This window comes from Streptomyces griseochromogenes (genome assembly GCF_001542625.1).
GTDB classification, from domain to species: Bacteria; Actinomycetota; Actinomycetes; order Streptomycetales; family Streptomycetaceae; genus Streptomyces; species Streptomyces griseochromogenes.
In genome coordinates, this window is sequence record NZ_CP016279.1 from 4970915 (window position 1) to 5027684 (window position 56770).

Annotated in this window: 48 protein-coding genes and 9 pseudogenes; 25 read left to right on the forward strand and 32 right to left on the reverse strand. The window is 69.3% G+C overall.

The window, feature by feature from the left end:
• Window positions 1-589: 589 nt before the first annotated feature.
• The 4 genes and pseudogenes from AVL59_RS53615 to AVL59_RS56065 all read left to right on the forward strand — a co-directional run.
• Window positions 590-1120 (forward strand): hypothetical protein, encoded by a 531-nt coding sequence (locus tag AVL59_RS53615; RefSeq protein WP_208870421.1) that lies wholly within the window; start codon window positions 590-592, stop codon window positions 1118-1120.
• A 3-nt stretch (window positions 1121-1123) separates the two neighbouring features.
• On the forward strand, window positions 1124-1606 hold the full coding sequence (locus AVL59_RS52285) for a hypothetical protein (protein ID WP_159399977.1): 483 nt from the start codon (window positions 1124-1126) through the stop codon (window positions 1604-1606).
• Window positions 1607-1840: 234 nt separating this feature from the next.
• Window positions 1841-2242: a hypothetical protein gene (locus AVL59_RS21115; protein WP_067306754.1), complete on the forward strand. Its 402-nt coding sequence runs from the start codon at window positions 1841-1843 to the stop codon at window positions 2240-2242.
• Window positions 2243-2289: 47 nt separating this feature from the next.
• A pseudogene (locus tag AVL59_RS56065) lies at window positions 2290-2589 on the forward strand (helix-turn-helix domain-containing protein); the annotation flags it as partial.
• 77 nt (window positions 2590-2666) lie between these two features.
• Here AVL59_RS56065 and AVL59_RS56070 read toward each other — a convergent pair.
• The 3 genes from AVL59_RS56070 to AVL59_RS21125 all read right to left on the reverse strand — a co-directional run bounded on the left by AVL59_RS56070 (window position 2667) and on the right by AVL59_RS21125 (window position 4256).
• Window positions 2667-2816, reverse strand: coding sequence for a DnaJ C-terminal domain-containing protein (locus AVL59_RS56070; RefSeq protein WP_335743748.1), 150 nt, complete (start codon window positions 2814-2816; stop codon window positions 2667-2669).
• 85 nt (window positions 2817-2901) lie between these two features.
• On the reverse strand, window positions 2902-3192 hold the full coding sequence (locus AVL59_RS21120; protein ID WP_308281955.1) for a hypothetical protein: 291 nt from the start codon (window positions 3190-3192) through the stop codon (window positions 2902-2904).
• Between the two features lie 530 nt (window positions 3193-3722).
• Entirely contained in the window at window positions 3723-4256 is a 534-nt protein-coding gene (locus AVL59_RS21125; RefSeq protein ID WP_067306757.1) for a GNAT family N-acetyltransferase, read from the reverse strand.
• A 180-nt stretch (window positions 4257-4436) separates the two neighbouring features.
• On the opposite strand from AVL59_RS21125, the pseudogene AVL59_RS50600 reads away from it, so the two are divergent.
• Window positions 4437-4607, forward strand: a pseudogene (locus tag AVL59_RS50600) (VOC family protein); the annotation flags it as partial.
• Window positions 4608-4935: 328 nt separating this feature from the next.
• Here the strand turns inward: AVL59_RS50600 and pspAA are convergent.
• The 5 genes and pseudogenes from pspAA to AVL59_RS54530 form a co-directional block, all read right to left on the reverse strand.
• Window positions 4936-5214, reverse strand: coding sequence for a PspA-associated protein PspAA (gene pspAA, locus AVL59_RS48585; protein ID WP_079146846.1), 279 nt, complete (start codon window positions 5212-5214; stop codon window positions 4936-4938).
• Between the two features lie 177 nt (window positions 5215-5391).
• Window positions 5392-5586, reverse strand: coding sequence for a ferredoxin (locus AVL59_RS21130; RefSeq protein WP_067306759.1), 195 nt, complete (start codon window positions 5584-5586; stop codon window positions 5392-5394).
• 245 nt (window positions 5587-5831) lie between these two features.
• Entirely contained in the window at window positions 5832-6725 is an 894-nt protein-coding gene (locus AVL59_RS52290; protein ID WP_159399978.1) for a hypothetical protein, read from the reverse strand.
• Between the two features lie 915 nt (window positions 6726-7640).
• Window positions 7641-8216 (reverse strand): zeta toxin family protein, encoded by a 576-nt coding sequence (locus AVL59_RS54525; RefSeq protein WP_308281954.1) that lies wholly within the window; start codon window positions 8214-8216, stop codon window positions 7641-7643.
• A 441-nt stretch (window positions 8217-8657) separates the two neighbouring features.
• A pseudogene (locus AVL59_RS54530) lies at window positions 8658-9092 on the reverse strand (zeta toxin family protein); the annotation flags it as partial.
• A gap of 301 nt (window positions 9093-9393) precedes the next feature.
• On the opposite strand from AVL59_RS54530, the gene AVL59_RS56480 reads away from it, so the two are divergent.
• From AVL59_RS56480 to AVL59_RS53015, 4 genes are all read left to right on the forward strand, one after another.
• Complete coding sequence (locus AVL59_RS56480; protein WP_372450422.1) at window positions 9394-9474, forward strand: tryptorubin family RiPP precursor; 81 nt, start codon at window positions 9394-9396, stop codon at window positions 9472-9474.
• Window positions 9475-9571: 97 nt separating this feature from the next.
• Window positions 9572-10615 (forward strand): cytochrome P450, encoded by a 1044-nt coding sequence (locus AVL59_RS21145; protein WP_067306768.1) that lies wholly within the window; start codon window positions 9572-9574, stop codon window positions 10613-10615.
• A complete protein-coding gene (locus AVL59_RS21150) occupies window positions 10602-11846 on the forward strand; it encodes a cytochrome P450 family protein (RefSeq protein WP_208870422.1) in 1245 nt (414 codons plus the stop codon). Before AVL59_RS21145 ends, AVL59_RS21150 begins: the two co-directional genes overlap by 14 nt.
• Before the next feature lie 519 nt (window positions 11847-12365).
• Entirely contained in the window at window positions 12366-12518 is a 153-nt protein-coding gene (locus AVL59_RS53015) for a hypothetical protein (RefSeq protein WP_162494761.1), read from the forward strand.
• On the opposite strand, the gene AVL59_RS21160 is transcribed toward AVL59_RS53015, so the two are convergent.
• Entirely contained in the window at window positions 12515-12901 is a 387-nt protein-coding gene (locus AVL59_RS21160) for a winged helix-turn-helix transcriptional regulator (protein ID WP_067306773.1), read from the reverse strand. The two genes, AVL59_RS53015 and AVL59_RS21160, sit on opposite strands and share 4 nt — an antisense overlap.
• Before the next feature lie 91 nt (window positions 12902-12992).
• On the opposite strand from AVL59_RS21160, the gene AVL59_RS21165 reads away from it, so the two are divergent.
• Entirely contained in the window at window positions 12993-13832 is an 840-nt protein-coding gene (locus AVL59_RS21165) for an SDR family oxidoreductase (protein WP_067306776.1), read from the forward strand.
• Between the two features lie 58 nt (window positions 13833-13890).
• Here the strand turns inward: AVL59_RS21165 and AVL59_RS50610 are convergent.
• The 4 genes and pseudogenes from AVL59_RS50610 to AVL59_RS21190 form a co-directional block, all read right to left on the reverse strand.
• A pseudogene (locus tag AVL59_RS50610) lies at window positions 13891-14392 on the reverse strand (IS5 family transposase); the annotation flags it as partial.
• 270 nt (window positions 14393-14662) lie between these two features.
• Window positions 14663-14986: a hypothetical protein gene (locus AVL59_RS21175; RefSeq protein WP_067317577.1), complete on the reverse strand. Its 324-nt coding sequence runs from the start codon at window positions 14984-14986 to the stop codon at window positions 14663-14665.
• 1025 nt (window positions 14987-16011) lie between these two features.
• Window positions 16012-16674, reverse strand: coding sequence for a hypothetical protein (locus tag AVL59_RS21180; protein WP_067306782.1), 663 nt, complete (start codon window positions 16672-16674; stop codon window positions 16012-16014).
• A 469-nt stretch (window positions 16675-17143) separates the two neighbouring features.
• On the reverse strand, window positions 17144-17956 hold the full coding sequence (locus tag AVL59_RS21190; protein WP_067306787.1) for an SDR family NAD(P)-dependent oxidoreductase: 813 nt from the start codon (window positions 17954-17956) through the stop codon (window positions 17144-17146).
• Window positions 17957-18203: 247 nt separating this feature from the next.
• On the opposite strand from AVL59_RS21190, the gene AVL59_RS21195 reads away from it, so the two are divergent.
• Window positions 18204-18461 (forward strand): hypothetical protein, encoded by a 258-nt coding sequence (locus AVL59_RS21195; protein WP_067306789.1) that lies wholly within the window; start codon window positions 18204-18206, stop codon window positions 18459-18461.
• A 619-nt stretch (window positions 18462-19080) separates the two neighbouring features.
• Here AVL59_RS21195 and AVL59_RS21200 read toward each other — a convergent pair.
• Entirely contained in the window at window positions 19081-19911 is an 831-nt protein-coding gene (locus AVL59_RS21200; RefSeq protein WP_067306791.1) for a dienelactone hydrolase family protein, read from the reverse strand.
• Window positions 19912-20057: 146 nt separating this feature from the next.
• Here AVL59_RS21200 and AVL59_RS21205 point away from each other — a divergent pair, with 146 nt between their 5' ends.
• Both AVL59_RS21205 and AVL59_RS21210 read left to right on the forward strand, forming a co-directional pair.
• Entirely contained in the window at window positions 20058-21116 is a 1059-nt protein-coding gene (locus AVL59_RS21205; protein ID WP_067306794.1) for a GlxA family transcriptional regulator, read from the forward strand.
• Between the two features lie 129 nt (window positions 21117-21245).
• Window positions 21246-21443, forward strand: coding sequence for a hypothetical protein (locus tag AVL59_RS21210; RefSeq protein WP_099053096.1), 198 nt, complete (start codon window positions 21246-21248; stop codon window positions 21441-21443).
• 228 nt (window positions 21444-21671) lie between these two features.
• Here AVL59_RS21210 and AVL59_RS21215 read toward each other — a convergent pair whose 3' ends face one another.
• A complete protein-coding gene (locus AVL59_RS21215; protein WP_208870423.1) occupies window positions 21672-22013 on the reverse strand; it encodes a nuclear transport factor 2 family protein in 342 nt (113 codons plus the stop codon).
• A gap of 1021 nt (window positions 22014-23034) precedes the next feature.
• On the opposite strand from AVL59_RS21215, the gene AVL59_RS21220 reads away from it, so the two are divergent.
• The 3 genes and pseudogenes from AVL59_RS21220 (at window position 23035) to AVL59_RS21225 (ending at window position 29911) form a co-directional block, all read left to right on the forward strand.
• On the forward strand, window positions 23035-25350 hold the full coding sequence (locus AVL59_RS21220) for an ArnT family glycosyltransferase (RefSeq protein WP_237281586.1): 2316 nt from the start codon (window positions 23035-23037) through the stop codon (window positions 25348-25350).
• 419 nt (window positions 25351-25769) lie between these two features.
• A pseudogene (locus tag AVL59_RS56075) lies at window positions 25770-26142 on the forward strand (class I SAM-dependent methyltransferase).
• A gap of 331 nt (window positions 26143-26473) precedes the next feature.
• Window positions 26474-29911, forward strand: a complete 3438-nt coding sequence (locus tag AVL59_RS21225; RefSeq protein ID WP_159399980.1) for a caspase family protein — start codon at window positions 26474-26476, stop codon at window positions 29909-29911.
• A 2-nt stretch (window positions 29912-29913) separates the two neighbouring features.
• Here the strand turns inward: AVL59_RS21225 and AVL59_RS21230 are convergent, their stop codons facing one another.
• Together AVL59_RS21230 and AVL59_RS21235 are read right to left on the reverse strand one after the other, a co-directional pair.
• Window positions 29914-30483 carry a hypothetical protein gene (locus tag AVL59_RS21230; RefSeq protein WP_237281587.1) on the reverse strand — a complete coding sequence of 190 codons (570 nt, stop codon included), beginning with the start codon at window positions 30481-30483 and terminating at the stop codon, window positions 29914-29916.
• Between the two features lie 261 nt (window positions 30484-30744).
• On the reverse strand, window positions 30745-32739 hold the full coding sequence (locus tag AVL59_RS21235; protein ID WP_067306808.1) for a glycosyltransferase family 2 protein: 1995 nt from the start codon (window positions 32737-32739) through the stop codon (window positions 30745-30747).
• Window positions 32740-33352: 613 nt separating this feature from the next.
• Here AVL59_RS21235 and AVL59_RS51465 point away from each other — a divergent pair.
• Window positions 33353-33477, forward strand: a pseudogene (locus tag AVL59_RS51465) (IS701 family transposase); the annotation flags it as partial.
• A gap of 160 nt (window positions 33478-33637) precedes the next feature.
• On the opposite strand, the gene AVL59_RS21240 reads toward AVL59_RS51465, so the two are convergent.
• Window positions 33638-34312: a hypothetical protein gene (locus tag AVL59_RS21240; RefSeq protein ID WP_067306811.1), complete on the reverse strand. Its 675-nt coding sequence runs from the start codon at window positions 34310-34312 to the stop codon at window positions 33638-33640.
• Between the two features lie 613 nt (window positions 34313-34925).
• Here AVL59_RS21240 and AVL59_RS21245 point away from each other — a divergent pair.
• Window positions 34926-35303, forward strand: a complete 378-nt coding sequence (locus AVL59_RS21245) for a cytochrome P450 (protein WP_067306814.1) — start codon at window positions 34926-34928, stop codon at window positions 35301-35303.
• 824 nt (window positions 35304-36127) lie between these two features.
• Here the strand turns inward: AVL59_RS21245 and AVL59_RS21255 are convergent.
• Both AVL59_RS21255 and AVL59_RS21260 read right to left on the reverse strand, forming a co-directional pair.
• Window positions 36128-37471, reverse strand: coding sequence for a carotenoid oxygenase family protein (locus AVL59_RS21255; protein ID WP_308281950.1), 1344 nt, complete (start codon window positions 37469-37471; stop codon window positions 36128-36130).
• Window positions 37468-38748: an MFS transporter gene (locus AVL59_RS21260; protein WP_067306822.1), complete on the reverse strand. Its 1281-nt coding sequence runs from the start codon at window positions 38746-38748 to the stop codon at window positions 37468-37470. Before AVL59_RS21260 ends, AVL59_RS21255 begins: the two co-directional genes overlap by 4 nt.
• Window positions 38749-38884: 136 nt before the next feature.
• Here AVL59_RS21260 and AVL59_RS21265 point away from each other — a divergent pair, with 136 nt between their 5' ends.
• Window positions 38885-41548 carry an ATP-binding protein gene (locus AVL59_RS21265; protein WP_067306825.1) on the forward strand — a complete coding sequence of 888 codons (2664 nt, stop codon included), beginning with the start codon at window positions 38885-38887 and terminating at the stop codon, window positions 41546-41548.
• Here AVL59_RS21265 and AVL59_RS21270 read toward each other — a convergent pair.
• Window positions 41522-41884 (reverse strand): DUF2255 family protein, encoded by a 363-nt coding sequence (locus AVL59_RS21270; RefSeq protein ID WP_067306828.1) that lies wholly within the window; start codon window positions 41882-41884, stop codon window positions 41522-41524. The genes AVL59_RS21265 and AVL59_RS21270 overlap by 27 nt on opposite strands.
• A gap of 107 nt (window positions 41885-41991) precedes the next feature.
• Here AVL59_RS21270 and AVL59_RS21275 point away from each other — a divergent pair, with 107 nt between their 5' ends.
• The gene (locus AVL59_RS21275; protein ID WP_067306831.1) at window positions 41992-42252 is read left to right on the forward strand and encodes a hypothetical protein; all 261 of its coding nucleotides are present in this window, start codon (window positions 41992-41994) and stop codon (window positions 42250-42252) included.
• Window positions 42253-42729: 477 nt separating this feature from the next.
• Here the strand turns inward: AVL59_RS21275 and AVL59_RS21280 are convergent, their stop codons facing one another.
• Window positions 42730-43290 carry a nucleoside-triphosphatase gene (locus tag AVL59_RS21280; RefSeq protein ID WP_067306834.1) on the reverse strand — a complete coding sequence of 187 codons (561 nt, stop codon included), beginning with the start codon at window positions 43288-43290 and terminating at the stop codon, window positions 42730-42732.
• 110 nt (window positions 43291-43400) lie between these two features.
• Between AVL59_RS21280 and AVL59_RS21285 the strand changes: the two genes are divergently transcribed.
• On the forward strand, window positions 43401-43853 hold the full coding sequence (locus AVL59_RS21285) for a YbhB/YbcL family Raf kinase inhibitor-like protein (protein WP_067317580.1): 453 nt from the start codon (window positions 43401-43403) through the stop codon (window positions 43851-43853).
• Between the two features lie 5 nt (window positions 43854-43858).
• Here AVL59_RS21285 and AVL59_RS21290 read toward each other — a convergent pair whose 3' ends face one another.
• From AVL59_RS21290 to AVL59_RS21300, 3 genes and pseudogenes are all read right to left on the reverse strand, one after another.
• Window positions 43859-44503 carry a protein-L-isoaspartate(D-aspartate) O-methyltransferase gene (locus tag AVL59_RS21290; RefSeq protein WP_067306836.1) on the reverse strand — a complete coding sequence of 215 codons (645 nt, stop codon included), beginning with the start codon at window positions 44501-44503 and terminating at the stop codon, window positions 43859-43861.
• 85 nt (window positions 44504-44588) lie between these two features.
• A pseudogene (locus AVL59_RS53620) lies at window positions 44589-44861 on the reverse strand (hypothetical protein); the annotation flags it as partial.
• A gap of 131 nt (window positions 44862-44992) precedes the next feature.
• A complete protein-coding gene (locus AVL59_RS21300; RefSeq protein ID WP_067306841.1) occupies window positions 44993-46090 on the reverse strand; it encodes a baeRF2 domain-containing protein in 1098 nt (365 codons plus the stop codon).
• Window positions 46091-46377: 287 nt separating this feature from the next.
• On the opposite strand from AVL59_RS21300, the gene AVL59_RS21305 reads away from it, so the two are divergent.
• Window positions 46378-46599 (forward strand): hypothetical protein, encoded by a 222-nt coding sequence (locus tag AVL59_RS21305; protein WP_067306844.1) that lies wholly within the window; start codon window positions 46378-46380, stop codon window positions 46597-46599.
• Here the strand turns inward: AVL59_RS21305 and AVL59_RS21310 are convergent.
• The 4 genes and pseudogenes from AVL59_RS21310 to AVL59_RS21320 form a co-directional block, all read right to left on the reverse strand.
• Complete coding sequence (locus AVL59_RS21310) at window positions 46596-47219, reverse strand: GMC oxidoreductase (RefSeq protein ID WP_372450423.1); 624 nt, start codon at window positions 47217-47219, stop codon at window positions 46596-46598. The two genes, AVL59_RS21305 and AVL59_RS21310, sit on opposite strands and share 4 nt — an antisense overlap.
• Window positions 47220-47327: 108 nt before the next feature.
• Window positions 47328-47661 (reverse strand): annotated as a pseudogene (locus AVL59_RS56485) (GMC family oxidoreductase N-terminal domain-containing protein); the annotation flags it as partial.
• An 80-nt stretch (window positions 47662-47741) separates the two neighbouring features.
• Entirely contained in the window at window positions 47742-48458 is a 717-nt protein-coding gene (locus tag AVL59_RS21315) for a hypothetical protein (RefSeq protein ID WP_067306848.1), read from the reverse strand.
• 101 nt (window positions 48459-48559) lie between these two features.
• A complete protein-coding gene (locus AVL59_RS21320) occupies window positions 48560-48784 on the reverse strand; it encodes a hypothetical protein (protein ID WP_067306851.1) in 225 nt (74 codons plus the stop codon).
• A 593-nt stretch (window positions 48785-49377) separates the two neighbouring features.
• Between AVL59_RS21320 and AVL59_RS48635 the strand changes: the two are divergent.
• Window positions 49378-49599, forward strand: a pseudogene (locus AVL59_RS48635) (transposase); the annotation flags it as partial.
• Window positions 49600-49686: 87 nt separating this feature from the next.
• Here AVL59_RS48635 and AVL59_RS21325 read toward each other — a convergent pair.
• Both AVL59_RS21325 and AVL59_RS21330 read right to left on the reverse strand, forming a co-directional pair.
• The gene (locus AVL59_RS21325; RefSeq protein WP_067306853.1) at window positions 49687-50304 is read right to left on the reverse strand and encodes an SUKH-4 family immunity protein; all 618 of its coding nucleotides are present in this window, start codon (window positions 50302-50304) and stop codon (window positions 49687-49689) included.
• Between the two features lie 415 nt (window positions 50305-50719).
• Entirely contained in the window at window positions 50720-51499 is a 780-nt protein-coding gene (locus AVL59_RS21330; RefSeq protein ID WP_067306856.1) for an NAD(P)H-dependent oxidoreductase, read from the reverse strand.
• Between the two features lie 138 nt (window positions 51500-51637).
• On the opposite strand from AVL59_RS21330, the gene AVL59_RS21335 reads away from it, so the two are divergent.
• A complete protein-coding gene (locus AVL59_RS21335; protein WP_067306859.1) occupies window positions 51638-52528 on the forward strand; it encodes a helix-turn-helix transcriptional regulator in 891 nt (296 codons plus the stop codon).
• Window positions 52529-52577: 49 nt separating this feature from the next.
• Complete coding sequence (locus AVL59_RS21340; protein ID WP_067306861.1) at window positions 52578-52868, forward strand: Tn3 family transposase; 291 nt, start codon at window positions 52578-52580, stop codon at window positions 52866-52868.
• Here AVL59_RS21340 and AVL59_RS21345 read toward each other — a convergent pair.
• Window positions 52850-56674 carry an nSTAND1 domain-containing NTPase gene (locus AVL59_RS21345; RefSeq protein ID WP_067306863.1) on the reverse strand — a complete coding sequence of 1275 codons (3825 nt, stop codon included), beginning with the start codon at window positions 56672-56674 and terminating at the stop codon, window positions 52850-52852. The genes AVL59_RS21340 and AVL59_RS21345 overlap by 19 nt on opposite strands.
• Window positions 56675-56770 lie beyond the last annotated feature (96 nt).

A 56770-nucleotide genomic window follows, 5' to 3' on the forward strand; every position in this document is an offset into this window, starting at 1 on the left:
AGAGAACGCTCTCGAAGAGTCGCTTCGAGCGTGCGCTCATGGTCCCGCCACACAACGCGCCGAAGCTGTTTGTCCAGGACGGACGCCACCGAGCGATCGGCAGCGGATTCGGTCAGACGTGTGGCAGCCGCGGCTATCCGCGCAGCGGTGTCCTTCGAGCGGTTGGCGCGGCGGCTCGGCCGGGGCGCCCTTTGAGGGAGTCGATGGTCTCGTGGCCGCCCCAAGTGCTGCCGCTCGACTGCCAGGGCGTGGCCGTACAGGGAGGGTCGGCCGCTGAGGGTGGGGCCCAGGTCCCACGGTCGGGGGCGGTTCACCGGACGAGGACCCGGGTGTCCTTTCGCTTGATCATGTGATGATCTTCGCAGGTCGGTGCGGGACGAGCAAGAGCCGCGTCGCCGGTGAACACAACACGCACGGAACAACTGCGCTGCGCCAGTAAGCGACCAGCCGGTGGGACCGGGCGGGAAGGTGGTGGTGGCCGGCGCCCCGTGCGACTCCCTGTACGCGTTGGACGTCCTCCACCACCGCGACGGTGGCGAACACTCCGAGATGATCGTCACCGGTCTTTGCTCGTAGCAAGCGTCCACTGTTGGAAGAACCCGTGTTCGACGGCATTCATCAGGAGCTGAAGGACACCGTGCGGGCGTGGTGGCCGCGACCGGGCGGTTGGCAGACCTTCCAGTTCGATCACGGACTATGGGAGGAGGACTACCCGTCCGCCCTGGTCGGATGGACCGGCGCACCGGCCTGCGTCGCAGACGTCTCTGCCAGCGACATCGCCCTCGTGACCGGGCTGGGAACCAACGGGCAACGTTGGCAGGGGTGGCTCAACCTGAACAAGGCTGCGGCACTCCTCACCGAGGAGCCCGAGGGCTATCGCCAACGCCTGTCCTGGGCACGTGCTTTCAGGCGGTTGCAGCAGGCCGGAGTGGAGTGCACCGGCTCCTACGGAGCCGCCCTTACCCGCTATCTGCACCATGAAGGCATCACGGTCACCGAGGTCAACCGACCCGACAAAGCCGCCCGACGCCGGCACGGCAAGTCCGGCTCCCTCGATGCGGCAGCCGCCGCCCGGGCGGTCTCCGGCCGGGCCACGGCCACCGCCAAGACGACCGACTGACCAGTGGAGACGATCCGGCTGTTCAAGACGGCCAACACTTCCGCGGTCAAGTCCCGTTCCATGGCCATCAACCAGCTCAAGGCCGTGTTCGTGGCGGTAGAGCCGGCTCTGCGTGAGTCCCTGGCCGGGCTGAGCAACCTCAAACTCATCCGCCGGTGTTCGCAGCTTCGGCCCGCGCCCAGCACGGGGCCGCAGGCGGGATCCCGCCATACGCTCCGACTCCTGGCCAAGCGAATCATGCATCTCACCGAGGAGATCAACGACCTCACGGCACGGATCAGCACAGCGATCGATACCTGCGCACCCAAGCTCCTGGAGCTCTACGGCGTCGGTCCGGACCCTGGCGCTGGGACACCCGCACCCGTTCTTACGTGGAACGACGAGTCACTGAGGGCAAGACACGACGCGAAGCCATCCGATGCCTCAAACGCTACGTGGCCCGCGAGATCTACCAAGCCCTCCTCACATCCAGAAAGCAATCCCTGACACCGGCCCCCGTCAGTTGACATCCATAGGGGCATCAACCTTGCCACCGCCTACCAGGCTGCCCTGCACCTCGCCGCCATCCTCATCTGGGCACGACGTTGACCAAAGAGGCAGGACGTAGTGCCGCATCGGCCAACGTTCGCGTCTTGGGACGTCGACGGGTAGTTGGCCAGACGCCCGCACCCGGTCGTGGGAAAGGACCTGTGGCAGCCAGTACCCACGTAGAGTGCTCGGGTGTTCAATCGGCTTGAGGTCAGTGCGTTGCCACCGGGCCCCCGATGGGCTGCGCAGTTGCAGTTCCGGATCGACGGCGAGGAAGTGGTGGCAGGGGCGGTCGGAAAGGGAGGCCGCGGCCCGTTTGCGGAGGAGGCGCTGCCCGCCGACGGTCACGGTCCCTTCTGGGCGACCGGCAAGGGGCGACGTGTAGTGCTGGGCGAGCCTGAGTGCACGGGCGGATGTTGTGGCTACCTGTCCGTGTTCGTGCAGCGCCATGGGGGGATCGTGGAGTGGTCCGACTGGGAGGTGCCCATTGACAAGGTGCGGCCCCCGGCGTTCCATTTCGACGCCGATCAGTACGACGCCGAACTCACCCGAGCACTGACAGACCGGCGCTGGCAGGTCTGGAGGAGTGGTTGACGCGCCACCGGTCCTGTCCTGGGACGCGTGGCCGTCACGCTGTGCCGGTGGCTGAACGAGTAGGCGTCCGTGAGATCGATGACGCTGAGAGCCGGCGCCTCCTGCAGATCATTCGTAGAGGCACCGGTTCGGTGGTGAGGTGACGGCGGGCCCAGATGGTGCGCCTGTCGGCGCGGGGCACGGCCGTTGCGAAGATCGCCGAGGTGACGTTCACCAGCGCGGATCGGGTCCGGGACGTGATCCACAAGTTCAATGCCGACGGCTTCGAAGCGCTCTACCCGAAGTGCAAGGGTGGCCGGCCGAAGAAGAAGGCCGAACCGGTCCGGCTGGTGCTGGACCCGCTCGCCCCAGAAACCCGCCACGGGGATGCTTCACGCCCCCCGGGTGCTCTACTGGACGGCCTGGGTAATGCCTACTGCGCGATTCAGCGGTCGATGTGCACGATGAAGTACAGATCTCCGGGCGCACCGCCATGCTTCCCCAGCCCGCCAAGTTCCCTGATCCGAACCTTCTGCCCGTCCCGGAGGCCGGCGGGGAAGCCACGCTCTGGGCCGATCAGGTCACACGGCTCCAATGCGGCGCACGGGCCAGCACACCCCGATCGGGTGTCAGGCGAGATCGAGGCGGCTGAGCGTGGTGGTCCAGTGGGTGACGATCGCCTACTGCGCCGCCTTTGGAGTGACCTTCCCGGAGCAGACCGTCGTGTGCAGCTTCGTCTCCACCGCGTCCTCCAGGTTGTTCACGCCCCAGCCCGGCTTGTGGCCCGGGTCGGCCGGCTCACCCCAGAGCTTGCGGGCGTTGTCCGGGTCACCACCGAGCTGCAGGCTGATCAGGTGGTCGTACTCGGCGTCTCCAAGGCTGCCCTTGTAGCCGTAGGAGGCGGCGTTCAGCTTCTTCTCCTGGCGGGTGATGGCCTCAGGGGCCGGATGTTCTTGCCACCGCCAGGACAACGATCAGCCAACGCACGTCACCCGTCTGGCCGGAAGCGTGATCGCATTCTCCTTGGGAGAAGCCAGCGGCAGGCCTTGTATACCGCTGCGGACGCATTCGCGAGTGCCTGTGGGGTCGACTCACAGGCGCCCGCGTCCCCAGTGAGCCTGCCTCTCACTACTTGAAGGGACGGCTGGCGCGAACCGCGTGCGTGTAGGCGGCATTGAGGCGCGGCAGGTGCTTGGAGGCCCGCCGCGCCTGTGTTTGAGCATGTGTCAGCAAGCATGAACGCTGTCTGTGACGGCGTGGAGCCGACAGGTGGCCTTCGCATCATCAGGGCCCTTGTTGGGTGAAAGCGTGTGCGATCAGTACGCCGCGAACGCGACGAGCGTCCCTGGGGAAAATCAAGGCTCTGGCCGCAGTTCCGTGAAAGCGCAGGTCAGCGACAGGAAGACACCATCCGTCCCTCGGTTTCCGTACCGTAGCGATCAACGCGTGGGACGTAGGGGCAGTGGTCGGCTGTCCTGGGATGATCGACGGCCCGGCCGGTTCACGCCTGGAACTCGGTGAGATCGATGGCGTGAACGCGCAGTGGGTAGCCGTACACCGGGTGTGCCGTCTCCCGCTCGGGCACCATTCCGAGCTTGCGGATGACGTTCTCGGAGGCGTTGTCCCCCACCCGGTTGATACTGATGACGCGGTCCAGGCCGCGGTCCTGGAGCGCGAACTCCAGCGTGGCGTGCGCGGCTTCGGACGCGTATCCCTGGCCCCAGAACTGTGAGCCGAGCCGCCAGCAGATCGCCACGGCGGGCATCACCTCCGGCAGGAACTCGGGCACGGACAGGCCCGTGAAGCCGATCAGTTCGCCCGAGGCCAGCAGCTCGACGGCGAAGAGCCCGAAGCCCTCCTCGTCCCACTCCTCCTCCCACCGCTCGATGTCCTCGGCTGTGTGGTCCAGGTCGCGCACCGAGCCGTCGTCGACCCAGCGCATGACCCGTGGGTCCGCGTTGATGTCCGCCATCGGCGTGAGGTCGTCGTCGTGCCAGCTACGGAGGAGGAGACGGGGTGTGCGGATCTCGGTCATGCGCCCATCCTGCCGAAGGCAGGCGCCTCATCGGTAATCCGGCACTCGCCCGCGCTGCCGCTCCGGAACCACAAGGCGTCAAGCCGCCTGCACCGCACACCGTGACCGGAGCCCGGCATCGCCCGGCGTGGGGGACACCCGCCTTCTGAGCGGCCGTGTGGACCTGCTCGTACCGCGAGCCGTGCCGAGGCCCGGATAGCCGCAGCACTCGCGGCCGGCGGACGCCTGGTGAAGGACACCGACGCGCCGTCGAACTGGGTGCTGGCCGTCCCCGAGGGGAACGAGGCGTGTGTCGGCGTGGCCGGCCCGCCCGTGCATGTCCCTGCTCGGCGAGACCAGGTCGACTGTTGATCACGAGACGCGGCCGCGCGCCCCGGAGACCGGCCTGGGTTTCGGGGCGCGCCGAGCCTCCAGCTTGTCCGATGGGTCGGGTTGGCCCGCGTAGGGCGTGCCGCCCCGGCACCTTTCATGCTGGGAGTGTGTACGTCCGCCGGCCTGGGCGGCTGGCCCAGAAAGTCAGGTCCCGTGAGTTTCTGCAGTAGGCGCGACCTGGGTGGTAACGGAGCCACCAGTTCATGGTGGCGTCGCAGGCGCTCTGACCGCCAGCGCTATTCGACCGCTCGCGGCGAACGGCACAAAGACTGTCCGAGGAAACCCTCGTGGTGTCAGAGCGCCGGGTTCAGCCGGGAACCAGTCCGTCGTCGCCAAGCATTTCGCGGACTCCAGCGAGGGTTGCGTCTGGCGCTGGGAGGATCAGCTCGCTTGGGTCCAATGCGTCATCGGGGATGGGACTACCAAGTCGGCGTACAGCGTCGAGGAGTGCTCCCAGGGCACGCCGAAAACCCTCTTCTTCTCCGCTTTCCATCTCTTCAAGTAGTTCGTCGTCCAAGGCGTTGAGCTCAGGAAAATGGCTGTCATCCAATTTCCACTGGCCCTCGCCCATGATGCGCACGATCACGATGGTCTGCCTCCTGTGGTCTACGACGTGTGTCTCCGGCCCGGGCCGCGTTCACCGCCATCTGTCGATGCGGGAGCTGGCCGATTCCACGCGGGACGCCGACGCTCACGCTGAGGTCGATCGCCGTGGACTCAGCCGGCGATGGCGGGCGGACGCACTGAGCTGGGTGGACCCTTCTCAGTCCTGTGTGACCTCGATGGCCTGTACCGGGCAAGCCCGCGCCGCTTCGCGCACCAGTGGGTCACTACCCCCGTCCTCTCGGCCCGGAAGCAACGCGGAGAACCCGTCATCGTCCTGGTTGAAGACCGATGGAGCGGTCAACGCGCACTGGCCACTGCCGATACACACGTCTTTGTCGATGGTGATACGCATGGTCGCTCCATCCCCACGTTCCAAGTCGCAGATGCCCACTCTCACCCGTTCCGGTGAAACGCTGAAATGGCCGCTTCTGCACCCGTGCCGCTCCGTGGCTCGTCGCGAGGATCAAGTGCCTCCAGAGCTATTGGCTGGAGCCAGCACCTCGGCCAACGGGGCGTACAGGTTTCCGCTTGTGGTGATATTGGTCAGGTCGTTCTGGCCGCTGGCGGGAGTAGCGAGAGCAGCCTAGGTGTCCGGTCTTATGGGGTGGGTGCGAGGGAGTTGCGATCGGCGAAACCTTGTTCGGGGAGGACGATGAAGATCCCGGAGCCAGAGGGGTGCTCCACTGAGGCCCTGCGGATGAGATCGGTCCACTCTGGGCTCGGCCACCGAGTGTCGCTGTCCCAGAGGATCCCAACGAGGTTCATCGTTGAAGGGTCCACGTCGCTGAAGTCGGCCCCTACGAAGTTGTTCGCTGCATCAACCAAATTGTCATGAGCTTCGATGAGGCCGTGGTCGAGGTCGAGGGCTCGGGTGACGTCGCGGGCACGAGTGGCTTCCTGGACCCGATCGAGGTCGACGGTGATGGTGGCGGCGAGGTCGCTGAGGTCGTAAACCTGGTTGATGTCGTAAACCTGGTTGATGTCGAGGGCACGGGCAAGGCAGCAGGCGCGGTCAAGTCTCTGGTCGAGCTGGCGGGTGAGGTCACGGGTGCGGTCGAGGAGGCGGGGGAGGTCGTAGGCGTCGGCAAGCTCGTGGGCGAGGTCGCGAGCGCGGCCGAGGTCGGGCAGGTCGAGGGCTTCGGCAAGGTCGGCAGTGAGGTTGCCGACAAGGTGGCGATCGAGCGCGTGGTCGAGGTGGCGGGCGTGGTCGCGCGCTCGGTCGAGGTTGTCAGCCAGGTCGAGGGCGCGGGTGAGGTCGTTGACGTTTTCAGGGGCACTGGCGCGGATGAGGTCGAGGGTGTGGGCGAGGCGGCGGTCGAGGACGCGGGCGCGATCGCGGGCCTGGTCGAGAGCCAAAGCCAGGTCGGGGTTGCGGTCGAGGTCCAGGGTGAGGGCTGCAGCTGCTTCCTGGAGGGACTCTGCGACGGCCTGGAGGGTGCCACGACTGCGAAGCCGCTCCTGTGGAGATGCGGACTTCCAGCGAGTCGTCACGTCAGCCAGACTCGGCCCGGTTCGTCCGTCTTGGGCTGCGTCAGTCTGAGGAGTCTCACTAGGGCGAGAGACATCTGAAAATGAAGTGGAAGCGGTAGGACTATCCGGTGCGGGCGGAAGGCGGGAAACCTTCAGCGGAGGCCGGAAGCCAGGAGAACGTCGTGAGAGCACGGCCAGGACGCGGCCCACGAAGGATTCGGCAGTGATCGTCACGCGGCACCTCCTTCGCCCGTCGGATCCTGCTGCGTGGCAACGCCCGTGCTGGGCTGCGAATTCCCTGCTGAGGAACTACCCGTCCGGGGTCCTGGCAGAGCACCGTTCGACTCCGCGGGACTGGGTTGCCGGCCCTCATGTCGGAGGGTCTGCGCTTGTTGCTGCGCCCCCTCCACTACACCACCCAGAGCAGCCCGTCCCGCGCTCTTGACCATCAACGGCACCAGAGTGGTGGCCTGTTGGACAGCCGACAGCGCTCCCAGTCCGATGAGAAACGCCACCAGTGGATTCGTGTTCTGCGGATAGGTGGGTGGCGGCCACGACACCAGGCAAGGCCCCGCTGACGAACAGCCGCAGAGCCCCGGCGAACCAATACGCCTTCCAGCCGGGTACGGGCAGGTGCTCTTCGCCGGGCCGCACATCAGCTCTGTGTTTGGGAGGATCGATGGTGTCCGACTGAACGTTCCACGGCATCTGACGATGCCACTTGATGGCCTTGATGATGTCGACGGCCTCCATAGCGGCGCCGCCAGCCGCTCCCACCACCGCCGCCATGAACCAATCCATGTTCCGAGGCTAGAGGGAATCATCCGACAGGGAAGTGATTCTGCGTAACCAACGTGCTGAGAGGGCGGCACGCCTGGGCGGGCACGGGCAGCGTGGGCGTGGGCGTATGGAGCTGGCGCGGCTGCTGGGCGGGCATCAGCGGACATGCCAGTCCGGGGATCGCGATGAGGTCGTCGCGGTGATGCGGCATCGCAGTGTGCAACCGACGCTGGATGGACCAGAATCGCGCGGCTTCCTCGGGCGTGTAGGGGCGGGCCTGCTCTGTGACCAGGGCCAGCGCGGCAGCGCGGTGCCGCGCCCAAGCCCCTGGCCGTCACACGCGTTGTGGTAGAGGCGATGGGTGTCACGCCGCATCACCAGGACCGAGTCGACAGCTGACAGCTGCTCGGCCGTCGCCACCACCTCGGGCAGGACCGCGAAGTGGCTGTCGTGCCCGGCTGCGGTGGTGAACCGCGCAGGCACATTCCGCGGGCTCACCTGGGCATAGCGAGCGGCCGTGCCCTGGCGGGAATCGGCCGCGCGCACCGCCAGGACCACCAGCTCCACCCGGTAGCCGGCCTGCCGGAACAGGGACGCCCCCGCGACGAAGGCGGCGGCGCATGCCGGGGTGATCTCGATGACCACGTCCCCGCGCCGCTCGCGCACGTACGTCCCGGCCTGCGCCTGCCAGGCCCCGGTAGTCGGCATCTTGCCGGCGCCGGGCTGGGCCATCACGTACCCCTCGACGGGCGCCTCCTGCGGTTTGATCGGCCCGAGCAGCGGCGCGATCAAGTCGTCAAAGATCCAGCGGTGCTCGTCCGTTGAGAGGCGGTGGCAGTCGACCCCGGCTGCTTCCTGGCGAGGCTGGGCGGTGCGTCGGAGCGGCTCGGCCCGGGCGGCGGCGCGCTCGGCGTCGCGGCGCACCGCCGGCGACCAGTCCTCCGGAAGCCGGGGATCGGCAAGACGCCGGTCGGCGTCGGCGAGCTGACGGCGGAAGAGTCCCGTTTCCGTGGGGTCCCACGGGCGTCTGCGCTCGGCGAGCACGGCGTCCGCCCGCGCCCGTCGGCGGCGCCACTGGCCGTCTGGGCCGAGCTCGTTGGCGTACACCGCGGGAAGCGCTGTTTCGGCGGAGCGCCGTACGACCAAGACCCGGTCCGCCAGGCGGCAGGCCTCTACCGTGGTGAGGGTCGCGAGCAGCCCAGCCGCGCACGTGGTGTGGTTGTCCCAGGAGACGTAGTGGGCCCGGCTTTCCTCGGCGAAGCGCGGGTATCGGTCCAGGATGCCGAGCCGGCCGACCGCCTCGGGCGCGGCCAGGGCCACGATCTCGACGCGGTACCCCTCCTCCCGGTACGCCGCCACTTGTGTCAGGAACTCCTGTGGTTGCGCCAGAGGCGCCTCCACCACCGCGTCGAATCGGCCCTGGCGGACCCGCGCTTTGACTTCGGCCTGTCATCGGTAGGTCTCGGGCCGCCGCACCTGTACCCCGGCCGTGCGCACATCCTCGGTCAGGAAGTCGGCGTAGCAGGGGTGGGCGCTCTTGTAAGCGTCGCGGTCCGCTCTCACCGCGCCACCGCGCCGCCGGAGCGCGGCGTACACGAGGTCGACCACCAGCGTTTTGCCGCTGCCCTGCTGCCCTGCTGTCCGGCGACGAACACCACCACCGGACGCAGTATGTGACTTTGGTGGTGCGGTGTTGGCCGTAGTGGAACCGCAGGTACGGCCGACGGGCCAGGGCGAACGCGCACTGCTCCTGTCCGGTCGATTTGGCGCCTGCGACTCCTCAACTGTGCCTCTTGGCCTGGGCGTTGATCATTTGTTGATCGTAGTGGGGGAGCATGGAGAAGCCAGCTGCGCACGGTCTTCACAAGGGGGCGTGCGTGACATCTCCGCCCTGGAAGGGGGTGTAGTGATGAAGCTTCTCTTCGCCCTTCGCAACAAGGTGTCCGCTCAGAAGAGCCTGAAGAAGAGTGCCTGGTACTTCTGGTACTAGGCCGATTCGTAGCATCCGGTGAGGTCGCCCCCGGCCGTACGGCGGGGGGCGACGCCGCCCGCCGCCCGCCTGCCCCTCGGCCTTCCGGAGATCCCGCATGCGCCGCACGTTGTTCCATCCGCGACTTGCCGCCCTGTTCCGGGACCACCTAGGGCAGGACGTGTTCCGGCTCGAACCCGACACCGTCGGGGTCGCCGGGCATGAGGCCGCCGACCGGATTCTCGCCGCCCGCCGGGCCACCGAGACCGAGCGGCCCACGTTCAAGCCGCTGCACGGACGCTCGATCTCGCGCGGCGAGGCGTCCTCGGTGATGCGGACGATCGGCGGCGATGTGCGCGAGGCACTGAAGAAGCCCCGCTCCCGGCCCGAGGACGTCGATCTGTCGGGGGTGTGGCCGCTCAGGGGACATCTGTTCCTGCGGGACCTGATCCTTGGCCAGGATCCGTACCGGCTGCGGATCCTGATGAGCCGCAATCTCGAACTGACCCCCAAGCTGACCTGGGCGGTGATCGCGGCGGGCGCCGCGCTCCCGGGGCGGGTGGGCCGGCGCGGGGCCCCGCTGACCGCCATCGCGGGCCTGACGGCCGAGGCGGCCGGATATCAAGAGCGCCGATATGCCATGGGCATGTATCGGAGGGCGGCGGCACCCGTGTGCTTCACGGTCTCCACCCTGGTCGCGAACGCTCTCTGGCTCGGCGCACCGTTCGACCCCGGCACGCCGAACCGGCACATCCTGTACGAGGCCATGCGGCTGCTGCCGCCGTCCTGGAACATCCTGCGCAACGCCTGCCCCGAGTACGCCGCCCTCGACGAGCGCATCGGCACGGGCGACGACGTCCTCGTCCTGCCCCTTCTCTCCCACCGGGATCCCAAGCTGTGGGAGGACCCGCACGTGTTCCGCCCGGAGCGCTGGGAGACCCTCGACCCCGACACCGCGCCCGGCTACCTCCCCTTCGGCCATTCCTCCGAGCGCTGCTGGGGCCGGCACATGGTGATGCCGCTCGCCGAGCTGCTCCTGGACCTGGTACGCGGCGCGGGCCTCGCCGTCAGCCCCGAACAGACCTCCGCGAAGGTTCCCCTCGTCGGACTGCTCGGCGTCGAGGACGTCCAGGTGACGAGGGTGCGCCGTGCAGCTGTCTGAGCCGTCGGACGAGATCGGGAACGAGACCGAGACCGAGATGGTGGGTGACTCCTTCGCCCGCCACCCTCATGACGTCTACCGGCGCTGGCGCGAAGAGGGCGGTGTCCGCAAGGTCCGCTTCGCCGGTGCCGCGCCCTTGGCCGGGTGGGTCGTCACAGGGCACGCCGCCTGCCGGGCGGCCCTCGCCGATCCCCGGCTGAGCAAGGACGGCGCGACCGAGGCGTACGCCCGTCACGAGGGACTTCCCGTCGGCGGCCCGGGCGGCGGGCTCACCAGCCACATGCTCAACTCCGACCCGCCCCGCCACACGCGCCTACGGCGTCTGGTCCAACAGGCGTTCACCCAGCGGCGGGTGGCGGATCTGCGCCCCCGGATCGAGGCACACGTCACGACGCTGCTCGACGCCCTCGACGGGACGGACGAGGGCGATGAGGTAGACCTGATCGCCCGGTTCGCGCTCCCGCTGCCGCTGGCCGTGATCTTCGACCTGCTGGGCGCGGACCCCGCCGCGCATGGGATCCTCCAGGTCCGCGGTCACACGGTGAGCGGGGACGGCGGCGACGGGGAGGTGTCCGTCCCGACGGCCGAGGCGATGCTGGAGCGACTGCGCGCGCTCATCGCGGAGAAGCGGGCCCGCCCGGGCGACGACCTGCTCTCCGCTCTCCTCACTGCCGGCGACGGAGGCGACCGCCTCACCGGGCAGGAGGTCACCTCGATGGCGTTCCTGCTGGTGATCGCGGGTCACCAGACCACTGTCAACCTAGTCGCCAACGGCTTGCTCGCGCTGCTCGCCCACCCCGCGCAGCTCGCCGCCGTACGCGCCGACCCCTCACTCATCCCCTCCCTGACCGACGAAGTCCTGCGCCACGAGAGCCCGTTCGCTCTCGCGAGCCTGCGCTACACCACCGAGCCCGTGACGATCGACGGTACGACGATCCCGGCCGGGGAGTTCGTCCAGATCGCGCTGGCGGCCGCCAACCGCGACCCGGAGGTCTTCGCCGACCCCGACCGGTTCGACGTGACCCGCGACGCCTCCCAGCACCTGGCGTTCGGCCACGGCGTCCACCACTGCCTTGGCGCACCGCTGGCCCGCCTCCAGGCCGAGATCGCCTTCGCCCACGTACTGCGGCGCTTCCCCGGTCTGCGCCTCGCTCATCCGGAGCGCACCGCCGAGTGGCAGGACAACCCCCGGCACCGCGGCCTGCTCACCCTGCCGGTCCGGCTGCGCTGACGTCGTACGACGATACGTTTGAGCCCCGCACGGGGGGGCTTTGCCTCGCGGTCGGCCCAGGCTCCCGATGACTGGGCGTTCCCGCTGGAGGCCGTGCACCTGCTGGAAGCCGTGTACCTTATCGCCGGCCGCCGAACCGGCCTGCCGCATCGCCGCCGGGTTCCAGGCCGAGGCCGGCCTGATGGCCTTTCGGGGGACGGCAGCCTTGTCGGGCCGGGCGCCGCTGTGCGGGCCCCCGATGCGCTGGGAGCCGCCGGCTCCGTCTGGAGCGCCGGCCGGGGCCGGCTTTGACACTTGAACGCCGCCGGCCTGTCCCGGCCACACCTGACGGTTCAGGACGGTCACGGTACCGGGCTCGGAAGCGGCGTGCGGCTGACGCGCATCTTCGACCGGCCGTGCGGTTGCTGCTCCCAGTCCTCCATGAACACCGCCTGGAGACCGTGGTGGCAGGCTGCCAGGGCCCGCCGGGGACAGGTCACCCGGTGGACGGGGTTCGTCGCGCATCTCACCGAGACGTGCGTGACCGACGTCGCGAACGTGATGCAGCAGGCCGCGGCGCCCGAGCCGGGTGCGGATACCGGTCAGCGCCTGGGCGTCGTATGTGGTGGCCGAGGTGGTCGCCGCATCTGTGTAGCCGCCGTCGACCAGGTGTTCGGCGCCGCGCTGTCCTAATGGGCCGGGCGTGCACCTGCGCTGCGCGGCGACAGCCGCCGTGTGATCCGGTCGAACAGCTCCGTCAGCGGCTCGCCGACGTCCCGACCGAACTCGGTCAGCCCGTAGGTGACCTGGGGCGGCGTCGTCGGCTCGACCTTCCGCCAGACCAGGCCGTCCTGGACCAGCGCGCGCAGGGTCTGGGCGAGCATCTTCTCGCTGATGCCCTGGATGCTCTTGCGCAGCTCGTAGAACCGGAGGTCGTTGCTCCGCAAGGAGATCAGCACCCAGATACCCCACCTGCTGGTCACGTGGTCGACCACATCGCGCGCGGGGCACTCAGTGTGAAACGCCTCATACCGCTCCTCCGCCTCGGCCTGCATGAGCTGCGCGCCTCCCGTCACGTGATGAGCTTACCCAAAGGTATGTCCTTACCAAAGGTTAGCCCGACTCCTAGCGTCATGACTACAGAGGACATCGGACAAGGAGCTGATCATGATCGTGGTGACAGGGGCTACCGGGAATGTGGGCCGGCCGTTGACGCGGGCGCTGGCCGAGGCGGGCCAGCAGGTGACGGCAGTGTCACGGCACGCGAGGGTAGTGCCGGACGGCGTCCGCCACGTGGCGGCCGACCTGGCCGAGCCGGCCGGCCTTGAGCCCGCGCTGGACGGGGCGAAGGCACTGTTCCTGCTGCTGTCCGGCGACATGCACGCCGCCGGGGCCGGCCCGGCCGACATCATCGGCCGAGCCGCGGCCGGCGGGGTCCGCCGCGTCGTCCTGCTCTCCACGCAGGGCGTGGCGACCAGGCCCCTCGGTCCGTCGCGGGTCGCGATGCGCGCGGTGGAGGACGTGCTGCGGGAGTCCGGCCTGGACTGGGCCATCCTGCGGCCGGGCGGCTTCGCCTCCAACGCCCTGTGGTGGGCCGAATCCGTCCGCGCCCGGCGGGTCGTCGCCGCGCCCTTCGGTGACGTCGGGGTGCCGATCATCGACCCGACGGACATCGCCGAGGTCGCGGCGGCCTGCCTGCTGGACGACCGGCACACCGGCGGCGTGTACGAGCTGACCGGCCCGGAAGTGATCACGCCGCGCCAGCAGACGCAGGCCATCGCCGCCGCACTGGGCTCGCCAGTGCGGTTCCACGACCTCACCCGCGACGAGGCCAAGGCCGCCATGGCTCAGAGCATGCCGGCGGAGCTCGCCGAGGACACCCTGGAAATCCTCGGCTCCCCGAGCCCGGCCGAGCTGCGCGTCAGCCCGGACGTCCAGCGGGTCCTCGGCCGCGCTCCGCGCCCCTTCGCCGACTGGGCCGCTCTCAATATCGCCGCGTTCCGCTGAATCCCGGTGATCGCCCGATCGGACCCGCACTTCGACAGGCATTGAGGCGTTGGACGTGTCGGTGGGTGATGAGGCAGGTGGCGAGGCCGAAGAACGCCTCGTGGATGTCGTCTCTTCGCTCCCATCGGATGCGCAGGCGGCGGAATCCGTGGAGCCAGGCGATGGTGCGCTCGAGGACCCAGCGGTGGACGCCGAGGCCGGAGATCCGTGCGGGACACCGCGGCGTGCGATCACCGGTTTGATGGCCTGGGCCCAGACGAGCCGGCGGTACTTGTCGTGGTCGTAGCCGCGGTCTGCGAGCAGCGTCTCGGGCCTCCAGCGCGGGCGTCCGACCAGGCCTGGGACAGAAGGGGCCTTGTGCAGCAGGGGCAGGAGCTGGGTGATGTCGTTGCGGTTTCCGCCGGTCAGCGACACTGCGAGCGGGATGCCCTGGCCTTCGACGAGGACATGATGTTTACGGCCCGGCCGTGCGCGGTCGACCGGACTCGGCCCGCTTTTGGGCCTCGTCGGGCGGCCCGGGCGTGGGAAGAATCGGTCACCGCCCGCGACCAGTCCAACTGCTTGGGGACGTCAGCAACCGCTGACTGCTAATAGCAGTGTTCGACGTGCGGTGTCGGGTCTGACGTTCGTTCCTGATGGACCAGTGGCGTTCTGGGGTGTTGTTGGGACACAACCCGGATGAGGGGTTCTACGTCGTCTGCGACGAGAGCAATAGCCCGCCCGACGGTCATCGCGGCCGCAGAGCTGAACGTCAACGTCGAGACAGGAGCACCCCCGGGGGGGCCTGGCCCGGCGCCGGGCGTGTGGCTCGGCGCCGGGACCCGTGTGAGCTACTTGCCGAGGATGAGGGTGTTGTTGCACCCCAGGCTTGAGCCGACGTCGGTAGTCTGCGGGCCGGGTGAGCCCTTGCCGTTGGACCGATTTCCCTCCCGGCCGTTCTCGAACCCGGACTCGCCCTGTACGTCGGAGTTCTCTTCGGTCGTCGTGCATGAGGTGCTCTGGCCGATTTTTGTCGTCGTGCTCTCTCGACCGTGGTGCCCTTGCCCTTGCCCTTGCCCTTGCCCTTGCCCTTGGGCGTAGGCGGCGCCGGCGCCGAGGAAGCCGACGGTGCCGAGAAAGACGGCCACGACAGCGGTCTTGCGAGTCTTGCGCATGTCTTCTCCGAGCGTTGAAGCGGACTCGTACGCGATCCGCCACGTCATAAGGTGACGAGAGGTTAATGCGCAAATGTCCGATATCCGCTCATCGGCACGCCGGATCGTCCGATCAACGAGCATGGGCGTCAGCCCGGCGGCCGGCAGAAGTTCCCTGTGCGGTCAAGGCGTCACGAGGCCGAACGCGAGCGTAGGCGCTCCGCACAGAACCACCCGTATGGCCTCGCCGCGAACGCAAGGCGGCATGGGCTATTCGGCGTTGAACTAAGAGCGCAGGCGAAACTCCCATGCGGCGTCGAGGAGTTCGTCTCGCGACATATCTCGACGACTCCAGGACCGGGGTACGACGTGTCAACGTTCTCTGAAATTTGACACCCTGCGAGTCCCGCAGAGTTGCCCCTTGTGGCCTCGTTGCGGATCTGGTTCAGGTCAGGAAGTCTGTGCGGGCAGATCTGCCGCATGGAAGACGAACTCCCGACCGTCTCTGTGCGTCTGTGGCGTGCGGACGCCGGCGTGCTGTTAAAGCCCGTTTCTCTCGTGAACTGTGCCCCCAGGAACTGCGTCTGCCTCTGGAATTTCGCGCTTTTGTGGCGCGCGTAGTCGCGAAAGATGACCCCGTCAAACAGCGAACGGGGTGCCGCGGTGGTCGATGTCCGCGTCGGCGGAAAGGGTTCCGAGGTAGGCGGCCCGGTCGGCCGCGCTGACGTGAGCCAGGCATGCGCTGCGCCCGGGTATGTGGATGCCACCACATCCGACCGATTCGCGGCCGGATCGGCGCGCCATGCCCGCAGTGGAGCCACAGCGGGTGGTCGGGTAGCCGGGGCGCATTGCTGCGTCCCGGCTACCCGACCAGCTAAGGCAACTGAATTGCCGCCGGGTGCCGCGTGTCGGGCGTTTGGTTCCCCACTTGGTTGCGCAGTGAACGGAGGGGCCGGATTCGCCCGCCAGGTGAGGGTTCGGACCGCTCCTTCCCGTCAAGGGCGCTGTATCCGCTCTGACCGGCGGTACGGCGTGGCGTTGCCGCTCTATCGCTCGACGGTGCCGTCCTCACCGTCAATCTCGTAGATCCGTCCTTGAAGCCGTTCACCGGCCCAGTCCAGCCCGACGCCCAGGTCAAACCAGTGCCGATCCTTGCGGACTTCGGGCGATGAGAGGTTCACCGCCGCCCAGGAGAACACCCCCAGGAGGATGGAACGCCCGTGCTGCGTTGTGCGCACGGACAACGCAAACGGCGCGGCGAGTGCCGCGCGGGTGACCAACATGGCCTGTTCGTCTTCAGAATGTCGACGCCCACCCGTGAGAAACCGGGGCGTTTCAAGGATCTTGACCCACTCGACCACTGCGTCTGCCACCTGGGCGCGCAAGGACTCTTCGATGCCCTTCCGGACGGCTGTCGCGGGATCATCGCCGAGCCAGCCAAGCCAGTGATCAGGATCAGTGAGCTTGCTGAAGTCGTCCTGTGGCACCCCGTGACGGAGATTCTCCTGGTACTCACCTGTCAGTTTCCCGCTGCTGTCCACCAACCACGCGCCACGGATTGCTTCGGGAGGTACGTAGCCGTTCGGGTCGTCGATATACGTCGGGTCGATCTCGGCGACGCTGCCACCGGGATTCTCAGCAGCCGCAGCCAGTAGCGCCGGCTCGTTCGGTATGCCCTTGCGTCGGCTTCGCGAGCCAAAACGCCCCACGTTCCCACCCCCACCGTTGCCCGCCCAGTTGACCACGATTGTGCCGCACCGGTCAGGACCGCATGAGGGGAGGGTGCGTGACGGCGACGGGCGGGTGGCGAATCTCGGTGAGCAGGTCTGTCCCACCCCCAAGCAAGGGGTGGGGATTTGCAAAGAGCGTCATCAGCTGCCGCCCAGCTCGCCATACGCCACCACGGTCTGGTCGGTGCAGGTGTCGAGCATGGACGACAGGGCCGGCTTCTCCTTGTCGGTGGTGGTCAGCTTCCAGACGTACTTGGTGTGGGTGTTGTCCTTGGCGTAGGTGCACCAGAAGGTGTGGTTGGTGGGCTTTGCAATCGGTGGGTCCGCTGGCCGACCTCATCCGACACACGGCATCTGTCCGGTCGGCGCGCCGATTGGCTGCACAGCGGTGAGCCTGGCTGCCCTGGCGCCTTCGGGCTTCCATAGCCCCGTTGCCCAGCCGTGAGTGTCATCCGATCAGGCTGTGTGTCAGCTTCATCAGGCGCTCACAGGCCTCGGCGTCGTACACCTGCTCATGGGCACGTACATCCCTGAACTGGTCGAAGTATCGCCCCGTGGTGGTGCCGAGTTCCGGGTCGAGGAGCAGACGCACTGTCGGCCGGACGCCTTCGTCCGTGCTGGTGACGGGTGTGAGGCCATACGTGCGGACGCCGTTCGTGTCCATCAGGTGGGCTGGGTGGAGGGCGTTCACCGTGACTCCGCTGCCTTGCAGTTCGGCGGCCAGCTCGAAGGTCGCCATGATCATGGCCACCTTGCTTCTGCAGTAGGCGCGCAGCCCCTCATAGCCCCGTTCCAGCATGACGTCGCCGAAGTCGATGGCCTCCTGGCCGATCGAGGCGACGTTGATCACTCGGGCGGGAGTCGAAGCGGTGAGCAGGGGCAGCAGGCCGCGGGTGAGAGCGTAGGGGGCGAGGTGATTCACGGCGAAGCGAAGTTCATGGCCTTGGCGGCTCAGCTCGCGTTTGAGCGGTTCGGCACCGCCGCCCGCCACCGCGTTGTTGATCAGACCATCGAGGTGCGGCTCCGCCGCACGAATGCGGTCGGCCATCGCATGCACCTGGTTCAGGTCGGACAGATCGGCGAGGTAAGTACGGATGGTGGTGTCGGGGGCGATGACGCGTGCTTCGGCGGCCACGGCCTCCAGTCGATCGCGGTCCCGGCCGTGCAGCAGGACGGTGCCGCCGCGCGGCGCCAGATCGAGTGCGAGAGCGCGGCCCATGCCCTGGGTAGCGCCGGTGATCAAAGTGGTGCGTTGGGTCATGACAGCCACCCTGGCAGCGCCGGACAAAGAGACGGGAGTGTCTGTCGAGCCTGGTGTGGTCAGCACCAGGCTCGCCACGTCGCAGTGGGCCCGGTTCGTTCTCTCGCAAAGCCCTGCCGCGCCCGCAGATGGATCATGGGTCCTGCAGTGGCCGATAAGCGGCAGCCGCCGCCACATGCCGGGTTTCGTCCGTACCGCAGACCGGTGCCGCGCCCCGGCGATACCGTGAGGACACGTCACACGCGATATGACGCCCACGGAGCCCCGGACGAGCCAGCAGCCGGCCCCCGCCTCCGTCCCCGACCCTCAGCCACTCGATGAGCATGTCACCGCGTCCGTCCGCGCCTGCGCGGCCGACCAGCGCGCCAAGGCCGACGACCTCGTCTCGGGGCCGGAGGACATCGCCGCCGACGGCTGCCCCTCACCCGAGTCGGGTGTGCGGTGGGAAGACGCCCGCGACGCTCACCTGGAGCGCTTCGCCGGCGAGCAACCCCGTGTTGCCTGACCACGGCCCGCGACGCTCCCGCCCCCTGCTGGTGGAGCCCGCGCTGAGCCAGCTTGCAAAGCTGACGACGACCGAGACGCACGGCCTGGACCGCGCCATCGTCGCGATCAGCGTCAACCCTGAGCTCGGCACCCCGGAACCACCGGTTGGTCAGGGGCGCGCTGCTGTGTCTGCTGCTCGGTACAGCAGGCATGCTGGGTGGTGCTGCTCGGTGGTCAGCTGCGGGCCAGGGTGCCAGCCAGAGAGCGTTGACACTCCACGGTCAGCATCCAGACAGCGTACGGGTGGTCCCCATGCAGCGGGCCCGCGACGCAAAGCAGCGGCGCCGTGCAGCAGACCGCTCCGACAGGGGGCCGCAGCCCGGCCGAGGTGACGGCGGGGGAGCAGCAATGGGGTCGCCAGTAGAAGCACGTCGACCGGTTACCTCGCCGCCATCATCCTCGCCAGCACCCTCATCCGGCTCGACCGAGCGCAATCGGCATGAGCGCGAATTGCAGTTGCTGGAGGCGGCGAAACCGATCACCGCCCGCGCGGCGTGTGAAATCCTCCCCATCCTTCACCACCGGACCAACGATCCGGTGATCGGAAAGACACCCCCGTCCGGCGGACCGTGGCCCGCTCAGGTGGCGGGCAGCGGTCGGTTCCCGTGCGGGTGCAGGCGGTCGGTGAGGAAGGCGAGGATCTCGTCGCGGGCCCGGACCGTGGGGTGGCCGGCCTCGTCGACGAGATGGGCGGTGACGACGCTGTGTGGGGTGCCGACCAGGTCGGCGAAGAAGGGCGGCGGGGCCGAGTTGGCGGCGCTGTCCGGGAGGACGCGCCCATCGAAGGCGTCGCCGAGCAGTGCGCGGTAGGCGGCGAAGCGCTGCCCCGTGCACCAGCGGTCCCCCTCGAAGCGGTAGGCGAGGACGGTGAGTCCGTCGCGGTTGAGCCGGTCACGCACCGCGCGCGCGTCCGCCGCGTCGAGTTCGAGTCCTCCGGGGTCGTCGAGCGGCAGCGACGGGTGGTTGACCACCGGGGCGATCACTGCCGGCTCCAGGGCCATGGTGAGGGCGAAGTTGCCGGTGAAGCACAGGCCGATCGCGCCCACCCCAGGCCCACCGCACGCGGTGTGGGCCTGGCGTGCCAGGCCGCGCAGCCAGGCCGTCACCGGGCTGGTGCCGCCTCCGGCGAAGGCGCGGAACTCCGCGCTCACACAGGCGCGGCGGACGACCTCCCGGCCGCCCTCGACCGTGGGGAAGGCGCCGTCCGTCCCGAACAGGGAGGGCACATGGACGGTGAAACCCGCGTCCCGCACCCAGCGCGCGAACCGCAGGACGTCGGGACTGATGCCCGGCATCTCGGGCAGCACCACGACGGCGGGCCCGGCCCCGGACACGTACACCGTCTTCTCCACCCCCTCCAGGGCCACGCTCCGGCGGGTGAAGTCGATGATTGGATCGTCGTCGCTCATGGGGCCAGCCTGGTCCCTGGGCCGGCCGCCGGGTGAGGGGCGGGATCGCCAAGGCCAGGGGTAATCTCGCCACACACGAGGAAGGCGAGCGGTACGGGGTTGGCGACCCGGGGCCGGGGACACCGGGGGGGAGGGGGACAGGAGCGATGACGGAGACTGCGCGGCAGTCGGAGGACGGTGCGGGTCCGGCCGCCGGACCGGGTGCGCTGCGGGTCGGGGTCCTGGCGTACCCGGACTGCTTCGGGTCCGAAGTGTTCGGCGTCCCCGACCTGTTGACGATGGCCGGGCATGTCGCCGGACCGGACGCGCCCGGCTACCGGGTGTCGGTCGTCTCGCCTCGCCGTCGGGTCACCGCCTCGGGCGGCGCGAGCCTGGACGTGCGTCCTTTGCGCGAGGTCGACGTCTTCGTCGTCCCCGGCTTCGAACTGCGCCCGGACACGGACCTCAACGCGCGGCTCGCCCGGCTCGCCCCCGAGATCGCGGCGATCCGCGCGCAGGCCGCCGCCGGCACCGCCGTCGTCTCCCTCTGCGTCGGCGCGTTCCTGCTCGCCGAGGCCGGGCTCCTCGACCGGCGCCGGGCCACCATCTCCTGGCTGCACGCCGACGAACTGGCCAGACGCTGCCCGGACGCCGACGTGCGGCCCGAGCACCTGGTCGTCACCGACACCGGGGTGACGACCACAGCCGCCTTCAGCGCCATGTACGACTTCGCGCTGGACCTGGTCCGCCGACACAACGGCGTCCGGGTGGCCCGCACCACCGCACGGTTGGCGCTCGTCGACGACGCGCGGACTTCCCAGACCCCGTACGTCGACCCGCGGCTCCTCCCGCAGCCCGGCCGGGAGTTCTCCCAGCGGGTCATGCGGCGGCTCGACCAGAACCTCGCCGAGCGGTACGATCTCGCCGCGCTCGCGGACGCCTTCCAGATCAGTACCCGCACGCTGCTGCGCCGCTTCGCCGAAGAGACCGGACGCAGCCCGCTGGCCCATCTGCAGGCCTCCCGGGTCAGCCGCGCCAGCCATCTTCTGGAGACCACCGACCGCACCGTCGCCGCCGTCGCCGCGGCCGTCGGCTACCAGGACCCCGGCACCTTCGCCGCCCTCTTCGCCCGCCATACCGGCCACCGCCCGAGCGTCTACCGAGCCGCCTTCCGCCGCACGGCCCGGGCGTCCGCTCCGGACGGCCCTGTTGCCATCGAACCTTGACCGCCTCGCTGGGCTACCCGTACACAGGGTGACTACCGAACGGCGGTACTGGGGAACCCGCTCAGTTACAGGGCGGCGTCTGCCGGGGCAAGCCCGCGAAATAGTGCCGGATCTGTGGGGGCGGAGTGCATGCGCAAGCAGCGGGACGAGCGGGCACGGCTCTACCGCATCGACCGGGTACTCGTGGAGGGGCTCAAGCGGGCCTTCGCCATCGCCGATGCCCGCGCGGATCTGTTGCGCGGTGAACCAGTCGAGCGTTACCCGACGTGGCCGCGCCATCGGTGGAAGAACGTCTCGCCGGTCCCGTGCCGAGCTGGATCGGCCTGATCGCGGAAGCCGCGCAGCGGGGCGAGGCGGCCCTGGTCTTTGGTCGGCGTACCGAGGAAGGTCCGGGTCCGTGGGCCCGTGAGCCGCCCCCGCGCCCGGCTCGTCGGCGGGGACAAGGCCGGTTCGCCCTGCGGTAACCGCGCCCACCTGCGCGGACGCGGCATCCCGGATACGAGGGGATCAGGTCGACAACCGCAAGGAAAACGGGCTCCGGGTGCCACCGGCCCGTCAGCCACGGACTTCGGTGACGAGGGTGTAGAGCTCGACGATGACGCCGTCCTTGCAGTGGGCGATGTCCATACCGCTCACGAGGGGTGGTTGGCCGGCCAGACCGTACTGGAAGCCGAGGTGGCCGAGGTCGTCGTTGACGGAGACGGGGCCGTCGGGTTCGAAGACCCAGTCCGGGGTCTGCGCGCGCAGCTCTGTGGCGCGCTTGGCGAGAGCCTCGCGGCCATGATTGACGCGGTCGGGTTCGTGCCACACGACGTCCTCGGAGTAAGTCTGGGAGATGGCCGCGCTGCGGCGCTCGGGGTCCGGTTCGTTGAAGACGTCGAGGAGGTTGCGACGCATCAGATCGGTGACGGTGCTGTTCGTGGGCGGTCCTTCGGCTCGTGTCGGCCGCGTCATCGTGCAGGCGTTCTGGGGCGGGGCGGGAAGTGCCTTGCCGGCTCCGTTCCGGAGGCTTCGTCGAGCGGCACGAAAGCGGCCTCGCCGGCCTCCACCTGCGCGCCTCGATGATCTGGATCAAAGACCTCACCCGGACGATTCGTTGATCATGACTCAAAATGACGGCTTCCTCCGCTGGGCGGGCGTGATGTTGCGGCATCTGCTCGGCTCCTGGACCAGTAATAGGCAAGCGTCACCGGCCGTCGCGCTCATCGGCGACGCCGCCCTGACCGGCGATCCCCTTGGCGAGTGGCATGCGGCTGGGATCTGCGGTACGCGCAATGGTTGGCAGAGGCGGTCGCTTCGGCCGCAACCGGTCGAGGTGACCTCAACAAGTCGCTCGTGGTGTACGCACGCAGACAGCGGCGCCGACGGCGCGGTCACCAGTACCCGGCCGCCGACTTCGCCAGGGCCCGCCCGTTCAATCCCTTGGAGCGGCGACGTTCTCGGCGGTAGCTCGCGACGAATCGGTGGCGCGGCACATGCATGTGTTTGCAGCCCGGCTGATCTCTCCGCTGCGACTCTTGAACCCCGTGGCGCCGGCCAAGGCATCGGCCGTCGACAGCACGCATCGCGGGGCGGCCGTTCCACCCGCGCACCAGTCACACACGAAGTCATGACTCTGCGTCCCAATACCCGGGCTCGTCACTCCCTCCGCTCGCAGGACATAAGCTATGCCTCCACTGTGCAATTACTGTGTGCGGTGGGTTTATGAGACAGGTAATGAACTGTACTGCGCAGATTGAAATCCCCGCCCGGGCCAGTCAAAAGATTGCCCTGAGTCTCACAAGAATTTCCTTGAAACCGGCCTCTTTGGTCTCGCGGGCTCGCCCGGTATCGAAGACTGCTGGGCATGGCAACGACTGTCCGCGACCTGTCCGCCCGCCCTACCAGTGCCGATCGTCGCGCGCCCTGGAGATCGCCGGTGGGCCAACCCGTGTACGCGCGCCCGGCGCTGCTGGTCATCACCGTGCTCGCGGCCGTGCTCTACACCTGGGGGATCGAGCACAGCCAATACCACACGTTCTACGCGAACGCCGCTCGTAGCATGACGGAGAGCTGGAAGGCCTTCTTCTACGGCTCTTTCGATCCGGGAAATTCCATCACGCTGGACAAATTGCCGGGATTCCTGTGGCCGCAAGCACTCTCCGCTCGCGTCTTCGGATTCCATCCGTGGGCGCTGACTCTGCCTCAGGTGCTCGAGGGAGTGGCGAGCTTGCTGGTCCTGCACCGTTTGGTGCGCCGTTGGGCGGGCGTCCCCGCGGCGCTGATCGCCAGTACGGCGTTCCTGTTGACCCCGGTCGCCGTGGGACTCTTCCGAACGGCGGTCGAGGACCCCGCCTTCACGTTGTGCGAGCTGCTTGCGGCTGAAGCCACGCAACGCGCGGCCCGGGACGGCCGACTGCGCCCGCTGATGCTCGCCGGGGTGTGGGTCGGGCTCGGCTTCCAGGCCAAGATGCTGGAGGCGTGGGCAGTGCTTCCCGCGCTCGCCCTCGTCTACCTGATGGCAGCTCCGATCGCGCTGCGAAAGCGGCTCGCGCATCTGGGCTTGTCGGCCCTGGTGATGACCGCCGTGTCGGCGTCCTGGATGCTCGCCGTCACGCTCACCCCGGCCAAGGACCGGCCCTATGTGGACGGCACCACCAACAACTCCGCGTTCAGCATGGTGGTCGGCTACAACTTCCTGAATCGCTTCTCGTCGCTCGGTATCACCGCAGCCTCCACGGGCAGTGTGAGCGCGACGCAGGGCGGCGGGGGCGGCCATGACGGACTGAACGGGGCCGCGGGTGCCAACCGGATGGGACAAGGCGGCCCGGCAGGGCAGTACGGCCAGAACGGTAAGTCCGGTGCCGGCCGGTACAGCGGCAGCGGCCGGCACGGCGGCGCCCTCCAGGGGACTGTCCGGAAGAACGGCACCGGACCCATTCCCGGCACCCACCACCGTCACACCGGTGTGGCAGGCGTTCAGGGCGGCCAGGTCACCCGGGGCCAAGCTGTCGGTCAGCCGCGCGGATCCTGGGCGAGCGCCATGCGCCAGGCAGGCGGCGGTGGCGGCCTGGGCGGAGGCCAGAACGGCTGGTCCAAGATGTTCGGCACGTCGCTCGCTTCACAGACCGGTTGGCTGTACCCGATCGCCGCCATCGCCCTCGTCTGTGGTCTGCTCTGGCGTCGGGGCAAACCGCGCACCGACCGGGTCCGCTCCGGATTCGTGCTGTGGGGTACCTGGCTGACCACATACTTCATGGTGTTCAGCGCGGGCAGCGTCGGCGGCCACACGTACTACATGGGGGTGATCGCGGTGCCGCTCGCCGCGCTCACCGGTGGCGGCGTCACGCTGATGTGGCGCGCCTACCGGGCCGGCGGCCGAAGCGCCTGGGTGCTGCCGACCGCAATGGCGGCGACGGCGACGTGGAGCGCGTACCTGGCCGGCCAGTTCCCGTCGTTCCTGCCGTGGCTGGCGCCCGCGGTGGCCGTGCTCGGTCTCGCCGCCGTCGCCCTGCTGGTGCTGTCCCGTCCCGGTCGCCCCGCCCACGGCGGGCGGTTGGCCCTCGCCGGACTGGCCGCGTCCCTGGCGGCCGTACTGATCGCGCCGAGCGCGTGGGCAGTGCAGATATTCAACCCCTCGTACGGCAGCTCCGGCATGGGTGCGGTCGGCCCGTCCCGCACGGACCGCGGCCACCGCTCGGTGACTTCGGCGGCTCTGCGGATCGGCCAGACGCCCTGGGGCGGCAGCACGGCGCGGGGCAACGGTGCGAGCCGCCGAAGCATGGGCGGCTTCGGCGGCTTCAGCGAGAACGGCAAACTCACCGCGAGCCAACGAAAGCTGCTCCACTACACCACCGCGCGCCAAGGTTCGGCTGCCTATGTCTTCGCCACCACCAGCTGGAACGGCGCATCCCCCTACATCCTCGGCGCCGGTGCCCATGTCCTGCCGCTCGGCGGGTTCAGCGGCAAGGTGCCGTTCCCGTCCGAGACGCAGTTTCGGCAGTTGGTCAACTCCGGCAGGCTCCAGTACGTGCTGCTGGGCGGCGGCCGCGGCATGAGCTCACTGTTCGGCGGCGGGACGACGACCAGCACGCAGATCGCCAACTGGGTGCGGTCCACCTGCACCCGCGTCCCGGCCTCTGCCTACGGCGGCTCGGACTCCTCCGGGGCCATCTCCACCGCCCCGGACTTCACCGGAGCGGTTGAGGGGGAAGCCACCGCACAGACGCTGTACCGGTGCGTCCCCGGCCATTGACCTGATCAAGCGGTTCAGACGTCCGGCCGGCCGGCCCCTGCCCACGCCACCCGCGGACGGGGCCGCAACCCGGCCGGATCCGGTGGACCACCATCTCGTGTTCCGCCAGGTCGGGCCATGGTCGACGCGGTGCCGCACTCACGGTGTGCGGCACCGCCGGACTCGCCGTGCCTCATCAACCCGCCTCAGGCGCGGTCCGGACACCTCCTGCCGTTGGCGATCACGGTTTCTGATCGCTGTGCGCGGTGATCGCTTCTTGGGCGGTGCTGTCCGCGCGGCTTGACTTGATGTCGGGCGGAGGAGCCGTCCGGTACGAGGAGAGGGGGGAGACATCTCATGGTGGGCAGCGAAACCCGAGGACGTAGCGCGGGGAGACTTCGATGCGCTCGCGGCAGGCGATCAGGGTACCGCTCGGACGCATGCCGCCGCTTCAGCCCTCTGCTCGGCACTGTTTTTTCCTCCATGCCGTTCCCGAAGGGTGCGAAGACGCGCTGGACGTCGGCTGCGGAGACGGGCTGCTGGCGCGGAAGCCTGCTGGGCGGGCGAAACGCGTCACCGGGATCGACAAGTCGCCGGAAATGATCGCCGCGCACGCGAGTTCGCTGTCGACAGTCCACAACTCACTTTTTTCAGGGCGACTTCCTCATAGTCGAACTCCCCGCCGCAGAATGCGACTTCATCTGCTCGGTGACCACGATCCATCACATGGACTTCGAGGCAGCGCTTATGCGCATGCGTGATTTGCTGCGGCCTGGCGGCACACTGGTGGTGGTCGGTCTGGCCCGCAGATGAGCTACGCGCAGGTTCGGGCCGCGGCACGGCTGTTGCTGTCCGGCGTCCGCTACCGCCGACATGTGTTGCGCCGGTACTCGCTGACCTGGGAGAAACCCGCTCGCTGAGCGAGCCTTCGATTGCTACTTCCCCTCGAGGGACCTGGTCGTCGCGGAGCTGCTCGTATTCCCCTGACCTGGCTGGGTGGTTCGCCCTCTGTGCTCGCTCGTGGGTGATGCCGGTGAACCGGCGTGGCGGACGCGAGGCCGTGGCGTTGGCCCCTCGGCATGGGCTCTCCTCGCGTATCGTCTTCTGACAGTTGCGCTGGGCGCGGTGGGAAGAGAGGGCGACCGTGACGGATGCTGCGGCGGGGGACCCCGAAGGAATGTCGGGGCGCCGGTACGCGATCGTGGTCGGTGTCTCGGATTACGCGGAGCCGTTCTCCGATCTTCCCGAGGCCGTCACCGACGCTGAGCACGTCGCAGACCTCCTCGCATCGATGGGCTACGAACGGGTCCTGCCGAATGCCTCCGTCAACCCCACGTCGGCCACGCTGCGCCAAGAGGTGAGCGAGTGGAGCAGGCGGGCCCGACTGGGCGCAGACGACGTGGTGGTCGCGTACTTCGGCGGCCACGGCCACCTCCACCAGGACCGGCATTACCTCATCGGCGCGGACGACGGCGAGGACTTCCCCTACACGGCCCTGCCCGGAACCGACTTCGTCGGCATGGTGGCCAACAGTCTGGCCGGGAACGTGCTGGTCGTCATCGATGCGTGCTACGCCGGCGCCACCGCGAGGGACGCCGGGCGAACGCTGTTCGAACTGGGCGGCACCCGGTCCGCCGCAGGAGGCGGAACCTGGGTACTGGCCTCGGCCGACAGTACCGAACATGCCCAGGTCGGTGCCTTCTCAAGAGCGCTCGAAGCGGCGGTTACGGGGGCGGGGGCAGGTAAGCGAGAGCGCTATCTGAGCATGGAACAGGTGGCGGACGGGATCAACGGCTATTTCGACGCGCATGGGATCCGCCAGCACGCCGTCGCGGCCGGTCTGGCGACGGGCGGAGTGAACCCGTTCTTCCCCAACCCGGCGTACGTCCCTGGCCTTCCGCGTGACTCGCTTGACATCGGCAGCGTCGTTCGGCTCCGTCGGGAGCAGCAGGACCACTTCATGTCACGGAGCCGGGGCGTGGCTCACGCCTCGGAACCGGGCGACTTCTTCACCGGACGGGTCCGGGCCCTGAGCGCGGTCGCGGACTGGCTCGGTGCGCCACGAGGCGAGGCGGGGTTTCTCGTTGTCACCGGCAGGGCCGGGAGCGGCAAATCGGCGCTGCTCGGCCGGGTCCTGGCGCTCATGGACCTGGACAGCACGGCCCGGTTGAGCGTGCCGCCGGGTGCGCTGCCGCCGACGGGCCTCTCGGTCATCGCGATGAACTGCCTGAACAGCGCGGTCGAGGACGTGACCCGGCAGCTGGCGGCCGCACTCGACGTGCGCCACCGCGCGCTGCCCGACGTATTGGCCGTACTCGCCACCCGCGCCGACCCGGTCGTGATCCTGCTCGACGGGCTCGACGAAGCATCGGAGAGCGGCCGCATCATCACGGACGTGGTCCGTCCGCTCAGCGAGCTGTCCGCTGTCCGGCTGATCGTCGGCACCCGGCGCTCCCTGCTCGCCTTCCTCGGCGCGGACGCAGGCGTCGTCGACCTGGACGCGCCGGAGTTCGTCGACGACACCGACCTCCGGGTCTATGCCCGCCGGCTCCTGGAAGCACCCGGAAATGGGCCGGACCACGGGCGATCCGCGTATTACCGCGCTCACCCGGCTCGCGCCGCCGCAGATGCCGCAGACATCGCCCGGCACGCTCGAGGCTCCTTCGGCAGGGCACAGTTGCTCGCCCGTGCCCTGCTCAGCGGAGACGTGCCGGGCGGCGACCTGTCGAATCTGTCGTCCCAGGGCTTTGAGGAATCCTTCGCGCGGTACCTCCAAGACTTCGGCCCACACAAGGAGCTTGCGGCTGGTCTCCTGCTGACGCTGGCCTATGCCCAAGGTCCGGGCCTGCCGGGCGAGTTGTGGGGCCCGCTGGCCGAAGCGCTGACAGGCACCCGGTACACCGAAGCCGACGTGAGCTGGTTCCTGGCGCAGCACGGCGGCGCTTTCGTCATCGCGAGCGCGACGGCCGACGGCGCGGTGTACCGGTTGGTGCACGAGGTGCTGGAGGAGCAGCTGCGGGCTCCCGCTGCGGACAGCGCCCGACAACGCTCACTCACGCAGGCCCTCGTGCGGCAGGTGCCTGTAGCGGCCGACGGCGGCCGGGACTGGAGCGCCGCGCACCCTTACATCCGCGAGCACCTCGCCACCCATGCTGCGGCCGGGGGCGTCCTGGACATGCTGTTGCACGACGACGGGTTCCTACGGCAGGCCGAGTCAAGGGCCTTGGTGCGCGCGCTCCTCGAGACCGGTGCCTCCGGCGCCGCGCGTGCTCCGGCGGATTCGGAGCCCTCCGGTGACTCCCGGCAGGCCGAGTCGGCCGAGCGGATCGCCTCCCGGATCCTCTCCGACCGGGTCACCGTACTCGTCGTCGCCACCGAGTGGTCGTCCGCCCACGGTGGCCTGAGTACCTTCAACCGTCACTTATGCGTCGCACTTGCCAGGGCCGGAGCAGTCGTCTACTGCGTGGTGGTCAGAGCCGACGACTCCGAGGTCGCCGACGCGTTGGCCAAGGGCGTCACCCTGCTGTGCCACCCGGGAGCTCCCGGCGCGCCGGATTATGGCAAACTCACCCGCCGACCGCAGCTGCCGCCGGGCGTGGAACCGGATCTCATCATTGGCCATGCCCGCATCACCGGTCCCGCAGCAGCCCACTTGCAGGAGGATTTCTTCCCCCAGGCACGACGGCTGCACATCGTCCACATGGCGCCGGACGAAATCGAGTGGCACAAGCTCGATGACTCGACGACGCGGGCACACAGAGCGGAGGAACGCACAGAGATCGAACGGCGGCTGGGCGCCTCTGCGCATCGCCTGCTCGCCGTGGGCCCCCGTCTGTGGGACCGCTACCGCAACGAACTCTGCGACCTCGACGGGCCGGAGCCGCTGCGGATCGATCCGGGCTTCGACCTCCCTGAGCCGGGACTGCCTGCTCCGCGCAAGCCTCCGCCGGGCAACCTCTTCAAGGTGTTGATGACGGGCCGCATCGAGGACGCCGAGCTCAAGGGTGTCGACTTGGGCGCCCGCGCCTGCGGTCTCGTCCACGACCTGCGGACCAAGGCGTCCACTGAGCCGATCGAACTGGTGGTGCGGGGTGCTCCGCCAGGGATGGCCGACATCGAGCAGGAACGCATCCGTGACTGGTCGGGAGCACCGGGGCTGGAGGTGATCGTGCGCGCCTACTCGAGGGATCCGCGCCGCCTGGACGGGGACATGGCGAAGGCCAGCCTGGTCATCATGCCGTCACGCCGGGAAGGGTTCGGACTCGTAGGCCTCGAGGCCGTCATCCGGGGCGTGCCGCTGCTGGTGAGCGCGAACAGCGGCCTGGCCCTGTTGCTGCGGGAGGTCCTCGGCGGTGACGCCGACCGGTTGATCGTCCCGGTCACACGGAACGACGAACTCGACGCGGACACCTGGGCCGCCTGCATCGAGGAGTGTCTCGTCGGCCGCGAGGCTGCCTTCGCCAGGATGGCGGCCGTGCGCAGCGCCCTCGCGGACCGGGTCACCTGGGCCGCGGCAGCCGCCGTCGTGCTGGGTGAGGCGCCGCCCCGGCCGGAACCGACCATGGCGGAGCGGCGCCCGTGACCTCAGGCTCGGGCGAACGCGTCGCCGGTGACGTCCCGTTCCAGGGCGGCGGCCTGGAAGCCGTAGGTACCGATGTCCGACACCTTGATCAGGATGCAGAAACGGTCGACGGAAGCGAGGGAGCGCGCCACGTTACGGTGGTTCCGTTTGAGGAAATGGATCGCGGCCTGGTTTGCCAGCGAACTCTGGCCGCAGATCAGGAAGATCGGACGGGTGGCCGTCGGCGGCGTGAACTTGGCCACCAGGGCGTACTCCTGGCTGTCTGGCTCGAACAGATACCGCTGACCGCCGACGACGAAAGCCGCCGACTCGGGTCCTTCGCTGTACGGGAGGATGGCGATGCCGGGTAGGTGCGCGGTCAGGTGACCGCCGGTACGGGTGTTGGCTCCACCGAGCGGCCCGCCGATGCAGAATTCCGTCCGGCCGTCGTTGCTGCCCCGAAATTCATTGCTGGATTCCGTGACGACGTCGCTGCCGAGTTGGCTGGCCAGCGTCGCCACTTCGATGAGGGCGCGGACGTCCTTGCCTGCCGTGACGTTCGGCAGGTTGTGTTTGCTGCCGATGACGATCAAACAGGGTTCTCCCGGTACCACCCCGAAGAAGTCCGCCTTGCGCCGTAGCGCACGGGACCGCTGCCCGCGCTCCCAGAGCCACACACACGCACCACCGATGAGACTGGTCGCCAGACCGACCAGTACATTGACGATGATCGAAACGATTGCTGCCCCCTCATACCGACGCTCCCGGGAGAGGTTCGGCCCCCGGCCCACAGATCCTCCACCACGCTCTCAGCCGTGACAACCGAAGACGATCCGCCCCGTGCTCTCCGGCGTCTACTTGATGCGTTGGGCGAGTGCTTTGATGAGGTCGGTCTTTGCGACCCGCAGTGCGAAGTGCTCAGCGGCAGAGGGAACGGGTCGGGCGTACCAGGGCAGTGTTCGGCGTCGCCACTTGGCGGGGGCCAGGTTCGTGGGGAGCGCGGGCAGTGGGACGGCCCACTTGCCGAGGCGGAGTTCGCCCGTCCAGATTCCGGCAGGGAGGGAGTCGACCGGTACGGCGGCACGGAAGTCCCGGGTGCCGGCGATCTGCTGGACCGGGAACTCGGCCGCTTCGCCGTTGCCGTTGCTCAATGCCAGGACCAGGGCGTTGGTGGGGTACTCGGCCAGATCGCATCGTCCGGTGAACTGCAGCTGCGTGGGCACACCTGAGGCCCAGCAGATGTCGTCGATGTGCAGCAGTGGCTGTACCTGGTGCTTTGCCTCACCGAGGTCGAGCGTGAAGTTGCCGTGCGGTTTGGTGGTGTAGAGGGTGACGGCGCGCAGGCCCCCGTTCCCGGCGACGACGCGCGTGCTGGTGGTGCCGGAGACGTCGGCGGCCCGCTTGCTGCCGATCCGGACCTCCTTCGACAGGCCCTGAGCGCCAACGGCGAGGAATATGTCCCACAGTCCGTCGGCGAGTGGCTTGCCGTCGCCTGCGAAGGTGACGTCGACGGCTGCCTCGAATCCGGCGAGGCCGTAGGTGTAGCGGCCCTGGTCCTGGTCCGCTCCCAGCCCGGGTGTGGCGGTGTGGGTGAGCGACAGACGGTACTCGGTGCCCCTGTCGCGCTCGCGCAGCACGAGTTCGGTGGTGACGTCCTGTGTCGCCACGCGGTGGAGGTAGCCGTGGCCTGCCAGACGCAGTGTGGTGCCGTGCAGCTCTGCCCGAGTGAGGTGGTGGCGGACGCCGAGCTGGGCGGTGACGTCGTAGCAGAAGTCGGGGATGGCGCGGGCGGGGTCGCGCAGGAAGGGGTAGCGGGCGAGTGCCCGGCCACCGTCGACGAGGACAGGAGTGGCGACCTTGGTGCGGGCGAGCTGCTTTTCGAAGGCGAGTAGCTCCAGGAGTTCGTCGAGCATGCGGTGACGTACGAGGTGCAGGCGCAGTCTGGCCATGGCCGAGAGCCGCTCGTTCATCCCCTCGTGCCACAACGGCTCGATGATCCCGGCCAGTTGGTCCAGCATCTTCTCCTGGATCTCGCGGGGCTCGAAGACGAGCTGGTCGGCGAGCATCTGCTGAACTTCGACAGTCAGGTGCCGGTGCGCCAGGTGGTCGCGGCCGGGCCCGGGTGCCACGTTCTCCAGGATCAGGTCGACCATGCGCGGCAGGAACCGCAGCCGGCGTTCAGAGCCCTTCAACCGGCGGGTGATGTTTCCCTCGTCCTCGCGCAGCACCCAGAACAGGCAGTCGTAGTCGGCGACCACGGAGACGCCCGAGGCATGCAGGTAGGCAGCGCCGACGAACAGCTGGTCCTCGCCGATGGCCAGATCGGTGGGGAACCGCAGCTCGTGCCGCTCCAGCAGTTCCCGGCGGAACAGCTTCATCGGGTTGAGCGTCCAGTACACCCGGGAGGAGAACACGTCGGTACGCGGCTGATTGCGCTTGAACATCGACGTGGGCGCACCGCGCCCACCGACGCCGACCATCTTGCCGAGCACGATGTCGGTGCCGTTGTCCTCGGCCATCCGCACCATGCGCTCCAGAGCCTCGGGGGCGAGGTAGTCGTCGGCATCGAGGAAGAACACGAACGTTCCCGTGGCGTGCTCGAGCCCGGTGTTGCGCGGCACGGACGGGCCGCCGGAGTTCTCCTGGTGCAGCACTCGCAGCAGCCCTGGGTAGACGCCTTCCAGCCGGTCCAGTTCGGCCGCTGTGCCGTCTGTAGACCCGTCGTTCACGACAATGACCTCGAGCCGGTCACGGCCGACGCTTTGCTCGGCGACCGAGGTGATGCAACGCGTCAGATAGGGCATCGCATTGTACGCGGCGATGATGACCGAAATGCTGGCGCCAGGCATGAATATGTGCTCCAAGATACCGGACAACCCCATTCCATGGAGCGTTCCGATATCTCCAATGGAAGCCCTACTTCAGGGAAGTTCCACGTTTTCTTGTGAACTTACCATGAACGAGTGGTGCCGGCGAAGTGGATGCCTGGTGGGCCATCTGCTCGAGATCGGTTGTTCGCGTCGGTGCGTACTTCAGCCGGCCGCTCTGGCGCGCAGTTCAGCTGGGCATGACATCCAAAAAGATCTCGATCGTCCAGAATGCCCTGGGGTGGAGCATGAAGCCAGGTCAGGATGCGTCTGACGATCGCCACGGGGACCGATAACCCATGAACAGGCGATCGTTGCCCTGCTGGCTGCCTACGGCCTCCACCCGGCGGTGCCGGCCGACTGGCCACAGGCACAAACCCTGGATCCCCGTCCCGGGCCGCAGGACCTCAGCTCTGAGGACATCGGTCACGGATGGACGGACCGGATCTTGTTCCGGCTGATTGCCTCACTGGTGCCCGACGCCCGCTTGCCGTGCCGGATCGCAGAGATCGGCGGCACCGCCGCTCACCAGCATCCAGGCCGTGCGGCGGCACCTTCCGCCGACGACGCGAACGTCGGGACACCCATGCATCACCACTGGGTTCTGGCCCGCCGTAGCCTGTCCCGCCCCGAGGAGATTGCCTACTACCGAATGCGACCTGGACCAGTACGAAGTCCGCAAGCTACGTGGGCTGGTATCGCCACATCACGCTGGCTATGCATTGCCGAGACGATCCCTTGCGACTGCGACAACCGAAGCGTTTTCGGGCGAACCCCCTCATGGGACCGCGGCTACTCGCGCTGACCGCCTTTGCTGAGCTGCCCCCGGCTGCCTCGCGGGTATGCGGACCGCGAGGCAGCCAGGCGCGGGATCGCTGCATCAGCCTTGGACGACGAACGTCTTGGCCTTTCCGGAACGGCTGGAGCAGGACCGCTTCTCCTTGGCGGTCATCTTCCTGGACTTGACGACCACCGCGTTGCTCTGGCCGTCCGTCCCGTTCGGGGCAGGCCCGGTGACGACGTCGGGGACGAACCAGAAGTAGTGACCCCACTTCCGGTCGTCGTAATGGGTCTGCCATGTTCCCGAGACGGTCTGCATCACCTGTGCGCGGGAGATCCAGCCGACTTCACCGGGTTTCACCGTCATGTTGACGGAGCTGGTCTCCGAGTGCGTGCTCGACCAGGTGTGGCTGTAGGTCGCCGTCACGCTGAGGTCGATGATTCCCGCTATCTTGCCGCCGGCGGTCACGGATACGCCCGCCGAGTCCGTGGAGCCGACCGTGTCGGACCAGGTCATCGACTGGGTGGCAGGCGAGGTGCTGCAATTGTAGAGCGAGTCGGAGACCCGGTGGAAACCTCCGAGATAGGCCTCGCCCAACTGCGGTTCGTTGAAAGTGCACTTCCCTTCCCCCGAGTCGCAGTCGGCTATGAGTTGTGCCCGGGTCGGCTGGTCATCGGCCGAGGCCGGAACGGCTATCGCCGCGACCATGCCCAGGGCAGCCGCCGAGAGCGCCAGCATCCGACCGCCGTAGCGCATCCTGCGGTTGTTTGCCATACATGTGCCTTTCGCTGTGCATGAGGGGGGTCGGCGATCGCGGGAAGAGTGACTGAAGGTCCCGTGACCACCGCCTGTTGCGATCTGGGAGACGCAACAACTGACGTATCTACACCATCAGTTGATAAAATCCCAGCCGTGGGCGACCTTCTGCCTGTAAGTGATGGGGCGGGACCCACTTCACCTCCGCGATGATGTGCCACTCTCCAGGGCCGACGACCCCGGCCGGCCGCTCCGCCCGGGATGCTGGAGTGGGACGGTCACCAGCGGCCCCCAGTGGTGCAGTCGACGGTCACATAACGGCCGCACAAGGGACCAGTCCACGGAGGGGCATCTGCTGGCGCGTTCCCGGCGCCGTTCCCGTTTGCGCTCGATGCCGTCCGGGGCGCCTCGCGGCACTGGCCGCGAACCGAGCGGGCGGGCGTAGTCTCCGGCAAGGCGGCATCCCAACCGGTCCCGCGGACAACGTGAGCGACAAGACGACGGACCGGACAAGCCGTGACGTGAGCACTGCCCTGCAGTTCCTCCTGGCATCAGGATGAGGTTGCAGAGCCAGAGCCCACTGCCGCGGCTACGACAGCTACCGTCGCCGGCTGCGGTGATCAACGCCTAGATGAACCGCCTCATCGGTGATCGGCTCGCGGGCGGCGTCGACTCCGGACAGGGCGATGACCTGCTCGCCCGACTCCTCGCGGCTCGCGACGAGGGGGAACGTGCGCTCTCGCCCAAGGAGGTACGGGACGAGGCGGTGACACTCTGGGCGGCAGGCCACGCAACCACCTCGACCGCGCTCACCTGGGCCTGGTATCTGCTGGCCCGTTCCCGTCGGGCCCGCGCCCGGCTGACCGAGGAACTCGACCGGGTAATCGGTGGTCGTCCCCCAGCATTCGACGACTACGAGCAACTCACCGAACTCGGCCACACCGAGGCCGAGATGGCCGACCTCGCTGCCGCGGGCACCATCCGCCTTCCCGATACGGCCAACCGGTAGCCGCGCCAACACCACGATGGAAGGTCTGTCGTACCCGGCGGCGTTCAGCCGCACGTGGTGGGCGGCTGGACTGCAAACCGAGGACTTTGCGCTGGACCTTCAGCGCCGCCTCGGCATCCGGCACCAGTCCGCGCGAGCGCGTCCAGAGCACGTGGACGCTCGCGGTCAGTTGCCCGGACAGCCCGAGTTGTCCGGCAAGCTCGATTCCGGCGGTCGCGCTCACGACAGGGATACCGGCTCCGATCCCACCCTGGACGAGGTAGCCGGGCAGCGTGGTCCCCTCATAGGGGATGGACACCGGTTCGGCCGGGTGGTCCAGCGGAGCGGCGGCCGCCGCGAAGGTCTCGCGGACCCGCCCGCTCGGGAACGCCACCTCCGGGTCGTGGGCGGGGTTCTCGCGCAGGTAGCAGTCTGCAGTGCGGAAGTAGTCGCTCGCCCGCAGCAGAGCGTCCCGGGCGCTGACCTTGTAGCCGGCCTCCAGCGCGGTCAGGCCGACCCCGCGGAGCCGCTCGGCGAGTGCCTTCCACTGTTGGTGCCATGCCGCCTCGTCGCCTTCGGCTATCGCGCGTGCCGTGACCAGCACCTCGCCGAGGTCGGCGCCGCGCCGTACACGGCGTAGCCGGCGGTGCGCAGCGCCTCGAAGGAGAATGCGTCGTTCTCGAACAGGAACTCCATCGGGACCCCAGCGTGTTGAAAAATGTGTGTGGTCAGCCACCCACACACCTGAGGGGTGCGGAGCCAGATGACGAGGGCTGCTGCCGTGGCGTTGGAGCCCGGGCCGCTGCTGCGGGGGAGTCAGCGGCGGCCCGGGCGGCCGGGGTGGGTCAGGCAGGCAGTTCGGAATCGGGGATCCAGTGGCCGTGGATACCGGCGGGCACCCTGCGGGGGAGTTCGACGGCGGCCACGGTGCTCAGGTCGCTCGCGTCCAGGACGAGCAGCTCCGAGGCGTCGGCCGTGAGGTCGCTGACGATGGTGAGCAGGTAGCCGTCGTCCTCGGCGGTCCCGCCCTCGGCGGGCGCGAAGACGGCCTCGCCGGGCATCCGGCCTTCGCTGTGCGCGAGCAGCTTCTCCTGGCCGGTACGCGTGTCGAACTTGACGGTGTGGTAGCCCGACAGGCCCGCGCCGGGGAAGGCGATGGCGTAGCTGTAGCGGTAGGCCGAACCGGTGTGGGCGTCGTTGATCGACGGGAATTCGGTGACCAGGTCGTTGAGAGACTCAGTGGTGACCTTGCCCGTGGCCGGGTCCATGATCCACCGGTAGAAGGTCGAGCCCGTGGCGGGGCTGGTGCCGTAGCCGGGAGTGCCGACCCACCACTTCCACGAGCTCTCCCAGGCGGAACGGTCGAAGCATGGTGCTTCGAGGACGATCCGGCCCTGCGCGTCGGTGTAGGCGTTGGTGACGTGCAACAGCGCCGCCTGGTCGGCCACCTCGAACCAGGTGGTCCTGCCCCCGGCGCGCGGCATCACGCCGATGCGCAGCGGGACGTCGTCGTGCCAGCGGTAGGGGATGCCGGACTGCTCGGCGTGGTCGAAGACCACCGGCGAGTTGATGAAGACGACGTGCTCGCGAGTGATGGCGAAGTCGTGCATGAGCGACGGGCCGGAGCCGTCGATGACCTCCGACTTGACGATATTGCCGGAGGCGTCGGCCACGTAGTAGGTCAGGTACGGCGGGAAGGGGCTGTAGCTGAAGAAGTGCAGCTCGCCGGTCTCCGGGTCCTCTTTGGGGTGGGCGGTCATCGCGCTGGTGAGCTTGCCGCCGAAGTCGTGGACGCCGATCGTGTCGAGGTCGGCGCTGACCTCCCAGGGCAGGTTGGCCTCCTGCAGGGCCAGATAGCGGCCTCCATGGAAGATGATGTTGGTGGCGGCGGCGCTGACTTCGAGCTCGGTTCCGGTGAACGGTACGCCGTCCAGGAACGGGGTGCGCACCCAACGGTTGCGGTACCACTCGGCCCGGCCGCCCGTGAGGCGGACGCCGTGGATCATGCCCTCACCGCGGAACCAGTGGGTGGGGGTGATGCCCGGCTTGGGGTTGTGACCGTTGCGGAAGTAGCGGCCGTTCAGCTCGGGCGGGAGGGTGCCGCGCACTTTCAGCTCGCGGCCGGTGATCTCGTCGGTGACGGGGGTGAAGTGGCCGCTGATGTACGGCTTGTCCAGGGGCATGGTCATGCCTTTCGTGTTGAGAGAGCCGAGATGAGCAAGGTCAGGGCGGCGCAGGCCAGAAAGGCCGCGCCGGAGGAGGGGAGAAGGGGCAGGAAGGACAGGCCGATGGCTCCGCCGATCTGCCGGGTGGCGTTGACCAGCCCGCCGGCCAGGCCGTTGTCGGCAGCTGGGACGCCCGTGGAGGACATCGCGGTGAGCCGGACGAAGGCCACCCCCAGCCCGATGCCGATGAGGAGCGTCGGGCCGAGCAGATCCACAGGGAAGGTGCCGTCGGCCGGGGTTCGGGACAGCCAGGCCAGTCCGGCCGCGAGGACCAGCAGGCCCACGGGGAGCACATGGCGGCCGGAGACCTTGCCGGTGGCCCACGACGAGAGGGTGATCATGAGGGCGAGAGGAAGCTGGGTCAGCCCGGCCTCCAAGGGCGAGTAGCCAAGGGTGCGTTGCTGGTAGAGGGGCAGGAAGTAGAACAGGCCGAGCCAGACCGCGCCCAGCAGGGCCATCAGCACGTTGGGCACCGCCACCACGCTCATGCGCGTCGGCAGCAGCGGTTCGGCGGCGCGGCGCTGGAGCACCACGAACAGGCCGAGCAGCGCCAGACCGATCACGGCGAGCGGCCAAGGGCCTGACAGGCCGTAGGTGAGTGCGACCAGCCCCGCCGTCACCGTCACTGCGCCCGGCCCGTCCAGGCTTCCGCCACGCGGCCGGTCGGCCCCGACCAGCAGCCGGGTGGCCACCAGGACGGCCAAGGCGAGGGGCATCATCACGACGAACACCGCACGCCAGCCGTACAGACTGGTGAGCAGCCCACCCAGCAGCACGCCCGCCGCCCCGCCGGCACCGGAGACCGCGCCCCACACTCCGAGCGCGGTGCCACGCCGCTCCCTGTCGGGATAGATCGTCAGCACGAGGGCCAGCGCCGTGGGCGCCTGCAGCGCGGCGCCGATTCCCTGCACTGCCCTGCAAGCGATCAGCACGATCGCCGTGGGTGCCAGTGCCGCGCCCAGGGAGGAGAGAGCGAACAGGCCGATGCCGAGCAGAAACACGCGGCGAAGGCCGTATACGTCGCCTGCGCGCCCGCCCGGCAGCAACAGCGCGCCGAAGACCAGTACGTAGGCGTTGACCGTCCACGCCTGGCCCGTGTCCGACAGATCGAGCCCGGCCCGGATCTGGGGCAGGGCGACGTTCACGATCGAAGTGCTCAGCACAACCAGGAACTGGGCAGTGGCCAGAACCGCCAGCGGTATCCAGCCGGTGGCGGTCGGTTGCCTTGCGGTGCGGGTCATGGCTCGACACTCGCAGCGCGCGCCCGCCGCTCGCGTCGGTAATCATTGCCTATACGACTCCCTGCGGGACGGCTTCCGGGCCACTGGTGTCTGTTCTGGATTCCCTTGCGGCGCACAACCGCATAGGTTTTCGGACATGCCCGAGACCCCCACCGATGAGCTGATCGGTCGTCATGACGAGATACGGCAGCTCGACGCCCTACTCGAAGCGGCGCGGGAGAGCCGGGGCGGCGCCCTGGTCCTGCGCGGTGAGCCGGGCATCGGCAAGAGCGCGCTGCTGCGGCACCTGGACGCGGCCGCGACCGGATTCCTCGTCATGCGGGCGTCCGGCGCGGAGTTCGAGACGGAGCTGCCGTTCGCCGCGCTGCACCAGTTGCTCGCGCCCGTCACCGACCGGCTGATGGCGCTGCCTGCGCGGCACCGCAAGGCCCTGGAGATCGCGTTCGGCCTCGACACCGGCACACCCGATCCGTTCCTGGTCGGCGTCGCGTCGCTGGGCCTTCTGGTGGAGACCGTGCGGGAACGCCCGCTCCTGTGCGTTGTCGACGACGCACAATGGCTGGACCGGGCGTCGGCCAAGGCACTGGCCTTCATGGCCCGCCGGATCTCGGCCGAGTCGATCGCCTTCGTGTTCGCGGCGCGCGAGCCGAGCCGCCTGCCCGAGCTGGACGAGCTGCCCGGCCATACGCTTCAGGGTCTTGGCGAATCGGATGCCCGCGCGCTGCTGGCCGAGGCGATCCGCGCCCCGTTGGACGAGCGGGTGCGCGACCGCATCCTGGCCGAGGCGCGCGGCAATCCCCTCGCGCTGGTGGAGCTTCCCAGGACCGCCGGACTCGCCGGAATGGCGGGCGGTTTCGCCCAGCTCGACTCGGTACCCGGCGTGATCGAGCAGAGCTTCCGGTCCCGGCTGGAGCTCCTGCCCCCGGCGGCCCGGCTGCTGGTGACCGTCGCCGCAGCCGACCCGATCGGTGACCCCGGCCTGCTGTGGCGTGCGGCCGAACTCCTGGGCGTCGACGCGGCTGCCGCCGCGGAGTCCGCCCCGCTGGTCGAGTTCGGCACCCGGATCCGGTTCGGCCACCCCCTCGCCCGTTCGGCCACCTACCACGCCGCGGCACCTGAGGAGCGGCGCAGGGCGCACGAGGCGCTGGCCGCCGCGACCGACCCGGTCGCCGACCCCGACCGGCGGGCCTGGCATCGCGCCCAGGCCAGTGCCGGCCCGGACGAGCAGGTCGCCGCCGAGCTCGAAGCCTCCGCCACCCGTGCCCGCGAACGTGGCGGTGTCGCGGCGGCGGCGGCCTTCCTCGAACGCTCGGCCGCGCTCACCATCGGCCCGGTCCAACGCGCCGAGCGGGTCCTCGCCGCGGTCCAGGCCAAGCTCTCGGTGGGCGACTTCGACACCGCGGCCGAACTGCTCACCACAGTCCGGACCGACGATCCGAGCCAGGCCGCCAGGGCCGACCTGCTCCGCGGCAGGCTGTCGTTCGTCCGCCGCCGGGGGGACGAAGGCCCCACGAAGTACCTCCTGCGTGCCGCCGCCCGGCTGGCGGCGATCGACCCCGCCTGGTCACGGGAGTGCTATCTGGACGCCATCGAGATGGGCCTTCTGCTCGGCGGCCTCGACCACGTGGTGGAGGCCGTCAGGAAGGACCCGCCGTCGGGCGAGTCGGAATCCGGCGCGGCGGCGGTGTTGACCGGCCTGATCAGCCTGGTCAGCGACGGGCATCGGGCGGCGGGGGAGATCCTCAGGCCGGTCGTCGGCGACGCCGACGACGAGGTGTGGGCCAGGCGGCCGTCACTGGGCTTCATGGTGGCCAACGAGCTGTGGAACATCGACGCCATGCACGGCATCGCCAACCGTGCCGTCACGGCCGGCCGGGAGTCGGGCTCCTTCCACGCGCTGCCCATCGGACTGGCCATGCAGGCCGCCGTGACCGTGCACACCGGCGACTTCGGTGCCGCGGTGGAGCTGATCTCCGAGGAGGAGGCGATCGCCGACGCCACCGGCGCGGCGCCGTTGGTCTATCCGCGCCTCCACCTGGCCGCGCTGCGCGGACGGCGCAAGGAGGCCGTCGAACTGTTCGCGTCGGTGGACCACCGGATGAGCCTCAGCGTGCAGTGGGCGACGGCCGTGCTCAGCAACGGCCTGGCCGACTACCCGGCCGCGCTGAATGCGGCGAAGCAAGCGGTCGAGTACGGCCCCGTTGGCACGGCGGGCCTTGCCCTGCCCGAGTTGGTCGAGGCGGCCATGCGGTGCGGCGAGACCGAGACCGCCGCTGCGGCCCTCACGTCCCTGCAAGAGCGCACCCAGGCGGGCCGGCACGCGTGGGGTCTTGGCGTCGAGGCCTATGCGCGGGCCCTGGTGACCGAGGACGAGTCCGCCTACCAGGAGGCGATCGGTCTGCTCGACGACGGCACACTGGTCGTCTACCGCGCCCGGGCACATCTGCTGTACGGGGAGTGGCTGCGCCGCCAGGGCCGAAGGCGTGACGCCCGGTCCGCGCTGCGGCTGGCGCACGAGTCGCTGTCCGACCTCGGCGTGGAGGCGTTCGCCGAGCGTGCCGCCGGCGAGTTGCGCGCCACGGGCGAGCAGGCCCGCAGCCGCACGTCCAAGGCATCGGACCAGCTGACAATGCAGGAGGTGCACATCGCACGCCTGGTCGCCGACGGCGCCACCTCCAAGGAGGTGGCGGCGAAGCTGTTCCTCAGCCCACGGACGGTCGACGCGCACCTGCGCAACATCTTCCGCAAGCTCGGGCTCACCTCACGCAGACAACTACGAGACCTGCCCGACATTCGTTAGCCGCATGGTGGTGGCCGCGGCCTCGGGCCCGTTCATCGACTCCATGGGGCCGGGCCAGCTCAACCCGTACTTCGCCCGGTAGGCACCGGAGACGCGCTGGACGAGCTCGGGGTCATCCACCGGTCGGAGGGTGACGGACAGCCGGACCCCGGCCACCTCCACCTCCGTGTCCACATGCCGCAGGACCCGGCGGTACCAGGCACTGCGCCGGCCGAAAGCCGAGCGGACATACGCCTCCCCGTTGAGCACCACCACCCAGACCGTCCTGGGCGACCACCGGCCGTCCGCATGCCGTACCCACAAAACGATCTCCGCGCGATCCATGTAAGTGGTCATGGACCAACTTTCACCGTGGCGGCACTACGTACGCGTCGGTGGTCTTCACCTAGATAGGCGGGCTTCACCGACGCGAGAGCGGTGCTCTCGCGACGAAGCTGAGTGTCATGACGAACATCGACATGGCGAAGCCCGAAACCGCAACCGACACCGACACGCGCACCCTTGAGGCGGCCCCTGGCACAGAGGCGCTTCACCACAAGGGCACGAAGAAGAACAAGGGCACGAAGAAGACCAAGGCCCGGCGGCGCGCCGCCAAGGCACTGGCGTACTTCGCCCTGATCTTCTCCGGACTCCTGGTCCTGGCCGAGCCGTGGCTGCTGATCCCGGTCGTCGCCCTGGTCCTGGCGATCTCCCTCTGGGACTAAACTTTGCGCCGCCGGGACGAAACTCCACGAGTGTGTGCGGCAGGTCGAGTGCGGCAGGATAGGTCACCACGAGGCAACGAGGTCCCATGGCTGGCCAGTTGAGGGACATCTCGCTCAACAGTCCGAGGGCCTCGCCTGTTACGGCCCGCCGCCCGTCACCTGATCGATGGCCACTCTGAAGAAGCTCAGTAGAGCCTGGTCCGGATGGCTGGCCGTGAGGACGTCGGGGCAGACACGGACGAGGACCCGTGCGAACTCTCCCCTGAGACGTCCGTGAGCACACCAGTGATATCCGTTCGCGGAACTTCCTGCCGAGTGCCGGGTCTTCAAGACCACAGGTGAGCGCATGGACAGTGGCTTCCAGCCGCGCTCTGCTCGTCGCTGGCCCTTGGTGGTGGGCCCCGCCGGTCGCACCGACCGGGCGACTTCACATCCTGTCGCCCCGGCTCGGCTTTCAACAGGTCGAGGGCTGGTCTCTCATCCATGAGAGGGGGGCCTTCCGTGCGTCCGGGGCTGCTGCAGCCGGGCCGCGAGCTCCCTCGGCAGGACGTCCCGGTTTGCCGGAGTGAGCTGGACGACCTCGATGTCGGCGCGCCGCTTGAGGGCGTCGGTGAACGGATCGCGGTGCGTGTGGACCGTGGCGACGACGTCGACCTCTGCGACGAACAGCGCGTCGACCGCGTGTCGGAACGCCGTGCACGCCAGTTCCATCCGCCCCAGCTCGTCGATGAGCACCAGCCGTCCTGTTGCCTCCCCGGTCGCTGTCGGCCGAAGCGACGGCAGCGCCAGTCGTTCCATGACGCCCGGGTCGACGCCGTATTTCCCTACCCGTGGCGGACCGGGCAGGTCGACATGGGCGAGCACTTCCCGTCGGCCTGCCAGGGTCTCCAGGGCGAAACCGACGCGGGCGCCGGATTGCCGGATCTCCTCCGTGGTGAAGCCGGTGGCCGCGTGGGTGGGCAGCAGCGCGGCGAGCCGACGCAGGGCGGTCGTCTTTCCCGCGCCAGGACGGCCCTCGAGCAGGATCCTTGTCGGCACACTGCCATCTTCACCCCCGCTTCCGGAGGCGGCCCGGGCGGGCTCGGCCGAGCGGGGGTTTTGGGGTGCGGACCGGTGCCGGTGCCGCCGTTGCGGGTATGGCGGCGCGCATGAGCGGAATTGAACTCAGCAGCACCGCGTTCGACGACAAAACGGTGATCCCCCGTCGGTACAGCGGGGAGGGTGAGAACATCTCACCGCCCCTGACCTGGTCGGGGGTGCCCGACGAGGCCACGGAGCTGGTGCTCCTGTGCGAGGACCCGGACGCGCCGGGGATGACCTTCGTGCACTGGCTGGTGACCGGCATCGATCCGGTGACCACCGGGGCGGCGGAGGGCCAGAAGCCCCAGGGGGGCCTGCCGTGGCCCAACGGCTTCGGCCGCGTGGGCTGGGGAGGGCCGATGCCTCCACCGGGGCACGGGCCGCACCGCTACTTCTTCCGCCTGTACGCCCTGTCCGAGCCGCTGCCGCTGCACGACCACCCGGGCGCCGAGGACGTGCACCGTGCCCTGAAGGGCAGGGAGCTGGCCTCCGGCACCCTGGTCGGGACCTATCAGCGCTGAGCGCGTCACCGCTGGTCGTAGCCATGGGCACCGTACAGCCGGACGAACCGGGCCGCGGTGACCGTCCTGCGGTGCACCAGGTTGTGGGCCCGCCGCTCGTACAGCTCGACGCGCTCCTGCCCGCCCTGCCCGATCGGCTGGACGAGCCGGCCACCGGTGCGGAGCTGATCCACGAGCGGCTCAGGCACTCGCGGGAAGGCCGCGCAGACGATGACGGCGTCGTACGGGGCACGGGTCGGCATCCCGAGGGTCCCGTCGCCGAGTACGACCTCGGCATTGCCGACGCCCTGCCCGGCCAGCCGCAGGCGGGCCTCGTCGACCAGATCGGGCCAGCGCTCGACGCTGACGACGTACGCGGCCAAGCGGGCCAGCAGCGCGGTCTGCCAGCCGTAACCGGTCCCGACCTCCAGGACCTGTTCGTCTCCGGTGAGGCCGAGAGCGGAGACCATCATGGCGACCAGCGAGGGCTGGGTGGTCACCTGCCCGTGGGGGAGCGGAACGGGTGTGTCCCGGTACGCGGATGCCACCTCGTCCGCGGGGACGAATTCCGCCCGGGGGATGCTCCGTACGGCCTCCAGGAGACGGGTGTCGGTCACGCCCGCGGCGTGGGCCGCGCGGACCAGGTCCTCGGGGGTCCCTTCATGGGCCATCGGACCCCGGGGCCGTGGCGGTGGCGCCGGTGGCCCTGGTCGTGGTGCGTTCAAGAAGCCGCGCGGCGTGATCGTGCTCGCCGCCCGACGCCGCCTCGTTGCTCACGTGCTTGGCGCCGTTCTCGCAGTACTCGTTGCGGTGCCGGTGAGCGGGGTCCGGTTCCGGCCAGACGCAGCCTGGGCAATCGAAGCCCTTGGTCTGGTCGAGGTCGAGCGGCGTCAGCGCCGTACGGCGGACCGTCGTCCGCTCCAGCGAGTACCGCAGCGGGCTGGCCACCGCCGGCACGCCTACCGCCCAGGTCTTGGGCGGGGTGATCGAAACGTCCGTCTCCTCCGCGCCGCTCCTGCTTCTGTCCATGTGCCTCATCCGTCGCTCATGCGCCGCGCTGCCGCTCCAGGCCCAGTGTCGGCATGTTCCGCGCGCGGCGCGATCCGGGGCGGTCGGGCGCAAGGGGCGACCCGTGATCCGGGAGGCGCGGCGCGTCGGCGTCAGGACGGGGTCCCCGGGTCGATGTACCGCAGCAGGGCGCCGACGCCCTCGTACAGCCTCAGCTCGCTCTCCGGTACGACGACCAGCTCGGCACCGGTGCCGACGAGGGCCCGGACGAGGGCCTCGTCGGCGCGTTCCTCGCGCGGGGCCCGCACGCCGAAGGACATCAGCTCCGCCTCGGTCAGGGCGAGCTGAGTGGGCTGGGGGCCCGCCCAGAACCGCAGCGAAGACCCTGGCGGCCCGTTCAGCAGCAGTGCCGCGACCTGGCCGCGCTGGAGGGCGGCGACGGTGGCGGCCAGCCCCTCCGTCATGGGTCCGTCCAGGGCTCGCCGGCCGATGAAGATGTCCACGAGTTCCCGGTCGTGCGCGGCCATGCGGCCGCGGAAGACGCTGTCGAGCTGCGGCTCCAACAGGGCGCGTCCGGTGTCGGTGGGGGTCCGGCCGCCCACGCGTACGACCTTGTCCCGCAGGGTGTGCGGCAGGCGGCGGATCAGTACGTTGCACGCCCACTCGTCCCCGCCCACGACGACGGCGTCGGCATGGGCGCGCCGCGCCCGTTCGTCCAGCTGGTGACCGAGCCGGAGGGAGGTGCGGTGCCAGGTCGCCACCGCGACCCTGTGGTGCAGCCGCTCACCCGGGGTGACGGTGGACGCGGGCCAGGTGCCGGTCTCCGCCTCCAGAGTTACCCAGCCGTGGGTCTCGGCGGTCGGAAGGCCGCCGTAGTGGACGACCACGGCCATGTAGGGGATCTCCGGAAGGTGCTGGGTGACCAGGGGCATCGCGTCCGGCAGGGTGCTGTAGCGCGCGGAGTCGTGCTCGGGCGGCCTGGGCAGCTCCCCGTCCAGGACGAGCGTGCCGTGGGCGGCGAAGATGGCCTGACCGTGCACCCCCGGCACCTCTGTGTCGGCGCCGACCACCTCCTCCAGTACGTTCAGCAGCGCCCGGTCCGAGCCCTGACGGGACAGACTCTCGCGCAGCCGCAGCCAGCGCAGCGCGATCGCCCGCTCGGGATGCGCGACGTTTCGGGAGGTGTCCAGGTACACGGAGGCGAACGGGCCCGGCTCCGCATAGAGGGGTTCAAGGAACGACAACCTCATCGCCACTCCTCGTCGATGGTCTCCTCTCCTTTGATGATGCGCGCCCCGGGGGCGATGGAGCTCGACGAGCGCGAAGCGGTGCGGAACGCGGGGCGGTCAGGCGCCGGCCGGCAGCGGTCGGCCGAGATCTTCGCCCGAGGCTGTGCGAGTACCAGCCGCTGATCCGGGCGTCGGCGACCGACACGTCGAACGCGCAGCGTTCCTGGCCGCGGCTGCCGCTGCCGAGCGGGTCCTGCACGAGGCCGACCTCGCAGCCGGCCGCGCCGCTCCACCGGAGTGGCGAAGCGGTGCGAGTCGGGCAGGTACGTGATGTCGGCGATCTCACCGGTGACGTCGCCGAGGCGCGGGGCGGCCTGCGCCTTGCCCGCCACGAACGGGGAGCCTGCCGTCGGCCCCGGCCTGTCGCCGTCCGGGCCGGGGGCCAGGGCGTGGACGACGTCGTCCGCGACAACGCCGCCCTCCCCGGCCCGGTTGCGACCGCCTGCTCGATCGCCGCCCCGGCGGTCTAGCCGTTCTGCCCCGTCAGGAGTGACGAGGCACGCTCGGCGATGGCCAGCACGGTGGCGTTCGTGTTGGCGGCGATGATCGAGGGCATCACCGAGGCGTCGGCGACCCGGAGGCCGTCGATGCCCCGGACGCGCAGATCCGGGTCCACGACGGCGTGTTCGCCCGTCCCGATGGCGCAGATGCCCACGAGGTGGCACAACGAGCTGGTGGCCGGCTTGATGTAGTCGCGGAGTTCCGCGTCGCCGGTGACGTCCGCGCCGGGCGCCGACTCGCCGTTCCGCCAGGGGCCCAGCGCGCCAGCGCCGCCCAACTGCCGGGCCCGGCGCAGGGCGGTCACCATCAGGTCGAGGTCGCGCGGATCCGTGTAGTAGCCGAGATCGATGAGCGGCGAATCGCCGGGATCGGCGCCGGCCAGCCTGAGGCTGCCGCGGCTGTGCGGCCGTTGCAGCGAGAACAGGACCGAATACCCGTCCAGCCGCTCCGGCCGCCAGGCCGAACCGCCCCACGGCTCCATCTCGGCGCCGGGCTCGCGGTGCGGCAGCGGGAAGTGCACGAACACCAGTTGTAGGTCCGGGTCCGCGGCGGGGTCGCTGCGCAGGACCACGTGCGGGGTGTCGGGCATGCTCGCGGTGTCGACGGGCTCCCGCGTGGTGAACGTGACCTGGGCGAAGGGGTGGTCCTGCAGGTTCTGCCCGACGCCGGGCAGGTGCCGCACCACCTCGATGCCCAGGCTCCGCGACTGCTCGGCCGGCCCGATACCCGACAGCATCAGCAGCTGCGGCGATCCGACCGCTCCGGCGGCCAGGACCACGTCCCGCGCGGCCCCCGCCGTGCGCCGCTGCCCGTCGAGTACGTACTCGACGCCTGCACCGGCGCCCCTCGAACACCAGCCGCCGCACGAACGCATCCGTGACGACGGTGAGGTTCGCCCGGTGGCGCGCGGGGCCGAGGTAGCCGTCTGCGGCACTCTGGCGGGCGAAGTCCACGAGGTTCATCTCGGTGCGCGCGACCCCTTCGGGCTGCTCCCCGTTGCCGTCCGCCGTGGCGGGCACGCCGGCCTCCACGGCGGCCTCGTCTCTACGAGCTCGGCGCCGGGCCGGTTCACTGCCGACGACGACCGCGGTCGCGGGTCGTCGGGCGGGGTTCAGCAGAAGGCAGCGAGGACGGAGGGGCCGTCGAGCAGCCAGTCGTGCACGGGGAGCGCGCCGGTCCGCGTGTCCGGGGCGTGCCGATGGGCCTCCAGGCGGTCGAGGAGTACGCCGACGGCGCGGCGGGCCTGTGGTTCGAGCAGACGCGCCTGTATCTCACGCGCCCCGTCGATATACGTCCAAGTACCGTCTTGAGTGTCGTCCCGGTGCCAGGAGGTGTCGGCCGCGAGCCGGACCGCTGCCAGGCCCGCGCCTGCGACGGCTCTGCGATCCAGCGGAGCCGTCGGGTTCGCCCAGGTGCGCAGGAATGCGGCCTCCGCGTCGGAGCACCGGCCGCCCTGGACCATCAGCACGGCGCGCAGATTGCCCACCGCCGCGTGCAGGTCCTCTGCGCCGAGTTCGTCGGCCAGGCGGTGTACGTCCGCCAAGCGCTGCTCGGCCGCGGCGCGGTCGCCCTCGGCGAGGTCGAGGAATCCGATGCGCAGCACGGCGTACGCCCAACGGATGCGGGCGCCGACGGACTTGAAGATAGTCGCGGCCTCGGTCCATCGCCGACGTGCGCTGTCGCGGTGACCGTCGCTCTCCTCCGCGTCGCCACAGAGCGTGAGCGACCAGGCCTGGGCGAAGGCGTCGGCAGCGGTACGGGCCACCCCCACGGCGGTCAGCGCGTGCCCGCGGGCGCCTTCGGCATCCCCGTACCGAAGGCAGTGCATCGACCATTTGGTCTACAGGACCACCCGCTCCCAGTGCAGATCCGTGCCCGTCACCGCGGCGTCCGCCGCGACGAACATCTGCTCCAGATCCTGCCGCCCGTTCAGCATGGCGTGAAGGGGTCGTAGCAGCGCCCCAGCATGGCGAGGACGGGGTTCTTCGCGCGCCGCCACACCGCCTTGTGCCGTTCGGCCAGAGCGCCGGCCTCCGCGTACCGGCCGGACATGTAGTTGAGCCAGACCAGCCAGGCGATCGAGTAGAAGAGCGCCCACTCCTCGTCCTCCCCAGGTGGTGGCGATTCGGGGCGGCGCGGCGGCCGACGGCACACAGTGGGCCGAGCCGCCGCTGGACTTGCTGAGGTCGATGCCGGCCTCGGTCCGTGGCACAAGGCATGCCTTGATCTCGTGGATCTGCTGGCAGGGCAGGGCCGCTTCGCGGAGGCGAGCCAGTGGCGGGACCGGAGCGAAGCGCGTCCATGCGTGGGAGGCAAATGTAAATCGCGCCTTCTTCAGGAGGTCGGCCAAGGGAACGGTCGTGGTGACCGCTGTGGTCGCGACCGCTGTCGTCCCCTTCGTGCAGGCCCCGATGTCCAAAGTAGCCGAGGACGTATACGTGCAGGCAGGCGCGCGCGTCGATCCAACGCTTGCTCCGTCGGGCCCCCTCCCGGAGCGAGGCCGGCAACGGGGCAACGCTACTCATCGCGGATGGCCCCGACGCACACATCTCCTTGTGCCTGTTGTCAGATGCCACAGACGAGGCCCTGCGGGCCCTGGCGTCCCTCAATCTCGACGAGCTGACCGCTCAGCGGCCTGACCGTGACCGGATCCGTCTGGTCTGGAACCCGGCCACTTCAAGGTGGCAGGTCCGTGGCGACCGATCAAGCCAGTGAGGGATCGCCATTCGGCCCCCTGCACCCCGCGTCCCATGCCAGCCTTCAGGGGACTGGCCAGTGAGAATGGAATTTCACACCATCTCGGCCGGCACCGTTGGGTCGTAGAGAGGACGGTGTCCTGGCCGGCGGGCTGCCGTCGACTCCATCGCCGCTACGAGCGAAAGGCTGAGCACTTCCTCGCCTTCGTCGGCATCGCGGCAGCCCTGATCTGCCACCGGCGTCTGATCAATGGAGCAACGTCTCATGCATGACTCGCCTGCTAGGCCGGGGCCAGGCAGAGTCTGGAACTGGTCGGGCAGGTCGATGAGGAGACCGGTCCGCGGGATGGCGGCCTGCGATCACCCGTACAGCGAGCGGGCTCCCGGGCTGTTGCCCTTGAAGCGCTGGCCCATGGTGATCTCATCGCCCACTACCGACCAGACGGTCTCGTCGTCCTGGAAGGGGAGCGGGTCGATGCTGCTCATCTCCTCACGGATGCGATCGACCTCGCCGTCAAGGCGCTCGAAGTCGGCCTCCTCGTCGCCCTCGTCGCCGCTGAAGGTGAACTCTTCGAGCAGCCGCTGGAACCGGAGGGTGACCTGGACGAGGGAGGAGACGTCCGTGTGGAGTTCCTGCACGGTCTCCGCGTCGGGATCGAAGGCGTGCACCTTGCCGGATACGGGGTCGAGAGCGAGGTGCGCGTTGAGCAGCCAGCCGATGACGGGCCAGGCGCCCGCGCCCTCCGCGGAGTCCTCGAAGTCCTCGATGCAGGCGACGTCCTGGGCGAGGGGCAGCAGGCCGTCGTCCTCGTCGGGCTGACGCAGCAGGAGCGTCCCGGTGGGGACGCCGACGGTCTGAAGGAGGCGGGCGCCCTCGGTGTCCGCGGCGGCGGGCGGGAAGGCGGTGGCGGGCAGGGTCGCGATCCGGTCCTCGCCGAAGATACCGGCGAGTTCGCCGCGGGTGACGTCGAAAAGCACTGCTGGAACTCCGAACTCCGCGGCGGCACGGGCGCCGTGGGACTCTCACTGGATGGTAGCGGTCACAACAACAGCGTTGCGGATCGATGCGCTTTCGGCGACTCCGATCCCGCCCCGCCCGCTCACCCGCCCTCTTACGGAACGAACTTGTTGTCCGAGGGCGAGGAGTTCCACATCTCCGACCGGCGAGCAGCATGACCCCCTGAACGAACCAGTCGGTCGAGTGGGTCGCACGGCCGGGCGCGGCGCGCAACCGACCGACAGGACGTCCAGGGAGCAGGGAACACCTCCTGCGATACGGGGTACGCGCCGCTGGAGGTCCCTTGTCAACCAACTCAGTCGCCGCAGGTCAGCCGGCAGTGGGCGACTGAGTGCGCTGGCCGCATTTCATCGGTTCCCCGTCCATCGCCGGCGGTCAGCCGCGCACGTGCAGCCCGAAGCTCGTGCGGCCGGCGGGCTCCAGTCCCTTCTTCAGTTGCAGCGAGGGGATCTCGTAGTCGCCGAAGTTCTGGCGCCGGAACGCGATCGGTTCGGTCGACTCCAGGGTGAGCAGGCGCTGCTCCCATGCCTTGGCGACGTCCGGGTAGTCTTCGTCGGTCATCCGGTCAGTGCCGTACAGTACGAACGGCGGCAGCACCTCGATGCCCGGGTAGTAGAGGATGCCGTGGTGGATCGGGAACAGCAGATCGTCGATGGGGCCGTTGATCCCGCGAGCGGCGTAATGCGACTCCGGGCCGCCGGCGGTCACCGACAGCAGAGCCTTCCTGCCCGCGAGGGTGCCTTCACCGAAGCGCTCGCCGTACCTGGTGTCGCTGTGCTCGCCGACGCCGTACGCGAAGTGGTAGGTGAACACCCGGTCCACCCAGCCTTTGAGGATCGCGGGCATCGTGTACCACCACAGCGGGAACTGGAAGATGATCGTGTCGGCCCACAGCAGCTTCTCCTGCTCGGCGAGGACGTCCGGGGTGAGCGTCCCGGCGTCGAAGGCCCGGCCCGAGTCCAGGGCGACCTTCAGCGGACTTGAGGCGTCGGGGCCGTAGTCCGCGGCGTCCACGACAGCCTTCCAGTTCATTGCGTACAGATCGCTCACCCGTACCTCGTGCCCCGCGGTCTCCAATGTGGACACCGCGAGGTCCTTCAGCGAGTTGTTGAGCGACTTCGGCTCCGGGTGGGCGTAGACGATCAGTGTCTTCACGGGAACTCCTTGGGATCGGGTGCCTTCGATTCTGGGCGCCGGGGCGCCCGGCGTTCAGGGGCTCCTCTTCCATCGGACGGGACTTCCTGGTACTGGCAGGACCACCTTCGCCGGCACCATCGAGGCCATACTGGGGGCATGGACGATCTTGCGAGCTTCCTGCGGACCCGGCGTTCCCGGGTCGACCCGGCGGCTGTCGGTATCCCTACCGACAGCCGCCGCCGGGTCGAAGGGCTGCGCCGCGAAGAGGTCGCGCACCTGTCCGGAGTCAGCGTCGACTACTACGTACGCCTGGAGCAGGGCCGCGCGACCCAGCCGTCCGAGCAGGTCCTCGACACGCTCGCCCGCGTCCTCGGCCTCGACGAGACCGAACGCGGGCACCTCTACCGGCTCGCCCGGCAGCGCCGCCGCCGCACGAAGGCGCCGGGCGGGCGGGTCCGGCCGCAGCTGCTGCGCGTCCTCGACCTGGTCGCCGACGCACCCGCGCTGATCATGGACCACCGCCTGGACGTGCTCGCCGGGAATCGCCTCGCCGGGCTCCTCTACGGCCGGCCGATGCCGGGCCTGAACACCGCCCGGCACATCTTCCTCGAGGAGGCCGAGCGCGGGCTTTACGCGGACTGGGAGAAATGCACCCTCGACGTGGTCGGGCACCTGCGCCTGGCCGCCGGCAAATACCCCGAGGACCCCGGTCTGGCCTCACTCATCGGCGAGCTGGCGATGGGCAGCGAGCGCTTCCGCCGCCTCTGGGCCCGCGCGGACGTGTGCGCCCGCACACATGGCCGCAAGGCGTACCGGCACCCGCTGGTCGGACTCCTGGAACTGCACCAGGAGAACTTCGCACTACCGGATGAATCGGGCATGGAGTTGCTAGTACTGTCCGCGGCCCCCGGCAGCCCCGCCGAGGACGGACTGCGCCTGCTCGCGGGCCTGGGCGCGGACAGCGGTGACACGCATCCTGCAGTGAACACCCAGGTCGGCGAGCAGCTCAACGACGCCCGCCAACCGCCGGGAACGCCTCAGCGCTGACGGCTTTCCAGTCCCGGACCTGTCTACCTGGCCTGCCGCACTGACACCTGTGCCGCGCTCGAATGAACTCGGCGGCGCCGTACGCACCGTCTTCGCTTGCGACTACCTCGCCGATCTTGCGAACACCGTGCTGCACTACGGCAAGGACGGCGCCCTGACCGGCCCGGACAAGGAGCACGCCGAGACCAGCATGCTTGCCCTGCACCTGTTCCAGACCAGCCTCGTCCACATCAACACCCTGCTGCTCCAGCAGGTGTCCCGCCCTGCTGCGGTCGACGGGGCTCCGTGGCGTTCGATCGTGTTCAGGGCACCTTTGATCGGTCAGCATGTTTGCCGGTAGGGCGCGCCATGGATGTATGTGTGCCATTGGGTCCGGGTCAGGCCCGTTCCGGCTCGCTTGCACGCCTGGGCTGCCGTGTGTTCCGGAGCGATGTCATACAGCTGCAGCGGCACGTGTGCGCTTGATGTGTACAGCGTTCTGTTGTCGGAGCCGAAGGCCACGGCGAGGACGGCCGTACCCGTCGTGGGGAGGGCGGAGCCGAGTTGTCGGCTGGAGTACACGTCCCACAATCGCAGTGTGCCGTCCATGCCTGCGGCGGCCAGGGTGCGTCCGTCCGGGGAGAAGGCCAGCGCCGACACGTATCTGGGCTGGCTTTCGCGGGTCGGGGGCGGGGGGAGCACAGCGAGGGGCAGGTGGGCGTCGCCGTCCCACACGGTGACCCCACCGGACTCGTCGCCTGCTGCCAGATATCTTGCGTCCGGACTGTATGCGACGGTGGTCGTCGTGCCGGTGGTGAGGGTGCGACGCGTGAGGCGGCCGTTCCGCAGATCCAGGAACTGGCCGTGGTTGGTGGCGAGAATGCCGCCGCCGGGTTTGACCGACAGCGTTTCACCGCCGGCGGCGATCTCGCGGGTCTTCTTACCACGACGAATGTTCCAGTACTCGATGAACTCGTCCTTGGGAATCCGGGAGACCAGCAGTGTTCTCCCGTCCGGGTGGAAGACGATGCCGTTGACCGCGGGCCCCTGCGCGCCGGGGATCGTGGAGTCGTACCGCGTCACTGTCAGCGAGCCGGTGATGCGGCGAGCCCCGACGTCCCAGAGATGCACCTTTTCCGGTGGAACGGATGTTGTCGGATGGCTGATGTCATAGGCGAGAACGCGCCCGTCCTGCCTGAAAGCCATGTGCACGGGACAGGGAACTGGGGGTCGCGGGGCATCGGCCGGAGAGGGGCAGGGGGCAGGGGGCAGATCTACCGCGCTTCGGCCACCGTGCGTTTCGCGAAGCTGGATGTCGGCCCCTCCTGTGCCGGTGTCCCGACGGGCGAAGGCGAGTGCACCTGCGTCAGGGCTGAAGGCGGCCGATACACCTGGCCGGTTCTGCCAGCGGGAGTCCACGACTCCGTCCAAGGACAGGGAACGTACGACGGTCTGCGACCGGTCCGCGAAGTAGCGGATCCGGCGTTCTCCCATGTCGAGTCTGAGCTCGCTGACCACCTCGTCGGAGAGGGAATAGCGGAAGACCGGTGCTGCGGGCGCGTCGGTTCGCCACAGCAGAATCTCGTCGGCATCCGTGGCAGCGATGAATCTGCCGTCGGGACTGAATGCGAGGCCCTTCAGTCCGTCATGCCGGATCCTGGGCAGTTCCCGGCCTGAGGCTATGTCCCAGGTGCGGATTCCCGCCGGGCTGCGCAGGACCAGGCGTCGGCTGTCGGCAGCGAACTGGAAATCTTCGTCCGCACAGTTTCTCGCCGTGGTGACCGGCGCCCACGGGGTCGGTAGTTTCCGCCCCCGCGCGATGTTCCATACCTCCAAGCGGGCGCCGGGCAAGCACAGTGCCATCAGGCGGTCGTCCGCGCTGACCTGGGCGTCGGGCAGCGGGTAGCTGGTCATCCGACGTTGCTTGAAGAGCTGCTGCTCGAAAAAGTCCGAGACGTCGTACAGCTTGTCCGACCCGATATCGGGCAAGCGGTCCTCCATGTGGCGCTCCAGCAAGACCTGCCGGGTCTTCATGTCCCGCAACTGGACTGTCGCCCGTGGTCCTGCGGTGCGATAGAGCACAAGGATGCGGCCACTTGGGCTGATCTCGCCTCCGTCGTCGGCAGGCAGGCTGCCCCCTGCCACGCGGCCTGCCCGCACATCCCACATCTGCACTGCGCCGTCCTCGCCCAGCAGGGTGAGTGCGCGAGTGTCGGGGCTCAGCACGCCGACGTGTGCCAGGTGCGTACCCAGCCCGGGGAACGAAGCGCTGCGTCTGTGGGCGCCGATGTCCCAGGTCGTCACCCGCCTGGCGGTAACGCTGATCAGGGTCCGGCCGTCGCGACTGAGATACCGCACCGCCTCGGGTTCGGTGGCCGGATCGGTGAAGGCGTCCTGCTCCTTCTGCACCGCGGCGCTCATCAGCGCCGAGCGGGTCTCGGGGAGGTCGACCAGGTTCCAGGCGGCAATGCTCAGCCGCACCGCGGTGACCGGATCCGTCGCACGCAGGCTCTCAGCCAGCGCCGCGACCCGGCGAGCCTCGGTGCGCAGCCGTTCTTGATCCTCGGACTCGCTCTGCCGCCATGCGATGACACCGGCAAGGAGAGCAAGCACCGCCAGGGCGGACAGTCCCGCCCGCAGCCGGTGCAACCGGCGCGTGGTGCGGGTGGCGGCGTCTTCTTCCTGCCTGCGGGCGGCGATGCTGGTGGTGAGAAAAGTGTGTTCGAGTTCGGTGAGGTCCGCGCGATGCGCATCGAACCGCTTCTCGGCCGCGGTGAGGCGCGTGCCGCGGTACAGAGCCCCGGAGTCGCGACCCAGTTCCTCCCAGGCGCGCGCCGCTTCGGTCAGCTTGCGGTGAAGGCGCAGCCGTTCCCGGTCCTGTTGGATCCAACCGCGGAGCCGGGGCCAGGCGGTGAGCAGGGTCTCGTGGGCCAGGTCGACGGTGCCGTCGTCCAGGGTGAGCAGGCGCGCGCGGGTGAGGGCATCCAGTACCTGATCCGTTTCCTCGCCGCCGATGTCGTACAACTCCGTATGCCGGGTGGGGCGTCGGGTGTCGGGAGTGCCGTCGCCGGGGGTGACCAGCCGCAGCAGGAGGCGGCGTGCCGTGCGGGCTTGGTCCTGGGTGAAGTGGCTGTGGACGTCATCGGCGGTCTTGGCGATGGCTCCGGCGAGGCCGCCGGCTGCTTCGAAGCCGGTGACGGTGAGCGTCTTGCCGCGGCGGCGGCGCCAGGTCTCCAACAACACGTGCGAGAGCAGCGGTAATCCGCCCGGTGCGTCGACGACTTCCTCGATCAGACGGGTGGTCAGCGTCCGCTCCACGGTCAGGCCGGCCATAGTGGCAGGTTTGACGATGGCCTCGCGCAGCTCTTCCCGGCTCATCGGGCCGACCAGCAGATGGGCGTCGCGCAGTGCGTCGGTCAGATCGCGATCTTCGGCGCAGCGGCCGTAAAAGTCGGCGCGCACGACGATGAGCACCCTCAAGCGGTTCTCAGGCCGGCATGCGGCCAGGAGCAGGCTGAGGAAGCGGGCGCGCTCCGTGGGGTCCTGGCAGAGGGTGAAGATCTCCTCGAATTGGTCGACGATCACGAACGTGTCCGCACCGGCGTCACCGGCGCCGGACTCGGTGTCGCTGGGATCGAACACGTGGGCGTGCGTGCGCGCCGGGCGCTCTCCGGGCGTGAGGATACGGATCGCGGCCGGACGTAGGCCTGGTTCCCGGGTGTGCTGGAGGGAGGGGACCAGGCCGGCGCGCAGCAGGGAGGACTTGCCGCTGCCTGACGGGCCGAAGACCGCCACGAACCGGCGGTGACGCAGCAGCTCCAGCAGGTCGGCGGTGAGTTTGTCACGGCCGAAGAACCGGCCGTGGTCCCCTGTCTCGAACCGCGCCAACCCCTTGTACGGCGACTCTGTCCCCGTGTCGTCCGTCGCCGGGTCGGAGGCGGCGGCTACCTCCTCCACGGCCTCCGTCCACCGGGCTGCCCACTCCAACGGGTCGCCCCCACAAGCCCGGGCGTAGGCCAGGACCACCGGCAGCGTCGGCAACTGCTCGCCGGCCGCTGCCTGAGACAGGGTGGTGATGGAGTACCCCGCCCGGTCCGCCAGCACCCGATAGGTGATCCCGCCCGCCTCGGCGCGCAACTTGCGCAACTCGCAGGCGAACCGCTGCACCGGACCGGCCCCTGGATCCAACGGCGCCTCACGACGACCCGCCACACGCCACCCCCCCGGCCGCTGCCCCTGCACTGGACAGGCCAGGCACGATAC

Excerpts from the sequence above, each read along its gene's own strand:
- AVL59_RS21315 (WP_067306848.1), bottom strand. The coding sequence starts at position 48,458 with ATGCACTGCCTTCGGTACGGGGATGCCGAAGGCGCCCGCGGGCACGCG.
- AVL59_RS21210 (WP_099053096.1), top strand. The coding sequence starts at position 21,246 with ATGCGCAAGCAGCGGGACGAGCGGGCACGGCTCTACCGCATCGACCGG.
- AVL59_RS21145 (WP_067306768.1), top strand. The coding sequence starts at position 9,572 with ATGCGCCGCACGTTGTTCCATCCGCGACTTGCCGCCCTGTTCCGGGAC.
- AVL59_RS21195 (WP_067306789.1), top strand. The coding sequence starts at position 18,204 with ATGACGCCCACGGAGCCCCGGACGAGCCAGCAGCCGGCCCCCGCCTCC.
- AVL59_RS21285 (WP_067317580.1), top strand. The coding sequence starts at position 43,401 with ATGAGCGGAATTGAACTCAGCAGCACCGCGTTCGACGACAAAACGGTG.
- AVL59_RS21240 (WP_067306811.1), bottom strand. The coding sequence starts at position 34,312 with ATGGCAAACAACCGCAGGATGCGCTACGGCGGTCGGATGCTGGCGCTC.
- AVL59_RS21235 (WP_067306808.1), bottom strand. The coding sequence starts at position 32,739 with ATGCCTGGCGCCAGCATTTCGGTCATCATCGCCGCGTACAATGCGATG.
- AVL59_RS21265 (WP_067306825.1), top strand. The coding sequence starts at position 38,885 with ATGCCCGAGACCCCCACCGATGAGCTGATCGGTCGTCATGACGAGATA.
- AVL59_RS21125 (WP_067306757.1), bottom strand. The coding sequence starts at position 4,256 with ATGACCGAGATCCGCACACCCCGTCTCCTCCTCCGTAGCTGGCACGAC.
- AVL59_RS54525 (WP_308281954.1), bottom strand. The coding sequence starts at position 8,216 with ATGGCCCAGCCCGGCGCCGGCAAGATGCCGACTACCGGGGCCTGGCAG.
- AVL59_RS56480 (WP_372450422.1), top strand. The coding sequence starts at position 9,394 with ATGAAGCTTCTCTTCGCCCTTCGCAACAAGGTGTCCGCTCAGAAGAGC.
- AVL59_RS21255 (WP_308281950.1), bottom strand. The coding sequence starts at position 37,471 with ATGACCATGCCCCTGGACAAGCCGTACATCAGCGGCCACTTCACCCCC.
- AVL59_RS21165 (WP_067306776.1), top strand. The coding sequence starts at position 12,993 with ATGATCGTGGTGACAGGGGCTACCGGGAATGTGGGCCGGCCGTTGACG.
- AVL59_RS21290 (WP_067306836.1), bottom strand. The coding sequence starts at position 44,503 with ATGGCCCATGAAGGGACCCCCGAGGACCTGGTCCGCGCGGCCCACGCC.
- AVL59_RS21215 (WP_208870423.1), bottom strand. The coding sequence starts at position 22,013 with ATGCGTCGCAACCTCCTCGACGTCTTCAACGAACCGGACCCCGAGCGC.
- AVL59_RS21270 (WP_067306828.1), bottom strand. The coding sequence starts at position 41,884 with ATGACCACTTACATGGATCGCGCGGAGATCGTTTTGTGGGTACGGCAT.
- AVL59_RS21300 (WP_067306841.1), bottom strand. The coding sequence starts at position 46,090 with ATGAGGTTGTCGTTCCTTGAACCCCTCTATGCGGAGCCGGGCCCGTTC.
- AVL59_RS21175 (WP_067317577.1), bottom strand. The coding sequence starts at position 14,986 with ATGCGCAAGACTCGCAAGACCGCTGTCGTGGCCGTCTTTCTCGGCACC.
- AVL59_RS21275 (WP_067306831.1), top strand. The coding sequence starts at position 41,992 with ATGACGAACATCGACATGGCGAAGCCCGAAACCGCAACCGACACCGAC.
- AVL59_RS21200 (WP_067306791.1), bottom strand. The coding sequence starts at position 19,911 with ATGAGCGACGACGATCCAATCATCGACTTCACCCGCCGGAGCGTGGCC.
- AVL59_RS21310 (WP_372450423.1), bottom strand. The coding sequence starts at position 47,219 with ATGCCCGACACCCCGCACGTGGTCCTGCGCAGCGACCCCGCCGCGGAC.
- AVL59_RS21260 (WP_067306822.1), bottom strand. The coding sequence starts at position 38,748 with ATGACCCGCACCGCAAGGCAACCGACCGCCACCGGCTGGATACCGCTG.
- AVL59_RS21190 (WP_067306787.1), bottom strand. The coding sequence starts at position 17,956 with ATGACCCAACGCACCACTTTGATCACCGGCGCTACCCAGGGCATGGGC.
- AVL59_RS21335 (WP_067306859.1), top strand. The coding sequence starts at position 51,638 with ATGGACGATCTTGCGAGCTTCCTGCGGACCCGGCGTTCCCGGGTCGAC.
- AVL59_RS21205 (WP_067306794.1), top strand. The coding sequence starts at position 20,058 with ATGACGGAGACTGCGCGGCAGTCGGAGGACGGTGCGGGTCCGGCCGCC.
- AVL59_RS21245 (WP_067306814.1), top strand. The coding sequence starts at position 34,926 with ATGAACCGCCTCATCGGTGATCGGCTCGCGGGCGGCGTCGACTCCGGA.
- AVL59_RS21130 (WP_067306759.1), bottom strand. The coding sequence starts at position 5,586 with ATGCGTATCACCATCGACAAAGACGTGTGTATCGGCAGTGGCCAGTGC.